The sequence below is a fragment of the Paractinoplanes rishiriensis genome, from assembly GCF_016862375.1.
Classification (GTDB): domain Bacteria; phylum Actinomycetota; class Actinomycetes; order Mycobacteriales; family Micromonosporaceae; genus Actinoplanes; species Actinoplanes rishiriensis.
Genome location: NZ_BOMV01000035.1, coordinates 56,462 through 114,132 on the forward strand (window position 1 = coordinate 56,462; position 57,671 = coordinate 114,132).

Annotated in this window: 44 protein-coding genes (2 of these 44 running past the window's edge); 27 read left to right on the plus strand and 17 right to left on the minus strand. The window is 69.8% G+C overall.

All coding sequences use genetic code 11. The features are described 5' to 3' along the window. The 4 genes from Ari01nite_RS16080 to Ari01nite_RS16095 all read left to right on the plus strand — a co-directional run. Positions 1–953: the 3' portion of a beta family protein gene (locus tag Ari01nite_RS16080; RefSeq protein WP_203782057.1), read on the plus strand. The gene continues 76 nt to the left of window position 1, outside the view; the window shows 953 of its 1,029 coding nt (coding positions 77–1,029); its start codon lies beyond the left edge, outside the window; the stop codon is at positions 951–953. A gap of 22 nt (positions 954–975) precedes the next feature. Then, a complete protein-coding gene (locus tag Ari01nite_RS16085; RefSeq protein ID WP_203782058.1) occupies positions 976–1,827 on the plus strand; it encodes a bifunctional DNA primase/polymerase in 852 nt (283 codons plus the stop codon). A gap of 28 nt (positions 1,828–1,855) precedes the next feature. Next, positions 1,856–2,530 (plus strand): SRPBCC family protein, encoded by a 675-nt coding sequence (locus Ari01nite_RS50925; RefSeq protein ID WP_203782059.1) that lies wholly within the window; start codon positions 1,856–1,858, stop codon positions 2,528–2,530. A gap of 1,114 nt (positions 2,531–3,644) precedes the next feature. Beyond that, on the plus strand, positions 3,645–5,384 hold the full coding sequence (locus tag Ari01nite_RS16095; RefSeq protein WP_239162789.1) for a SpoIIE family protein phosphatase: 1,740 nt from the start codon (positions 3,645–3,647) through the stop codon (positions 5,382–5,384). 158 nt (positions 5,385–5,542) lie between these two features. Here Ari01nite_RS16095 and Ari01nite_RS16100 read toward each other — a convergent pair whose 3' ends face one another. From Ari01nite_RS16100 to Ari01nite_RS16110, 3 genes are read right to left on the minus strand one after another with little or no spacing between them, the layout of a single operon-like run. Beyond that, positions 5,543–6,958 carry a hypothetical protein gene (locus Ari01nite_RS16100; RefSeq protein ID WP_203782061.1) on the minus strand — a complete coding sequence of 472 codons (1,416 nt, stop codon included), beginning with the start codon at positions 6,956–6,958 and terminating at the stop codon, positions 5,543–5,545. 25 nt (positions 6,959–6,983) lie between these two features. Next, on the minus strand, positions 6,984–8,012 hold the full coding sequence (locus tag Ari01nite_RS16105) for a hypothetical protein (RefSeq protein WP_203782062.1): 1,029 nt from the start codon (positions 8,010–8,012) through the stop codon (positions 6,984–6,986). Beyond that, a complete protein-coding gene (locus Ari01nite_RS16110; protein WP_203782063.1) occupies positions 8,009–8,575 on the minus strand; it encodes a hypothetical protein in 567 nt (188 codons plus the stop codon). Before Ari01nite_RS16110 ends, Ari01nite_RS16105 begins: the two co-directional genes overlap by 4 nt. 152 nt (positions 8,576–8,727) lie before the next feature. Between Ari01nite_RS16110 and Ari01nite_RS16115 the strand changes: the two genes are divergently transcribed. Then, positions 8,728–9,009: a DUF427 domain-containing protein gene (locus Ari01nite_RS16115; protein WP_203782064.1), complete on the plus strand. Its 282-nt coding sequence runs from the start codon at positions 8,728–8,730 to the stop codon at positions 9,007–9,009. 16 nt (positions 9,010–9,025) lie between these two features. Here Ari01nite_RS16115 and Ari01nite_RS16120 read toward each other — a convergent pair whose 3' ends face one another. Continuing rightward, the gene (locus Ari01nite_RS16120) at positions 9,026–9,358 is read right to left on the minus strand and encodes a hypothetical protein (protein ID WP_203782065.1); all 333 of its coding nucleotides are present in this window, start codon (positions 9,356–9,358) and stop codon (positions 9,026–9,028) included. 46 nt (positions 9,359–9,404) lie between these two features. Then, the gene (locus Ari01nite_RS16125; protein WP_203782066.1) at positions 9,405–9,815 is read right to left on the minus strand and encodes a YbaB/EbfC family nucleoid-associated protein; all 411 of its coding nucleotides are present in this window, start codon (positions 9,813–9,815) and stop codon (positions 9,405–9,407) included. A gap of 142 nt (positions 9,816–9,957) precedes the next feature. On the opposite strand from Ari01nite_RS16125, the gene fxsA reads away from it, so the two are divergent. The 3 genes from fxsA to Ari01nite_RS16140 all read left to right on the plus strand — a co-directional run bounded on the left by fxsA (position 9,958) and on the right by Ari01nite_RS16140 (position 13,323). After that, positions 9,958–10,143 (plus strand): FxSxx-COOH cyclophane-containing RiPP peptide, encoded by a 186-nt coding sequence (gene fxsA / locus Ari01nite_RS16130; protein WP_239162790.1) that lies wholly within the window; start codon positions 9,958–9,960, stop codon positions 10,141–10,143. A gap of 4 nt (positions 10,144–10,147) precedes the next feature. Continuing rightward, positions 10,148–11,578, plus strand: a complete 1,431-nt coding sequence (locus Ari01nite_RS16135) for an aKG-HExxH-type peptide beta-hydroxylase (RefSeq protein ID WP_203782067.1) — start codon at positions 10,148–10,150, stop codon at positions 11,576–11,578. 71 nt (positions 11,579–11,649) lie between these two features. Further along, the gene (locus tag Ari01nite_RS16140; protein WP_203782068.1) at positions 11,650–13,323 is read left to right on the plus strand and encodes a putative bifunctional diguanylate cyclase/phosphodiesterase; all 1,674 of its coding nucleotides are present in this window, start codon (positions 11,650–11,652) and stop codon (positions 13,321–13,323) included. Here the strand turns inward: Ari01nite_RS16140 and fxsT are convergent. Next, positions 13,309–15,732, minus strand: coding sequence for an FxSxx-COOH system tetratricopeptide repeat protein (gene fxsT / locus Ari01nite_RS16145; RefSeq protein ID WP_203782069.1), 2,424 nt, complete (start codon positions 15,730–15,732; stop codon positions 13,309–13,311). The genes Ari01nite_RS16140 and fxsT overlap by 15 nt on opposite strands. Positions 15,733–15,779: 47 nt before the next feature. On the opposite strand from fxsT, the gene Ari01nite_RS16150 reads away from it, so the two are divergent. Continuing rightward, positions 15,780–16,097 carry an STAS domain-containing protein gene (locus Ari01nite_RS16150; protein ID WP_203782070.1) on the plus strand — a complete coding sequence of 106 codons (318 nt, stop codon included), beginning with the start codon at positions 15,780–15,782 and terminating at the stop codon, positions 16,095–16,097. On the opposite strand, the gene Ari01nite_RS16155 is transcribed toward Ari01nite_RS16150, so the two are convergent. Beyond that, positions 16,087–17,334 carry an MFS transporter gene (locus Ari01nite_RS16155; protein ID WP_203782071.1) on the minus strand — a complete coding sequence of 416 codons (1,248 nt, stop codon included), beginning with the start codon at positions 17,332–17,334 and terminating at the stop codon, positions 16,087–16,089. The two genes, Ari01nite_RS16150 and Ari01nite_RS16155, sit on opposite strands and share 11 nt — an antisense overlap. Positions 17,335–17,486: 152 nt before the next feature. On the opposite strand from Ari01nite_RS16155, the gene Ari01nite_RS16160 reads away from it, so the two are divergent. The 9 genes from Ari01nite_RS16160 to Ari01nite_RS16200 all read left to right on the plus strand — a co-directional run bounded on the left by Ari01nite_RS16160 (position 17,487) and on the right by Ari01nite_RS16200 (position 26,510). Beyond that, the gene (locus tag Ari01nite_RS16160; RefSeq protein ID WP_239162791.1) at positions 17,487–18,458 is read left to right on the plus strand and encodes a GlxA family transcriptional regulator; all 972 of its coding nucleotides are present in this window, start codon (positions 17,487–17,489) and stop codon (positions 18,456–18,458) included. Between the two features lie 90 nt (positions 18,459–18,548). Next, the gene (locus tag Ari01nite_RS16165; protein ID WP_203782073.1) at positions 18,549–20,216 is read left to right on the plus strand and encodes a GspE/PulE family protein; all 1,668 of its coding nucleotides are present in this window, start codon (positions 18,549–18,551) and stop codon (positions 20,214–20,216) included. Between the two features lie 123 nt (positions 20,217–20,339). Beyond that, positions 20,340–21,476, plus strand: coding sequence for a type IV pilus twitching motility protein PilT (locus Ari01nite_RS16170; RefSeq protein ID WP_203782114.1), 1,137 nt, complete (start codon positions 20,340–20,342; stop codon positions 21,474–21,476). Between the two features lie 4 nt (positions 21,477–21,480). Continuing rightward, positions 21,481–22,710 (plus strand): type II secretion system F family protein, encoded by a 1,230-nt coding sequence (locus Ari01nite_RS16175; protein WP_203782074.1) that lies wholly within the window; start codon positions 21,481–21,483, stop codon positions 22,708–22,710. Positions 22,711–22,833: 123 nt separating this feature from the next. Beyond that, positions 22,834–23,322: a type II secretion system protein gene (locus Ari01nite_RS16180; RefSeq protein ID WP_203782075.1), complete on the plus strand. Its 489-nt coding sequence runs from the start codon at positions 22,834–22,836 to the stop codon at positions 23,320–23,322. Between the two features lie 47 nt (positions 23,323–23,369). Beyond that, a complete protein-coding gene (locus Ari01nite_RS16185) occupies positions 23,370–24,152 on the plus strand; it encodes a prepilin peptidase (protein ID WP_203782076.1) in 783 nt (260 codons plus the stop codon). A gap of 35 nt (positions 24,153–24,187) precedes the next feature. Next, positions 24,188–25,213 (plus strand): type IV pilus assembly protein PilM, encoded by a 1,026-nt coding sequence (gene pilM, locus Ari01nite_RS16190; protein WP_203782077.1) that lies wholly within the window; start codon positions 24,188–24,190, stop codon positions 25,211–25,213. Continuing rightward, positions 25,213–25,935, plus strand: a complete 723-nt coding sequence (locus tag Ari01nite_RS16195; RefSeq protein WP_203782078.1) for a hypothetical protein — start codon at positions 25,213–25,215, stop codon at positions 25,933–25,935. The genes pilM and Ari01nite_RS16195 overlap by 1 nt, the downstream gene beginning before the upstream one ends. Further along, a complete protein-coding gene (locus tag Ari01nite_RS16200; RefSeq protein ID WP_203782079.1) occupies positions 25,935–26,510 on the plus strand; it encodes a type 4a pilus biogenesis protein PilO in 576 nt (191 codons plus the stop codon). Before Ari01nite_RS16195 ends, Ari01nite_RS16200 begins: the two co-directional genes overlap by 1 nt. Positions 26,511–26,516: 6 nt before the next feature. Here the strand turns inward: Ari01nite_RS16200 and Ari01nite_RS16205 are convergent, their stop codons facing one another. Next, positions 26,517–27,761 carry an outer membrane protein assembly factor BamB family protein gene (locus Ari01nite_RS16205; RefSeq protein ID WP_203782080.1) on the minus strand — a complete coding sequence of 415 codons (1,245 nt, stop codon included), beginning with the start codon at positions 27,759–27,761 and terminating at the stop codon, positions 26,517–26,519. A 62-nt stretch (positions 27,762–27,823) separates the two neighbouring features. On the opposite strand from Ari01nite_RS16205, the gene Ari01nite_RS16210 reads away from it, so the two are divergent. The 4 genes from Ari01nite_RS16210 (at position 27,824) to Ari01nite_RS16225 (ending at position 31,474) form a co-directional block, all read left to right on the plus strand. After that, a complete protein-coding gene (locus tag Ari01nite_RS16210; protein WP_203782081.1) occupies positions 27,824–28,477 on the plus strand; it encodes a GntR family transcriptional regulator in 654 nt (217 codons plus the stop codon). 88 nt (positions 28,478–28,565) lie between these two features. Then, the gene (locus tag Ari01nite_RS16215; protein WP_203782082.1) at positions 28,566–28,955 is read left to right on the plus strand and encodes a response regulator transcription factor; all 390 of its coding nucleotides are present in this window, start codon (positions 28,566–28,568) and stop codon (positions 28,953–28,955) included. A 10-nt stretch (positions 28,956–28,965) separates the two neighbouring features. Then, a complete protein-coding gene (locus tag Ari01nite_RS16220) occupies positions 28,966–29,427 on the plus strand; it encodes a response regulator transcription factor (RefSeq protein WP_203782083.1) in 462 nt (153 codons plus the stop codon). Positions 29,428–29,458: 31 nt separating this feature from the next. Continuing rightward, entirely contained in the window at positions 29,459–31,474 is a 2,016-nt protein-coding gene (locus Ari01nite_RS16225) for a sensor histidine kinase (RefSeq protein WP_203782084.1), read from the plus strand. Here Ari01nite_RS16225 and Ari01nite_RS16230 read toward each other — a convergent pair. Together Ari01nite_RS16230 and Ari01nite_RS16235 are read right to left on the minus strand one after the other, a co-directional pair. Next, on the minus strand, positions 31,471–31,965 hold the full coding sequence (locus Ari01nite_RS16230; protein ID WP_203782085.1) for a nucleoside deaminase: 495 nt from the start codon (positions 31,963–31,965) through the stop codon (positions 31,471–31,473). The two genes, Ari01nite_RS16225 and Ari01nite_RS16230, sit on opposite strands and share 4 nt — an antisense overlap. 37 nt (positions 31,966–32,002) lie before the next feature. Next, on the minus strand, positions 32,003–32,572 hold the full coding sequence (locus Ari01nite_RS16235) for a dihydrofolate reductase family protein (protein ID WP_203782086.1): 570 nt from the start codon (positions 32,570–32,572) through the stop codon (positions 32,003–32,005). Positions 32,573–33,217: 645 nt separating this feature from the next. Here Ari01nite_RS16235 and Ari01nite_RS16240 point away from each other — a divergent pair. The 5 genes from Ari01nite_RS16240 (at position 33,218) to Ari01nite_RS16260 (ending at position 38,230) form a co-directional block, all read left to right on the plus strand. After that, on the plus strand, positions 33,218–34,963 hold the full coding sequence (locus tag Ari01nite_RS16240) for an ATP-binding cassette domain-containing protein (protein ID WP_203782087.1): 1,746 nt from the start codon (positions 33,218–33,220) through the stop codon (positions 34,961–34,963). Further along, entirely contained in the window at positions 34,960–36,717 is a 1,758-nt protein-coding gene (locus Ari01nite_RS16245; RefSeq protein WP_203782088.1) for an ABC transporter ATP-binding protein, read from the plus strand. Before Ari01nite_RS16240 ends, Ari01nite_RS16245 begins: the two co-directional genes overlap by 4 nt. Before the next feature lie 192 nt (positions 36,718–36,909). Beyond that, positions 36,910–37,140, plus strand: coding sequence for a hypothetical protein (locus tag Ari01nite_RS16250; protein ID WP_203782089.1), 231 nt, complete (start codon positions 36,910–36,912; stop codon positions 37,138–37,140). Further along, the gene (locus tag Ari01nite_RS16255) at positions 37,137–37,523 is read left to right on the plus strand and encodes a hypothetical protein (RefSeq protein WP_203782090.1); all 387 of its coding nucleotides are present in this window, start codon (positions 37,137–37,139) and stop codon (positions 37,521–37,523) included. The genes Ari01nite_RS16250 and Ari01nite_RS16255 overlap by 4 nt, the downstream gene beginning before the upstream one ends. After that, the gene (locus tag Ari01nite_RS16260) at positions 37,520–38,230 is read left to right on the plus strand and encodes a DUF2637 domain-containing protein (protein ID WP_203782091.1); all 711 of its coding nucleotides are present in this window, start codon (positions 37,520–37,522) and stop codon (positions 38,228–38,230) included. The genes Ari01nite_RS16255 and Ari01nite_RS16260 overlap by 4 nt, the downstream gene beginning before the upstream one ends. Before the next feature lie 162 nt (positions 38,231–38,392). On the opposite strand, the gene Ari01nite_RS16265 is transcribed toward Ari01nite_RS16260, so the two are convergent. From Ari01nite_RS16265 to Ari01nite_RS16295, 7 genes are all read right to left on the minus strand, one after another. Next, positions 38,393–39,694 carry a hypothetical protein gene (locus Ari01nite_RS16265; RefSeq protein ID WP_203782092.1) on the minus strand — a complete coding sequence of 434 codons (1,302 nt, stop codon included), beginning with the start codon at positions 39,692–39,694 and terminating at the stop codon, positions 38,393–38,395. A gap of 142 nt (positions 39,695–39,836) precedes the next feature. Then, on the minus strand, positions 39,837–41,975 hold the full coding sequence (locus tag Ari01nite_RS16270; protein ID WP_203782093.1) for a UvrD-helicase domain-containing protein: 2,139 nt from the start codon (positions 41,973–41,975) through the stop codon (positions 39,837–39,839). After that, a complete protein-coding gene (locus Ari01nite_RS16275; RefSeq protein ID WP_203782094.1) occupies positions 41,975–48,352 on the minus strand; it encodes a DEAD/DEAH box helicase in 6,378 nt (2,125 codons plus the stop codon). Before Ari01nite_RS16275 ends, Ari01nite_RS16270 begins: the two co-directional genes overlap by 1 nt. Further along, positions 48,349–53,067 carry a class I SAM-dependent DNA methyltransferase gene (locus Ari01nite_RS16280; RefSeq protein ID WP_203782095.1) on the minus strand — a complete coding sequence of 1,573 codons (4,719 nt, stop codon included), beginning with the start codon at positions 53,065–53,067 and terminating at the stop codon, positions 48,349–48,351. The genes Ari01nite_RS16275 and Ari01nite_RS16280 overlap by 4 nt, the downstream gene beginning before the upstream one ends. Continuing rightward, a complete protein-coding gene (locus Ari01nite_RS16285) occupies positions 53,064–55,952 on the minus strand; it encodes a helicase-related protein (protein ID WP_438872172.1) in 2,889 nt (962 codons plus the stop codon). The genes Ari01nite_RS16280 and Ari01nite_RS16285 overlap by 4 nt, the downstream gene beginning before the upstream one ends. 124 nt (positions 55,953–56,076) lie before the next feature. Then, positions 56,077–57,201, minus strand: a complete 1,125-nt coding sequence (locus Ari01nite_RS16290) for a hypothetical protein (RefSeq protein WP_203782096.1) — start codon at positions 57,199–57,201, stop codon at positions 56,077–56,079. Beyond that, positions 57,198–57,671, minus strand: partial view of a DUF4365 domain-containing protein gene (locus tag Ari01nite_RS16295; RefSeq protein ID WP_203782097.1) — the 3' portion only. It continues 42 nt past the right edge of the window; the window shows 474 of its 516 coding nt (coding positions 43–516); its start codon lies beyond the right edge, outside the window; the stop codon is at positions 57,198–57,200. The genes Ari01nite_RS16290 and Ari01nite_RS16295 overlap by 4 nt, the downstream gene beginning before the upstream one ends.

Consider the following 57,671-nt stretch of genomic DNA (forward strand, 5'->3'; position numbering starts at 1 on the left):
TGACGGCGTTGAGCCACCTGACACCGGACGACGCGGTCCGGGTCACCCCGATCCTCGAGCTCGAGCCCGGTCCGAGCATCCTCCCGCTGATCCGGCAGATGCCGCCGCGCACCGGTGCCATCGCGATCGACCTCGGTGCGCTGCCCGACCCGGACGACCCCATGGTGGTGCCCTCACTCGACCTGGCCGAGGAGCTCTCCGACCTGGGCGTCGCCATGTTGCCGGTGCTCAGGGCGTACGACAGCAATCGACGTCTCGCCGCACATGGCCTGGCGGCACGCATGCACCTGCGCCGCGCGGTGTTGCGGCTGAGGCCGCACATCGACGCCGGGAATCCGGCGGCCGCCTCCGAGGTCACCGCCCGGCTGCTGAGCCGCGCCCACCTCGAGGTTGACGAGGTCGACCTGCTGATCGACCTGGCCGAGACGGCCTGCGCGTCGCATGCGGACGCGGTCGAGGAGCAGGCCCGCCGGGTGCTGCGCTGGGCCCGCAGCATGCCGTGGCGCTCGGTGAGTGTGGCGTCCGGCGCGATGCCGCCCAACCTCGACGACCTGCCCACCGATCGCCCGGTCACGGTGGGCCGGCTGGACGCACGAGTGTGGGCGCGGCTGGGCGAACCGGGTATCGGATATGCGGACTACGGCGTGACCTCCCCGATCCGGCGGCACGGCGTCCAGCGGCACCGGCAACTGCCGACGCTGCGGTACACCGCCGAGCACAACTGGTGGATCTACCGCTGGTCACGCCGCGGCGGACGCAGCGACGACCGCTGCCACGACCTGTGCCGCACGCTGGTGCGGTCGCCGCACTGGCCGGCCGCGGGCGCCCGGTTCTCCTGGGGTGACGCCGAGATCGCCCGGCGGGCGCGCACAGCGCACGGCGGCGGCAGTCCGGCCAGCTGGATGTCGTGGAGCACGTCGCACCACATCGCGCACGTGCTCCGGACGCTCTGAAAACTGTCGTACGCTTGTTCTAATGTCACTGACAGCCGCCCTGGCATACGCCCGGCACGGGATCCCGGTCCTGCCGGTGCACACGCCTGGCCCGAGCGGCGGTTGTTCCTGCGACAGAGGAGTGCGATGCGACAGTCCCGGCAAACATCCCCGGCTACGGCACGGCCTGACCGACGCCAGCACCGACCAGCGCCTGATCGAGATGTGGTGGGCCCGCTGGCCGTCGGCCAACGTGGGCCTGTGCACCGGCATCGCGATGGACGTCGCCGACATCGATTCGCCCGAGGGCTGGCACGGCCTCAGCCACCTCCTCGGCGGCACGCTGCCGCCAGGCCCCCGGGTCCGCACGGGCGGCGGCGGGTGGCATCTCTGGTTCCGCCCGCTGGGCTATGGCAACCGCGTCCACCTGCTGCCCGGCCTCGACTGGCGCGGCCTCGGCGGCTACGTGGTGGCCCCGCCCTCCCGCCACGTGAGCGGCGCCGGCTACCGCTGGGTGCGCCCTCCGGATGACGACCTGCCGCCCGGTCCCGCCGCGCTGCGCGCCCTGATCGAGGGTCCCGCTCCCGCTCCGTCGGCGCACCGCCGGATAGCCCACCCCCAGCAGTACGGCCGGGCCGCACTGGCCGCCGAGGCCGACCGGGTCGCGACCGCGGTGCCCGGCACCCGCAACGACACGCTCAACCGGGCGGCCTTTGCGCTGGGCCGCCTGGTGGGCGCGGGATTGCTCGACACGAGCGACGTGACCCGCGAGCTGGATGCGGCCGCGCGGCGGTCCGGTCTGGGCCGGGCCGAGACCCGCCGCACCATTCGTTCGGGCTTGACGGCCGGCCGGCGCGCACCGATCGATCGCGAGCCTGCCCCGCATGTAGCGTGATCCAAAGTTAGCCCTAATGATGGTGGCCATGACCGATCACCGGGGCCTGAAGCCATACGACGTCGAAGTCAGTTTGCCGACCGGACGCGACACCGTCTGGCAGGCCGTGACCCAGCCGCCGCTGCTCCACCAGTGGTTCGGCTGGGAGTACGACGGACTCGACGCCGAGATCAGGCAGCTCTTCGTCGACGAGGCGACCATGTGGGCCCCGGAGCGCATGGGCTGGGCCGACGGCTCGTTCCTCGAGGTGACCGGCGACGACGACCAGGCCACGGTGCGCGTGCACCGCGAAGGCTCGGGCCCGTCCGGCCCCGAACGCTACGACGCGATCGAGGAGGCGTGGCGCGCCTTCCTGACCCAGCTGCGCTTCCTGCTGGAACGCGCCCCCACCGGCCGCCGCCGCACCCTCTACCTGACCGGCCTGACCACCGGCCCCAAGGCACTGGCCCTGGCCACCACCGACTGGGACCGCTTCGGCCCCCGCACAGCCTCAACCGTGGACCCAGCCGGCCACCTCCTGGTCGTCTCCAGCCGAGCCCCCCTAACCACCAAATCCCCAGCCCGCACCGAACTGATAGTCACCACCTACGGCCTGGACGACGACGCTTTCGACGCCCTGCAAAAAGACTGGACCAACCGCTGGTCCCCCATAGCCACCAACGCCGAAACCACCACAGCCACCGACCCCGCCCCCGACAACTAGCCCCACCCCCACCAGCAGCCCTGTCACTCAGACCGAGCCCCGCACCCCACCCCGAGCCCGCACCCCACCCCGAGCCGCACCCCACCCCGAGCCCGCACCGCACCGCACCGCACCCCGAGCCCGCACCGCCCCAGCCCGAGCCGCACGCCCCACCGGAGCCGCACCACTCCAGCCCGAGCCGCACGCCCCACCGGAGCCGCACCACTCCAGCCCGAGCCGCGCACCTCCTTCGCGCGGCTCGGCCCAAAGCCCAGTCCGACCACCCGCCAATGCCGATCCCTGCCCGGCCAGCCCGATCCGGTTGCTCAGCCCGGCTATCCCCCAGCCCATTTCATCCAGCCCATTCAATCCAGCCCATTCATCCAGCCCATTTCACGGAGCCCCATTCACGGAGCCCCATTCACCCAGCCCCGCCGGCCAGTCCAATCCGGTTACTCAGCCCGGCCACCCGCCCGGCCAGCCCATCCACCCAGCCCAAACCGGCCCGGCGACGGCTGAGCGACCCGGCCACCACGACAAAGAGCCGCAAACTCGCAGCCCAAGCCACCCCGCATCCCCAAGCCGTCGTGAACAGGACCCCACTCCCAGAACCGCCGGCGGACATTTTGCGACGGCCCAAGCGACGAAGACCCCTCAATGCGGCGAATTCGTGGAGTTCGGGTCACTGGAGACTTCTGCATGGATAGGTAGAGGACTCACTGGCAGACACAAACTCCGCAAGATCGGCGGGTCTCGTGCCTTATGCGCAAATTGCGAGTTAGAGGCACCGGGCCGGGGTGAGGCGGGGGATGGATCGGGCGAGTGACTACCCGCCGGTTCGGCGGCCTCGAGAGGCAACCGCATGCGGCTGTGAACGCTCAGCATTCGGAAGGCCCGCGCCCTGAGCACGAAACCGGGGAACCCCACGCACCTGCCCGCGGCCTGCCGAGCAGCCGGCCCGCTCCAACCTCTCGCCCATAAGCCACCCATAACCGCCTGATCGGGGCTCGATCACCAAGCCCCCGTCCCGGTAGCCTGTCCCTCTTGGGCGCCCGGGGGGCTACTTGTGCTGCGGGGAGACTTGGTCGAAAAGGCGGCGGGAAGCGTTCTCGGAGATCCGGCGAGGCTGCGTTCGGTGCGCCGCCTCGGGCTCGGACCTCGGGCTGACGCCGCGTTCGACCGGATCGCTGTTCTGGTTGAGCGTCTCGTTGACGTCCCGGTGGCGCTGGTCACGGTCCTGGACGCCGACCGGCAGTTTCTTCCGGGGCAAATCGGACTGCCCGATCACATGGCCGAGGCGCGTGAGATGTCGTTGAGTCACTCGCTCAGCCAGCACGTCGTCGAGGACGGGCAGTTGCTGATGGTGTCCGATCTCCGGGCCGATCCGCGTATGCGGGACAACCGTGCCGTACGCGATCTTGGTGCTGTTGCTTTTGCCGGGGTTCCGCTGACCGACTCCGAGGGGCAGGTGCTCGGCACGCTCGCGGTGATGGACCGCGAACCCCGGGTGTGGACCCGCAGCGAGGTCGCCCTGCTCACCGAACTCGGCGAGGTCTGCTCCTCGGAACTCCGGCTGCGGATCGCGCGCGAGGTGGCCGACGAAGCCCGCCGCCACGCCGAGTCGGCGCACGACCAGCTCACCCTGCTCAGCGAACTGACCGAGGCCCTGTCCGCCACCTTGGACGTCGACGAGGCCCTGGGACGGCTCGGCCGAATGGTCGCCGGCCGGCTCTCCGACTGGTGTTTCGTCGCGCTGGCCGAGTCGGCCCGGTCCGTGCGGCACGCGTCGGTGGCGCACCGCGACCCCGCGTACGAGAAAGAAGCCGGTGAGCTCAACCTGCTCGCGCCCACCGCACGCAAGGAGATCCGCTCGATGATCGCCGCGGTGCAGCGCACCGCGATGCCGATCCGCCGCGACCTGGCCGACCCCGCCACGCTGCCGCTCCTGATCGCCGACCCGCGGATCGCCGACCTGGTCGCCCGGCTCGGCTTCGGCTCGTTCCTGATCGCGCCGATCACCGCCCCGGTGGGCCGCCGGACCGCGGGCGTCCTGATGCTGGTCAACGGCCCGGAGCGGGGCCCGTTCGGCGAGGCCGAGGAACGAACCGCCGCCGAAATCGGGCGCCGCGCCGGCCTCGCGATCGACAACAGCCGCCTCTACGGCCGCCAGCGCCGCGTCGCCGAGGTCCTGCAGCAGAGCATGCTGCCCGACCTGCCGCACATTCCGGGCATCGAACTGCACGCCAAGTATCTGCCGGCTCAGGTCGGCGCGGCCGTCGGCGGCGACTGGTATGACGCGTTCGTCCAACCCGACGGCAGCGTCATGCTCGCGGTGGGCGACGTGGCCGGCCACGACATCGAAGCCGCCGCCACCATGGGCCAGGTCCGCAACCTGGTGCGCGGCGATGCCTACGGCCGCGACGACGACCCCGGGCCCCTCTTGACCCAACTCGACCGGGCCCTGCACGGCCTGGCCGTCCCCGCCGCTGCCACCGCGGTCCTGGCCCGTCTGCGCCGCGAAGACGACGATTACTCCCTGACTTTCGCCAACGCCGGCCACCCTCCCCCCGTACTGCTGCGCCCCGACGGCGAGGTGGAGGTGTGGTGGGAGTCCCCCGAGCCCCTACTCGGCCTGATGCCCGGCGACCCCCGCAGCACCCACCGCCGCCGCATCCCCCCGGGCTCGACCCTCCTGCTCTACACCGACGGCCTGGTCGAACACCCCGCCCAACTGATCGACGACGGCATCGGCCGCATCCGAGCCGTCCTCCGCAACAACCCCACCGTGCCCGCCGCCGACCTCTGCTCCCGCCTCATCGAAACCGCCACCCGCCGCGACGACGACATTGCGCTCCTGGTCATCCGCCTTCTTTAAAAAGCTTTGGGGGTACGCGCTGCGACGAGTCCCGTGAGGAGCGGACATCCGGGCGTGCGGCAAGCCCATCACCCGGCTGCCGGGCTGACCCGTCGTGGCACAACGGCTCGCAGGCTCCGCCCGCATCGCCCCCCGACAACCGCGGAGGGTGTCACCGGTTACCGCGAGGGCTCGGTGCGCGGCTCGGGCGGGCCGCCGTGGGTCCATGGCGTGTCGGCCGGGTCGGGGAAGGACGCGCCTGGGCGGTACGCCTCGCTCAGGGTCGTCAGCAGCAGGTTTTCGCCTACTGCCGGGACGCTGCCCGGTTCGGCTACGAGTTTGCGGCCCATGCCGCCGGACAGTTCGAGCAGCACGTCGAAGCCGGCCGGGGTGGCCGTCACCGAGATGACGCGGGCCTTCTGGGCCGGGCGGGCCGGCGAGGTCAGCGTCGCGCCGGGCTCGACGCGTACCGGCTCGGTGGTGGCCACCATGATGCGCGGGCGCAGCACCGGGCGTTTTCCGCTGTCGTCGATGCGGTCCGGGTTGGCCAGCGTCACCTCGCCGGCGAAGGCCGTGCCGGTCAGCCGGTACTCGGCCATCACCAGCGGATCGTCGAAGGCCCGCTGCACCGCGTAGCGGGCCGCCGCGTTCTCCAGGCGCTGGAGCCGGGCCGCCGCAGCCACCGCACCGTCGCGCCGGGGCTGGGGCGCACCGTCCTCGGCCAGGTGCTGCACGAACGCCGAGTAGGTGTCCCGGTCGCCGTCCCACCGCGACGCGACCCGGGCCCCGGGCGGCAGCCCGCGCAGCAGGTCGAGGGCCCGCCACATCTGCTGCCAGGTGGGCAGCAGCAGGTCGTGCAGCACTTCCTTCAGATCCGGCGACGACTCGGCGATCAGCGGCGCCAGCACCCGGTTGTCGAACTCCGGATCGGTGGCCGGTCCGGCCACCGGCCCGCGCTCGGCGACCCGCGCCGCTTCGGCCCCGTCCTCGATCCACGCGATCAGTGAACCGAGGTGCGCGTCCTCGGCTCCGCTCTGCCCGGTGGCCCAGTGCAGGCCGAGCGCCTGCACCGCGTTGGCCAGCAGCGCCGACCCGGGCACCTCCGCCGAGTTGGCCAGGAACGTCAGCCACTGCCCGAGCAACGGCACCGAAGCCGGCACCGGATGCTCCCCGTCCACCCGCCGGAACCGCGTGGACCGCCCGAACAGCCGCAGGAACTCGACCCCGCCGCCGTTCGGCACCCACACCTGCGGCGCGTCCACGAACCGGTACCGAACATCCCGCCCCCGGTCAACCGCAACCGCCTCGGTCTCCCCCGAAAACGATTCCAGATAACCCACCACGTGCTCGGCCAGCCCGGCCGCAAACGCGAACCGTTCATCCCGGTTCCGGGGCTGCCGCACCACCAACAGATGCGGCGCCCCCACCGAGGTCCCCACCATCGCGGCCAGCGGCGCGTTGGCCTCCCCCGCCATGGCCAACGGCACCAAAACCAACGGCCGCCCCTGAACATGCAGATGCCGAACGGTGGCAACCGGCTGAGCCCGCCCCGCCACAACAGCCTGAGCCCGGGCCAATGCCACCAACGTGCTCACGCTCGCGCCCCGCGGGACGGGCTGGTCACGAAAGCGCCTCCGCGCGCAAGCGGGCCGCGGACCGCAACAGAGCCGCGGCCTCGCTCTGCTCCTCGGACGGCGCGGCCGCGCCGGATGCCAGGTCGAGAGCCAGCGCCACCGATTCCACGCCGCCGAGCGACTCGCGCACCGAGCGGCCCAGGGCCGCGGTCGAGCCCGCCGCCTCATGGCGGCAATAGACCGACATTTCGCAAGAAGAGAGACACTCTGGCACATATCTGGCTTCGACCGCTGCCAGCGACTCCAGCAGTTCGGGCACCGACCTGGTGAGGTCGAACGACACCGACGGCGGCAGACCGTCGATCAACTCCGCGATCGACGACAGCCGGGACAGCTGGCGTCGCAGCGTCGCGAGCTGCTTGCGGACGTCCAGCACCACCGCTGTCGGTGACAGCGAGAAGTTTTCCGGGCAGACCAGTACCACCTCGTGGCTGACCCGTTCGTCACCCAGCAAACGGCGCAGTGCCAGCACATACACCGCCGCCTGCACCGCGGCCGCCGAGACCTTGGCGCTGTCGGCCTGGCCGTCGACTATCGCGAACGACTTGATCTCGACTACCTGGAGGCGGCCCTCGCGCTGGAAGGCGATCAGGTCCGGCTCCAGGAACACCGTCTGGCCGGCCACCTCCAGCGTGAGCAGCGGATGGTCGATCAGTCCGGGCTGGCCCGAGGCGAGCAACTTGCGGGTGCGGCCGTGCCTCGCGTCCAGGGTGGCGTCGTCGTCCTCGCCCAGGTCGCGGTAACCGACCTGACCGACCGCCAGCGTTTCTCGCAACAGTGCGCAATCGTCGGCCTTGAGCATGGCCTCGAAGGCGTTACCGCGGGCGAGCGCGAAGCGTGACTGGCCGAAGCTGCCGGGGAACTCGATCCGCTCGGCGAGGCGCGTCTTGTCGACGCCGGCCGCGTCCAGAACCGCGCGCCGCGCGCAGCCGGGGTTGCCGGTCAGGGCCGCGATCGTCCGGGCGTTGTGCCGTTTCGCCTTGCCGGTGCCGCGCAGCCGGTCGAGCCGGTTCACCCGCCGCCTCGCTGGTGGGGCACGGCCGGCACCCCGTACAGCTGCTGCTTTTGATCCAACTCCGCAGCTCGCGCCGCGGCAGCCTCCCGCACCGGTCCCTCGGCCGCGATCTGCGCGGTCAGCGCGGCATCGGCGAGCGCATCACGGGCGGCCTCAGCAAGATCAAGAGCTTCCACCCCACCGGGTACGCGGGGAGCCAGTTCGCGGAGGAGCCGCCCGGCCGCCCGGCCGGCGCCGCGACGCATCGCCACGAACTCGGCCACCCGCACGATCATGGCCAGTTCGTCGGCACGCCGGACCGCGGGGGTCATTATCCGCCGATCGAGGGACCAGTCGGCGAGCGCCATCAGGCCGGGCGCCGCGGTGAGGTCGGGTCGCAGCGCCGCGCAGAAACCGGGCGTGCGCTCGCGCAGCAGCCGGGCCAGCGCGGCCGTGGACAGGTCGCCGTCGAACAGCGCGCCGTGCACATCGACCACGAACCGGGCCGCAGCGGGCGCCCCGAGCAGCAGCAACGCGCGGCGCGTCTGCTCGCCGGTGGTCGGAAGCGTGCTCAGCTGGTTCACCGCACCGCTCTCGTCGGGGGTCTCTGGCGATCGACTCTAGATCTTCTTACACCAGCGCAGCAATGTGGGGACGAGTCGCCACGTTTCACCCACGACAGCGATTAAGGTTCACATATCGGACGGCCGCCGCCGCGCGCGCTACGTTCGGACGTATGAAGGCCATCTGGAACGATGAAGTTATCGCCGAGAGCGACGACACGGTGGTTGTCGAGGGCAACCATTACTTCCCTCGGACGTCCCTGCGCGAGGACCTGCTGTTGCCTTCCGAAACCCACACCGTCTGCCCGTGGAAGGGCAAGGCTTCCTATTACACGCTCACGTCCAACGGACACACCGCCACCGACGCGGTCTGGTTCTATCCGGAGCCCAAGCCGGATGCCAAGGCCGTCCGTGACCGGGTCGCCTTCAAGAAGGACGTACGCGTCGAAGTCTGACCACCGTGAGGCCCGCTCACGCGATGCGTGGGTGGGCCTCCTCGATCGCGGAAACCTCGAGGTAGTCGAGCATGTCCCGCTGCTCCTCCGGCTCCAGGGCACCGAACGCCTCGTACGCCGACGCCCGTGAGTGCTCCGTCTCGGCCGCGAGCAGCGCGATGATCCCCGACCAGGCCAGCGACACCCGGTCGAACAGGCGCGCCCGCCGCAGCGAGGTGAGCCGGCTGAGCATGGCCACTTTCGTGGCCGCGTCGTTGTCGTGCGCGATGCGGTCGGCGAGCTCGAAGAGGGCTTTGCCGCGGTACGGGTGCTCGGACTCGACCATCCGGGCCAGTTCGGCGTTGCTCATCTGATCGACCGCCGGAGCCGGGCCGCGCCGCGGCAGTCGTGGGACGTCACCTGGCACGGCTGTCCCGCCCGCTCTCCCACCCGTTTCCGGGCGACTGGTGGGGCAGTGTCGGAACATTCTGAAACGTCGGAAACGGCATCACCGGCATGGCCGGCTCGACCGGCTGCGACGCCCGCCCGGTCAGGGTGCCGAGCACCGCCCGCCCCGTCTCGGTCCCGGCGCCCACCGTCTCGTCGACCGCCGCCGTGACCTGCTCGGCCAGCGCCGCCTGCGCCCGGCGCATGGTCCGCATGATTTCGGCTGACAGCGTCTCCCCGGTCAGCCGCCGAACCGCGTCGTCCAGCCGCAGCCCGGTCACCACTCCGGAGCCGGCCACGGTCACCGTGACCGCACCGTCGTCACCGGTCGCCGACGCGCTGAGCGCCGCGAGCCGATCCGCGAGATTCCCACCCGGCACAGTTTGTCCTCCGTTGCCGACTTTCACGCTCTTCGCGTCCTATGAGATCACGATGGCGCAAGGGCGGCACTCGCCCACCCTGGCGACCACCGTAACCTTCACGCAAGATTGATTGTTACCGCCAACGGGGAGGGTGGGTGTCGTGGACCGGACGGCCGAGGACGGCACCGAGGAGTGGCGGTCGCCGATGGTCGACGTGTCCGGCATGTCGCTGACCGAACTCCAGGCCGCAGCGGGTGACAACGCTCTGGCCGAGAGCCTGCGCCGCCTCACCGACGACCTGGCCGACCCCGGCGAGCCGATCGCCGGCTTCAATTCGGCCGTCTAGCCGGGTGCGCACGTTTCACCTGTCCGACACTGCCTTCACGGAGTTGGCCGCCGGACGCCCCGCCCCCGAAACTCTCGCCGAGTTACGCAAAGCCCAGGAGAGCCGCCACCTGCTGCTGCTCTCGGAGATCCGCCGGCTGGGTGACCGGGTGCCGGCCTGGTATGCCGCGCCCCCGACCGGCCCGACGGCGGCCGCCCTGGCTGATCCGATGGCTGCTCTCCATTCGGCGGCCACGCTGGCCGCGCTCCGGGGCGGCACCCCGCCGCCACCGGGCTGGACGGCCGGCACCCGGCACCTGACCGCCACCCACGACGGCCTCACCCTGCGGGTGCGCCTCGAGGACACCGACCCGCTGCGCTCCCGGCTGGGCCTGACACCTTTCCGACAGCTGACCGGCGCCGAGGCGGCCGAGTGGCAGTCCCACCTGACCCGGGCGTGGCACCTGCTGGTCACCCGCCACCGCCCGGCGGCCGCGACGATGGCCGCGGTCCTCTCGGTGATCGTCCCGGTGGAGCCCCAGCCGTCGGCCGCGGGCATCAGCGCCACCGCGGTGGACGCCTACGGCGCGGTGGCCATCTCGCCGCCCGCGGACGCCCGCGCCCTGGCGGTGGGCCTCCTGCACGAGACACAGCACAGCCTCCTGAACGCCACCCAGTTCCTCTTCGACCTGGTCGACTCGCCCGTCCCGCTCGGCTACTCCCCCTGGCGCGACGACCCCCGGCCGCCCTCCGGCATCCTGCACGGCGCCTACGCGTACCAGGCGGTGACCCGCTTCTGGCGCACCGAGGCCGCCGCCGGCGATCCGGAGAGCCGGGTGGCGGCGTTCGAGTTCGCCCGGTGGCGGGCCGCCGTGGTGTCGGCCGCCGACGGGCTGCTGAGCGGGACGGCGCTGACCGCGGCCGGCCGGCGGTTCACCGGGGCCCTGCGGGACGAGGTCGCGGCCTGGCTGGCCGACGCCGTCGAGCCCGGGATCGAGCGGCTCGCGGCCGGCGCCAACCACGACCACCGGGCCCGGTGGCGGCTGGCGAACCTGACCGTGGCCCCGGCTGACGTCGAAGCCGTGGTGCGGGCCTGGCGGGCGGGGCAACCCGCGCCGTTCGTCCCGGCGGCCGTGGTCGGTGCCGAGCCGGGGCGGAGGCTGGAGCGAAGCCGCCGACTCGGGCTAGTGCATGCGCTGCTCCGGGGTGACCCAGGTCTTTCGCCCGGCAGCCGCGTGCGGCCCGGAGATGCCGCCTACCTGGGCGCTCGACCGGGGACCGCATTCGACGCGTACCGCCAAGAACTGAGCACCCAGAGTGACCCGGAGCTGTGGGCCGGACTCTCGCTCACCTCCCCGGACGCGGCGCTGCAGGCGCGCCCGGAGCTGGTCCGGGCGGTCTACCTGGCATTGCACGGCGACGTCGACGTGTCCCAGCTTGCGGTCTGGCTGGGGTGATCGCTCATGTCGCCGGTACCGCGACCGATGAGCGGTGGCGGAGGTGACGGATGGACCGGACCGGCAGGGTCATGGATCGCGTGCGCCGCGTGGTGGACGACGCCATGATTTTCGCGTCGCTCATGGTGCTGGCGTGGCCGCTCATCTTCGTCGGACTCGGCGAGGACGAGCCGAGCGTGCTGTCCTGGATGCTTCCCGTCGGCGGCGTGCTGGTGGTCGGTGCCGTCGTGATCAAGCTGGCCGAGCGGTGGCCGCTCGCCCAGTACGCGCCGGTCGCCTCCGCGATCGTGATGGCCGGCGTGCAGCAGGTCATGGGCTTCGGCGAGTCCGGCCTGACCTGGCTCATCATCGTCATGGCCGGAACCATCCTGATCCGCCAGTTCCTCGGCGCCCGCACCAACGAGGGCCTGATGCGCGACCTCACCCGGCAGCGTGCCATCCTCGCCCGGCAGGCGTTCCGCGACCCGCTCACCGGGCTCGGCAACCGGACCATGTTCATGGATCACGCCCGGGACGCGCTGTCCGACTCTGACAACACCATGACCGCGGTGGTGCTGATCGACCTGGACGGGTTCAAGATCGTCAACGACACCTACGGACACGCCGCCGGCGACGAGTTGCTGCGGGTGGCCGCCGAGCGGCTGAACGCGAACGTGCGGGCCAACGACACCGTGTCCCGGCTGGGCGGCGACGAGTTCGTGGTGCTGCTGCCCCGGCTCATCGACGACCAGATCGCCGACACCGTGGCCAACCGGATCCTGCGCGACCTGATGCAGCCGCTGGTGGTGGGCGACGCCGTGCTGACCATCCGGGCCAGCGCCGGCATCGCGATCACCCGCGGCAGCGGGCACGACGTGGACGCCATCCTGCGCGAGGCCGACGAGGCGCTCTACCAGGCCAAGGACGACGGCAAGGGCGTCGCCCGGCGGTTCGACCCGGCCCGGTTCGCCGAGGCCGAGCAGCGCCGCCAGGACGAGGCCGACCTGCGCCGGGCGCTGGCCGAGCGCCAGTTCGAGGTGCACTACCAGCCGATCGTCGACCTGGCCGGCGAGCACACCGTGGGCGTCGAGGCGCTGATCCGCTGGCAGCACCCGGAGCGCGGGCTGCTCGCGCCGTTCGCCTTCCTGGACCAGGTCGAGGCGATCGGGATGATGCCGGAGCTGGGCTGCTGGGTGCTGGAGGAAGCCTGCAAGCAGGCCGTTCTGTGGCAGCAGGAGACCCCGCAGTTCGAGCTGAACGTCAACCTGTCCGCCTCGCAGCTGAGCAACCCCGACCTCACCGAGGAGGTGCGCGGGGTGCTGGAGCGCACCGGCATGCCGCCGCACCTGCTGGTGCTGGAGCTGACCGAGACCGTGGCGCTGGTCGACCCGGTCGAGTCGGCGCGGGTGCTGAACTCGCTCAAGACGCTAGGCGTGCGGATCGCGCTGGACGACTTCGGCACCGGGTTCTCGTCGCTGAGCCACCTGGGCGTGCTGCCGGTCGACGTGGTCAAGATCGACCGCTCGTTCGTGCAGGCCATGCAGGACAGCCCGGACGGCGGTTCGGTGGCCGAGGCGGTGCTGCAGATCGCCCGGACCTTCGGCCTCGCGCCGGTGGCCGAGGGTGTCGAGGACGCCGCCCAGGCGAGCCGGCTGCGCGAGCTGGAGTGCGCGCAGGCGCAGGGTTACCACTTCGCCCGCCCGATGCCGGCCGCCGGCGTCACCGACCTGCTCAGCCGTCAGGCCGTGGCGCTAGAGCGGCGGTAGGTCGAGGTCGGTCTCGAGGCGGCTGCCGGCCGCCACCGCGGCCAGGATCGGATGATTTTCGCCGTACGCCTTGGCGAGCGCGGCGGTCACCTGGTGCTTCGCCTCCTCGTCACCACCGTCCAGCACCGCGTTCCAGGCGCAGGCCAGGGTGTCCGGGTGTTCGGCGCCGCGCAGCATCCGGGAGCGCTGCCAGGTGTCGCTGGCGAGCTGCTGGGCCTCCTGCCGCTCGCCCAGCCCGAACAGGTCGCTGGCGTAGCCGTTGGCGCAGGCCAACGTGAACGGGTGATCGGAGCCGACGCTGCGCCGCAGGCCGCCGAGCGCCTCGTGGTCGATCCGGCGGGCCTCCGCGTACCGGCCGGTGGCCCGGACCACACCGGCCAGCCCGGCCGAGGCGGCCAACGTGAACGGATGGTCGTCGCCGAGCACCGAGTGGTACCGGATCACGGCCCGTTCCAGCAGCTCGTGTGCCTGGTCGAGACCGCCGGCGGCGCGCTGCGCGTTGGCCTGCGTGACCACCGCGGCCAGCGTCTCCACGTGCAGGTCGCCGAACCGGCGGCGGGTCAGGGCCACCGCGGTCTCGGCCAGTCCGACCGCCGCGGGCAGGCCGCGCCGCCGGGCCGCCATGGCCGCCGACCGGGCCGTCCACAGCGCGAACGGGTGATCCTCGGCCAGCGTCTCCGGCCGGACCGCGGCCAGCACCTCGGCGGCGCCGGCGTAGTCACCCAGGCCGAACAGGTCGAAGGCCAGACCGGCCCGGGAGGACAGGATCTCCGGATGCCCGTCTGCGAAGATCGCCTGGCGGTGCCGCAGGGTCTGCTCGTCGAGCGTGCGGGCGCCCCGGAAGTCGCCCAGCAGGCGCAGGTCGGCTGCCAGGTTGTTGGCGCAGCGCAGCGCGGTCGGAAAGCTCTCGCCGAACAGCCGCCGGTAGCGCACCAGGTTGTCGCCGTCGAGCTGCCGGGCCTGCCCGAAGTGGCCGCGGATCCGCAGGTCGGCGCCGACGCTGTTGGCGGTGGCCAGGGTGGTCTCGTCGTCGCCGCCGAGCACCTCGCGCTGGGCCCGCAGGGTGTGCTCGTTGAGCACCCGGGCCTCGCCGGTGCGGCCCACCGCGCGCAGCGCGTTGGCCAGGTGGAACGACGCCAGCAGGGTCTGCTCGGCGGTCTCGCCCAGCGAGTCGCGCCAGCGGGCCACCGCGGCGGCGGCCAGGTCGCGGCTGGAGTCGTAGTCGCCGCGGGCGAAGTGGTACCGCACGCAGTTGATCACCAGCTGGCGGATCTCCTCGGTGCCGGCGCCCAGCACGTCCGAGTGGATCAGGTGCGGGGTCAGTTCGGCGTACCGGGGGCGGCCGGCCGGGTCGTCCGGGTCGCCGGGGTCGGCGGCGGCCAGCATGCCGCGCACGGTGGACAGCAGCGTGGCGTGCCGCTCGGAGGTGAGGCCCTGGCCCAGCATGCCGCGCACCAGCGGGTGCACGAGCAGGTGGTCGCCGGGCGGGTCGAGCTCGGCCAGCCCGTACCGGCCGATCAGGCGCAGCGCGGCCTTGAGCCGGCGCTCGATGCGCACCGCGGGGCCCAACTCGCCGGATAGCGGCAGCATCCGGCAGCCCCACAGCAGGCGCCAGGACACCGGTGCGCCGCCCAGGAAGGCGCAGAGTTCGAGCAGCTGGTACGCCGCCGGTGAGTCGGCGCGCAGCGCGTCGGTGGCCAGCCCCCAGGCGACCCGGATCGGGCTGGGGAACGCCAGCTCGCCGGCCCGTCGGGTGTACGTCTCGAGGTAGTCGTTGACCGAGCAGCCGGTGGCCGACCGGACCGCGGCCGCCAGGTCGAGCGCCATCGGCACGTCCTCGAGCCGCTCGGCCAGCCGGTCGGCGTCGGCCGCGGACAGCTCGGCGCTGCGCCCACGGAGCAGGTCGACACTGTCCGCCCGGTCGAACACCCCGACCGGCATGGCCTGCGCCACCTCGGCCGGCCAGCGCGGGTTGCGGCTGGTGACCAGCACGTGCCCGGCGCCGCTGGGCAGGTACGACTTGATCTCCTCGGGCCGGTTGGCGTCCTCGAAGACGACCAGCCAGTTCCGGTACGGCTCGCCCCGGCTCAGCGCGTCGCGGACCGCGGCCAGGGTACGGTTGATGTCCCCCGATTCGGGCAGGGCCAGATGCTGGGCCAGCCCGATCAGTGCCGCCCTGGTGCCGGCCGACTGCTCGGCCGGGATCCACCACACCAGGTCGTACGTCTCGGCGTACCGGTATACATATTCCACGGCCAACTGGGTACGTCCGGTGCCACCGAGCGGGTGCTCCTCGCTGGGGAGCAGCACGACAGGGCCGGTCGCCAGCCCGGCGCGCAGCCGGGTGAGGTTGTCCTCGCGGCCCACGAAGCGGGGGTTCCGCGGCGGCAGGCCACCCAGGATCGGCATGCCGATTACCGTACGTGGAATCATCGCGACTGTGGAAGAAGGACCCGTTGCCTGATGAGATCGTGACGCGCCTCGATCCAGCCGACGGCACCACGACCGTGGCCCTGTTGGGCGAGGTCGACGTGCTGACCGTGGATCAGGTGCGGGTGGCCCTCGAGGAGGCCCTGGCGGCCCGGCCACGGGAAATCGTGGTGGACCTGAGCAACCTGGACTTCATCGACTCTACCGGCCTGGGCGCGTTGATCTCCGGCTTTCAACGCGCCCGCGACGCCGGCATCGCGTTCCGGCTGGCCCACCCGACCCGCCCGGTCCGGCAGATCCTGGTGCTGAGCGGGCTGCTCGAGGTCGTCGAGCTCACGCCTTGACCGGCACGGCCAGGCCGATGCCGGGCGCGACCGGCCGCAGCCGCTTGCCGGCAAAGAGCATGAGGCTCAGCAGGCTGGCCAGGATCGCCAGCGCGCCCGCGCCGTACCAGGCCCAGGTGTAGTTGCCCAGCTGGTCGCGGACCAGGCCGGCGGCGATGGCCGCGGCCGCGGCGCCGAACTGGTGCGAGGCGAACACCCAGCCGAAGACGATCGGGCCGGCCGCGCCGAAGTACTCCCGGCACAGGGTCACGGTCGGCGGCACGGTGGCCACCCAGTCGAGACCGTAGAACAGGATGAACACCAGCATGCTCGGGTGCGCGGTTGCCGCGAGCAGCGACGGCAGCACCAGCAGCGACAGTCCCCGGCCGAAGTAGTAGACGCCGAGCAGGATCCGGCTGTCGACCCGGTCGGTGAGCCAGCCCGAGATGATCGTGCCGGCGATGTCGAACAGGCCGACCAGGGCCAGCAGGCTCGCCGCGGTGGTCTCGGCCATCCCGTGGTCGTGCGCGGCCGGGATGAAGTGGGTGCCGACCAAACCGTTGGTGGTGGCGCCGCAGATCGCGAAGCCGCCGGCCAGCAGCCAGAACGGGCGGGTGCGAGCGGCCTGGCCGAGGGCGCGCAGGGCGGTCCGGGCGGCGCCGGCCGGTGCGATCGGCCGCGGCTCCTCGTATTCGCCGCCGAGAGCGCCGATGCCCAGGTCAGCGGGGTGGTCGCGCAGGCGCCACCAGACCAGCGGCACGACGAGCAGGGCCACCGCGGCGACGGTGAGCGCCGCGGTGCGCCAGCCCTGGCTCTCGGTGAGCGTGGCGAGCACCGGCAGGAACACCAGGTTGCCGGCCGCGCCGCCGGCGGTGAGCACGCCGATCACCAGGCCGCGGTGCGTCACGAACCAGCGGTTGGCGATGGTCGCCACGAAGGCCAGCGCCATCGAGCCGGTGCCCAGGCCGACCAGCACGCCCCAGCAGAGGATGAGCTGCCAGCTGCTCTGCATGAACACGGTCAGGCCGGAACCGGCCGCGACCAGCAGCAGCGCGCCCACCACGACCCGGCGGATGCCGAACCGCTCCATCAGGGCGGCCGCGAACGGGGCGGTGAGGCCGTAGAGCAGCAGGTTGACCGAGACGGCCGCGGAGATGGTGCCGAGCGACCAGCCGAACTCCTCGTGCAGCGGCCGGAGCATCACGGACGGCGTGGCCCGGAACCCGGCGGCGCCGACCAGCGCCACGAAGGCGATCACGGCGACAAACCAGGCCGGGTGGATTTTATACGATTTGGCATCGGTTTTCCGCCGCGGGCTGGCGCTGCACGTCTTGGTCACGCGCTCAATCCTGGTGGAATCGGCCGCTTCGGACGAGTGGCCGGAGAGCCATCATGCGCAAGAATCCAGCCATGGTTCACTCCATCGCGGTGGTTCCGTTAGACGGCGTCGTGGCGTTCGACCTCGGCACCCCGCCCCAGGTCTTCAACTCCGCCCGGTACGCCGGCAAGGAGCGCCTCTACACCGTCCGGGTCTGCGCCTCCGGCCCGGTCCGCAGCACGGCCGGCTTCACCGTGGTGCCCGACTTCGGCCTCGACGAGGTGGCCGGCGCGGACACCGTGGTCGTCCCGGGCATCGGCGCCGGCGGCCCGGTGACCGACGGCACCCTCCCGGACGACTGCCGCGCCGCCCTGCTCGCCGCCGCGGCGCGCGGTGCCCGGATCGTCTCCATCTGCACCGGTGCCTCGGTGCTGGCCGCCGCCGGTCTGCTCGACGGCCGCCCGGCCGCCACCCACTGGGCCTGGGGTAACCGGATCGCCCGCCTCTATCCGCGGGTGCACTGGAACTTCGACGTGCTCTTCGTGGACGACGGCGACGTCCTCACCTCGGCCGGGGTGGGCGCCGGGGTGGACCTCTGCCTGCACATCGTGCGCAACGACCACGGCTCCGAGGTGGCCAACCGGGCGGCCCGCCGCTGCGTGGTGCCGCCGTTCCGGGAGGGCGGGCAGGCGCAGTACATCGAACGCCCGATCCCGTTCACGGCCGGCGCCGGCACCGAATCGACCCGCTCATGGGCGCTGGACCGGCTGGCCGAACCGGTCACCCTGGAGGACATGGCCGCGCACGCCCGGATGAGCGTTCGGACCTTCACTCGGCGATTCCGGGACGAAACAGGTCTCAGCCCGCGACAATGGTTGTTGCGGCAACGGGTCGCTCACGCTCAACTGTTGCTCGAGTCGACCGATCTTGCAGTCGAGGCGGTGGCCCGTCGCTCCGGACTGGGCAGCGCAACCGCGCTGCGGCAGCACCTCCAGGCCGCGATCGGGGTCGCACCGAGTGCGTATCGGAAGACTTTCCGGCAACCGGTGCAATCCGGGTCCTAGTGGGGCGGATTACCGCAAGACGGGCTCAGCTCGCCCTGCCGGCGTCCGATCTCTGAGGCAAGCCGCACCTTGTCTCCGACCGAGGATGTCATGGACCAGACCTTCCGTCCGCTGCTCGACGCGCTGAAGCAGATCGGCGTCGACGCAGCCGCCGTGGACGCGGCGGCGGATGAGGCCCAGCGCAGCGGGCGTTCGGTGCGCGCGGTCCTGATCAACGACCAGGTCGTCACCGAGGAGCAGCTGACCGCGGCGGCCGCCCGGGCCTTCGGCATCAACACGGTCGACCTGGTCAGCTTCACTCCCGACCCGCAGGCGCTCAAGCGCATCCCGCTCTCCGTGGTGCTGCGGCACCGCGTCCTCGGCCTGTCGATCACCGACGGCGAACTGGTGGTCGGCGTCACCGACCCGGGCGACGTGGTGGCCCTCGACGACGTCCGGGCCGCCACCGGCATGACCGTGCGGCCCGCGGTGGTCGCCCGCAGCGAGGTCCGCCGGATCATCGAGCGGCTCCAGCGCGAGTCCAGCGACCTGGGCGAGATCGCTGAGGACGAGGTCGAGGACTCGGCGGGGATGACCGCCCAGGCCACCAGCTCGGACGACGCCCCGATCGTGCGGTACGTGAACAGCCTGATCGAGCAGGCCGTCATGAACCGCGCCTCCGACCTGCATCTCGAACCGACCGAGGACGACATGCGGGTGCGGTACCGGATCGACGGCGTGCTGCATGAGGTGGACCTGGTGCCGCGCGGCGTGATGGCGGCCCTCACCTCGCGCATCAAGATCATGTCGGGCGTCGACATCACCGAGCGGCGGGTGCCGCAGAACGGCCGGATCAGCGCGATGATCCGGGACCGGACGGTCGACCTGCGTACCGCCACCCTGCCCACGGTGTGGGGCGAGAAGATCGTGCTCCGGGTGCTCGACACCGGCGGCATCGACCTGGACATGAACAAGCTCGGCTTCACCCAGCACAACCTGGACCGCTTCGCCGAGTCGTTCAGCAAGCCGCACGGCATGGTGCTGGTCACCGGGCCCACCGGCTCCGGAAAATCCACCACGCTGTACGCGACGCTGGGCCGGATCAGCAAGCCCGAGGTCAACGTGATCACCGTCGAGGACCCGGTCGAGTACCGGCTGCGCGGGGTCAACCAGGTGCAGGTGAACGCGAAGGCCGGCCTGACCTTCGCAGCGGTGCTGCCGGCCATCCTGCGGACCGACCCGGACGTCGTGCTGATCGGTGAGATCCGGGACGGCAACACCGCACAGATCGCGACCGAGGCCTCGCTCACCGGTCACCTCGTGCTCTCCACGCTGCACACCAACGACGCGCCCGGCGCGGTCACCCGGCTCACCGAGATGGGCATCGAGCCGTTCCTGGTCGGCTCGTCGCTGGACTGCGTACTGGCCCAGCGGCTCACCCGGCGGCTGTGCGACTGGTGCAAGGAGGCCTACACGCCGACCGAGGAGGAACTGGTCGGCGCGCAGTGGCCGTTCGAGGATCTCGTCGTGCCGGAGGCGCTCTACCGCCCGGTGGGCTGCCGGAACTGCGCGAACACCGGGTACCGCGGCCGGATCGCGATCCACGAGGTGATGCCGATCTCGCCGGAGATCGAGACGCTGACCATCCGCCGCGCGTCCACCAACGAGATCCGCGAGGTGGCTCTCGACCAGGGGATGTACGACCTGCGCTCGGACGGCCTCGCGAAGGCGGCCGGCGGGCTCACCTCGGTCCGCGAGATCTCCCGCGTCGCGATCTAGTCCGCGCACAATACCGTCTTTTCTCGCTGATCGCCCGAATCCGGCGGAACACCTGCTAAAGCCGCCCGGCGCAGTGCCGAATTTAGAAGGCAGTCACGACCCGCGAAGAGATTGCCGGTGCCGATGTACACGATCGACCGCCAGGCGCCGCCCCCGGCGGCCCCGAGTGAGCCCGCCGCACCCGCGCCGGGCGATCTTGCCGTGCTCAATCAGATGCTCGTCACGCTCGTCGAGTCGCGCGGCTCCGACCTGCATCTCACGGTCGGCACGCCGCCGATGATCCGGGTGAACGGCTCACTGCGCCCGATTCCCGGCTACGGCAACCTCAACTCCGCCGACACCGCGCTGCTGGCCCGCGCGGCCATCTCGCCGGACCAGTGGGCGACGTACCAGGAGACCCAGGAGCTCGACTTCGCGCACAGCATCGTGGGCGTCTCGCGGTTCCGCGGCAACCTGTACATCCAGCGCAACTCCTGCGGCGCGGTCTTCCGGGCCATCCCGCACGAGATCAAGCCGCTGGACGAGCTGGGGATGCCCGACTCGGTGGGCCGGTTCGCCCACCTGCCCCGTGGCCTGGTGCTGGTCACCGGCCCGACCGGCTCCGGCAAGACCACCACGCTGGCCTCGATCCTCGACCTGGCCAACCGCAGCCGCGCCGACCACATCATCACCATCGAGGACCCGATCGAGTTCCTGCACCCGCACAAGCGCAGCGTGGTCAACCAGCGCGAGGTGGGCTCGGACACCGACAACTTCGCCAGCGCGCTCAAGCACGCGCTGCGGCAGGATCCGGACATCATCCTGGTCGGTGAGCTCCGTGACCTGGAGACGACCGCGACCGCACTGACCGCGGCCGAGACCGGTCACCTGGTGCTGGCCACCCTGCACACGCAGAGCGCCACCCAGACCATCGACCGGGTCATCGACATCTTCCCGCCGCACCAGCAGCTCCAGATCCGCGCCCAGCTGGCGGCCAGCCTCCAGGGCGTGATCACGCAGGCCCTGGCGCCCAAGGCGGACGGCAAGGGCCGGGTCGTGATCTGCGAGATCCTCACCGCCACCCCGGCCATCCGCAGCCTCATCCGCGAGGGCAAGTCCCACCAGATCCCCTCGTTCATGCAGGCCGGCGGCAGCGAAGGCATGCTCGCGTTCGACCAGCACCTGGCCGAAAAGGTGCGGGAAGGGATCGTGAGCCTGCAGGTCGCCCTCGAACTGTGTCACTCGCAGGAGGAACTCAAGCGACTCATCGGTCGGATGTGATGCCATGCCCGCAACGAAGACGTTCCACTACAACAGCATCGACGCCACCGGGCGCAAATCGAAGGGCACCGTAGAGGCGCCCAACGAGGCCGCCGCCACGCACATGCTCCGGCAGCGTGGCGAGGTGCCGCTCGAGGTGACCGAATCCGGCAAGGGACTCAACCGGGATTTGAAGATCCCCGGGCTCGGTGGCCGGGTCAAACTCAAGGATCTCGCGGTCTTCGCCCGGCAGTTCGCCACGATGACCGCGTCCGGCATGTCGCTGCTGCGGTCGCTGGCGATCCTCGAGGACCAGACCTCCGTGCCGGCGTTGAAGAAGGCGATCGGCGAGGCGAAGTCGGACGTCTCCGGCGGTGTGTCGCTGTCCGCCGCGATGGCCAAGCACGACAAGGTCTTCCCCCGGCTCATGGTCGCCATGGTCCGGGCCGGCGAGGCCGGCGGTATGATCGACATGGCCCTGGAGCAGATCGCGGCGAGCCTGGAAAAGGACACCGCCCTCCGCGGCAAGATCAAGAGCGCGCTCACCTACCCCGCCATCGTGCTGTGCTTCACGTTCGTGATGATCGCGGGCGTTCTGATCTTCATCGTTCCGATCTTCGAGGCGATGTTCAAGAGCCTGGGCGGCGAACTGCCGGCGATCACCCAGTTCCTGGTGGATGCCAGCCACAACATGTGGTGGATCGGCCCGCTCGTCATCGCGCTCCTGGTCGGCGGCACGATCGGCTACCGGCAACAGACCCGGAAGAGCGCCGAGTTCCGCCTCTTCGTCGACAAGACGAAGTTACGGATGCCGGTCTTCGGCCCGCTGTTCCAGAAGCTCGCGATGAGCCGCTTCTCGCGCAACCTGGGCCTCTTGCTCAACGTCGGCGTGCCGGTGATGCAGGCGCTCGCGGTGGTCGGCGAGACCACCGGCAACGAGGTCATCAACATCGCCATGAAGGACGTGCAGAGCGCCGTCCGGGACGGCCAGCCGATGTCGTCCGCCATGCGGCACCACAAGATTTTTCCCGAGATGGTCACGCAGATGGTCGAGGTCGGGGAAGAGAGCGGTCAGATCAGTCAAATGCTCGACAAGGTCGCCGATTTCTACGACCGGGAAGTCGACAGCGCCGCCGAGTCCCTCACCGCATCCATTGAACCGATCATGGTGCTCGTCATGGGCGCCGTCGTGGGCGGCATGGTGATCTGCCTTTACCTGCCGATGTTCACGATCTACCAGAACATCCAGAACTGAGCGAACGGGACCCTCAAGTACCGCCGCGAACGACCGATTCTTCGGTCAGCACCGGGTGCCCGAGCCCGGGAACCAGCACCACCCACCCTTCCCGCCCCACCCCTGTCCCTGGAGGCACCCCCAATGCAGGAAACCATCAACCGGCTTCGCGCCAAGAAGGGCGACGAGGGCTTCACCCTCATCGAGCTCCTGGTCGTCGTGGTCATCATCGGTGTGCTCGTCGCGATCGCCGTCCCGGTGTACCTGAACTACCGGAAGGGTGCGGCGGACAAGTCGGCGCAGTCCGACATCCGCGGCGCGATCAGCGCGATCGAGCAGTACTACACCGAGAACAACAACACCTACCCGCCGACCGCGACCGGCAACAACACGGGCGCCACCGGCACCGAGTCGATCACGCTCGGCGGCGCGACCGGCACGCAGAAGATCACGCTGTCGGACAAGACGATGCTGGGCTACAACCTCACCACGCCGGCCACCGGTGCGCCGTACTACACCATCTGCGCGCACAGCACCGGTGGTACCGAGAACCGCTGGTACGTCTACAACAGCCAGGTCGGCGGCTCGGTCAAGGTATCCGCGGTGAGCTCGGCGTCGCAGACCACCTGCTGATCACCGTCCGGCCGCACCCCCACTGACGAGACCGAGGAGACCCGGCCATGCCGCAGCCCCTGCTGCTCTGTGTGATCGGACTCCTCGGTCTCGCGGTCGGGTCCTTCCTGAACGTGGTGATCCACCGGGTCCCCCGCGACGAGTCGCTGGTGCGTCCCGGATCGCACTGCCCGCACTGCGGCAACGCGGTCCGCAACCGGCACAACATCCCGGTGCTCGGCTGGCTGCTGCTGCGCGGGAAGTGCGCGGACTGTGCCGCGCCGATCAGCCCGCGGTACCCGCTGGTTGAGGCCGGCACCGCGGTCCTGTTCGTGGCGGTGGCCGCCAAGTTCGGCTGGTCCTGGGAACTGCCCGCGTATCTCTACCTGGCCGCCATCGCGGTGGCCCTGGCCGCCATCGACATCGACGTCATGCGGCTCCCCAACAAGATCGTCCTGCCGTCCTACGCCGTGGTCCCGATCCTGCTGCTGCCAGCGATGATCGCCGAGCGGAGCTGGTCGGCCGGACTGCGCGGGCTCGCCGCCGCCGCCCTGCTCTACGCGCTGTACCGGGCTCTCGCGGCCTGGGGCATGGGCGGCGGCGACGTCAAACTCGCCCCGGTGCTCGGCTTGTACCTGGGCTGGCTGGGCTGGAGCTCGGTCGCCGTCGGTGCGTTCGCCGGCTTCCTGCTCGGTGGCGTGTTCGGCGCCCTGCTGATGCTGTTCCGCGGGGCCGGCCGCAAGACCCGGATCCCGTTCGGGCCGTACATGCTCGCCGGCGCCTTCCTCGCCGTGTTCGCCGCAGCGCCGCTGGCGAACTGGTACACGAACCTGCTTCTTCCCACCGCCTGACCCACTTCCCGCACCCGGCAAAGGAGGCAACCCCGATGGCTGGCGTCATCCCGATCGGGCTGGACATCGGATCGACCTCGATCCGGGCCGTCGAAGTTCGGCGCACCAAGGACGACATCGCGCTCAACAACTTCGGCCAGGTGCCGCTGCCGACCGGCGCGGTGGTGGGCGGCGTGGTCCAGGACCCGATCGCCGTCACCGCGGCGCTCAAGCAGCTCTGGGCCGCCTGCAAGTTCGGCACCAAGCACGTGATCCTCGGCGTCACCAACCCGCAGCTAGTGGTGCGCGAGATGTCGGTGGCCAACCTGCCGCCCAAGGAACTGCGCCAGGCGCTGCCGTTCCAGGTCAAGGACGCGTTGCCACTGGCCGTCGAGAAGTCGCTGCTGGACTTCTACCCGCTGGAGGAGCCGGGCGCCAACCCGACCGTGCGCGGCCTGCTCATCGCCATGCCCAAGGAGGCCGTACTGGCCGCCGTGGACGCGGCGCAGAAGGCCGGCCTGCACGTCGACGGCGTCGACCTGGCGTCGTTCGCGCTGCTGCGGGCCGCCTCCCGGCTGGACACCCAGGTCGAGGCGATCGTGGACATCGGCTCCGACGTCACCAGCGTGGTGGTGCACGCCGACGGCGAACCACTGATCGTGCGCACCGTGCCGCGCGGCGGCATCGAGATCACCGCGGCCATGGCCACCCGGCTCGGCATCCCGCCGCAGGAGGCCGAGATGGTCAAGTGCCGGTTCGGGCTGCACGGCGACGGCAACCCGGTGACCGCGGACGCGGCCGCCGACGCGGTCCGGCCGCTGGCCAGCGAGCTGCGCAGCTCGTTCACCTACCTCGCCTCGGGCGAGCGGCAGAAGCAGGTCACCCGGCTCGCCCTCTGCGGCGGCAGCGCGCTCATGCCGGGCCTGGCCGAACACCTCCAGCAGCAGCTGGGCATCACCGTGGTGTACGCCGACGGCGCCAGCCGCCTGCGCGACACGCGTAAGGGTCGCGACCGCGGCTTCGACAGCTTCGTGCCATCGGCCGCCGTGTCGATCGGCCTGACCCTGGGAGCGGCTGCCTGATGACCACCACGCAGAACCCTACGCCGACCGCGTTGATGCCGCTGGACCCGGCCGTCTCGCCGCAGCACGCGCTGCGCATCCTGCCGATCCGGGCCAACCTGCTGCCGGACGAGATCACCGCCGGCCGCAACGCCCGGCGGGCCCGGGCCATCCTGATCCTCGCGGTCCTGCTCACCATCGCCGGGCTGGGCGGCTGGTACCTGTACGCGGTGAACGAGCGCACCGTGGTCGAGGACGACCTGGCCGCGGTCACCGCCCAGGTCGACCGGACCCGGAACGACACCAAGGCGGACAAGTACACCTCGGTCACCCGGGCCATCGAGCAGAGCGACACCATCACCGCGCAGCTGAAGATCGCGATGAACGACGACCTGCCGTGGAGCACGCTCTACGACTCGCTGCGCAAGTCCAAGGTCAAGGGCATCACTATCACCAACATCAACGGCTTCCTCGACACGGACATCACCAAGGGCGCCGCGGCACCCGCGGCCGGCGCGACCCGGAAGCTCGGCAATATGACGATCATGGGCGAGGCCAAGGACAAAAAGACCATCGCCACCTACCTCGACAAGATCGCGACGGTCAAGGGCATGGCGAACGTGTACCTGTCCAACGCCACCAAGGACGACGGTGGCGAGTGGATCTTCTCGATCAACGCCCAGATCTCCGGCGACCGCCTCTGCGGCCGCTTCACCGACCCCTGCAAGACCGGAGGCAAATGATGAGCTCGCGGCACGCAAGCCGGATGCTGCTGGCCGGCGGGGTACTGGTGATCGTGATCCTGGTCGTGGCCACCTACCTGCTGGCGATCAAGCCGGTCTACGACGACAAGGCGCTCAAGGAGACCCAGGTCTCGGACGCCGACCTGGAGCTCACCAAGCTCCGCCGGCAGCTGGCCGACCTCAAGGTCAAGAGCGCCGACGCCGCGACCTACACCGCGGAGCTCAAGGCCAAGAAGACGCAGCTGCCGGACAGTTACGACATCCCGAACCTGCTGCGTCAGCTCCAGACGTCGGACACCAGCGTCAAGGTCGACAACAACGCGGTCGGGGTCACCACCCCCGTCACGGTCGCCGGCTCCGGCATCGTGGTGGGCGTGCCGATCACGCTGACCGCGACCGGCAACGCCGACGGGCTCAGCAAGTTCGTCAACCGGCTCCAGAACACGCAGAGCCGTGCGGTCCTGGTCAGCGCGGTCAACCTGCAGGTCGACGGCAACGAGACCACGTTGACCACCACGCTCACCGCGTTCTGCAGCAAGAGCGACGACGACGACTGCAAGGTCAACGAGAAGTAGACCGCCTCAGCGAATCCGCCAGACCCCGGTGTCCCCGCCGAGGGACGGGCAGGCCAGGTAGGCACCGCGCGCGGTGCACCGGAACCAGGCCGCATCGTGCATGACCCCGGTCGTGCGCAGCCCGCCACTCGCCGGATCTCCGACCAGCACCAGGGTCTGGCGGCCTTCGCTGCGCAGGATCAGGTCGCCGGCCCGCTGGCTGCGCCCGAGCGGATGCAGGATCCGGCCGGTCGCGGCGTCCAGCAGCGCGGCCCGGGTCTCCTCCAGGGAGTCGTACCCGATCAGCCGGGTCGCGTCGTACCGGAACGCGGTCGACCAGGAGGGCTGGTGCCAGCGGACCGAACCGTCCGCCGGGTCGATGCCGCTCAGCCCGCCGGTGCTCGCCACGCAGAGCACCGGGCCGCAGTCGGTGACCGAGCCGAACGGCCCGCCCTCGGCCCGCCACAACCGGGCCGGCGGGCTCACCGCGTACGCGGTCAGCACCGAGCCACCGCCCACCCGGCGGGTCACGTAGATCCGCTCCCGCAGCACGCTCACCGCGACCGAGTCACTGGGCACCGGCTGGTCCTCGCCGCCCAGCCCGACGTCGCCGCGGGCCAGCACCGCGCCGTCCGCGTAGTTCAGCACCTGCACCGCGCCGGTCGCACCGACCGTGACGATCCGCGGTGAGCCGCCGTCACCGTACAGCTCATCCGGGCCGAGAAAGCCGAACGAGGAGACCGGGTGGGTCCAGATCCGCCGTCCGGTGCGGGCGTCGGCCAGGTGAAGCCGGGACTCGCCGGCGCCGAACGAGTGGGTGAGCACCCCGCCCCGGGACACGCTCACCACCGCGGTGCCCGGCGCGTCGCTCGACCACAGCTCCGCGCCGGAACCCGCGTCCACCGCGGTCAGCACCGGGCCGGGACTCGAGATCATCAGCAGAGTTCCGGTGCTCCCGTCGAACCGCATCCCCTGCACGTTGCGGTGGTATTCGCGCCGCCAGCGCGTCTGTCCGCCGGGCAGGTCGTACCGGCGTACCTCCGTGTTTGTTGCCAGGAAGACCGACCCGGCAGCCAGCTGGAACGCGGTCACCGGCTCGGCCACCGACAGCACGGGCGTCAGCCCGGGCATCGGAGCCGCGGCACCGCCCAGCACGAGAAGCAGAGCCAAAACCATGACCAGGTACGCGGGACGCAGTCGCGCCCGCGGCGGCCGCTCGACCGGCGCCGGCGGCGGTCGGTCAAGATCGATCAGCACAACCCCGTTGACCACGGGTTCAGCATGCACGGCGAGTGCGCGCGCCGACACCTCGTCACCGTGAGTACTCTGCCGGTATGTCTTATGCGGTCCCGCCGACCCGCACTGCCGCGGTGGTCCGGCAACTGCGCAACGAAATCGTCACCGGAGAGCTGCCGCCCGGCACTCTGATCAAGGATGCTGAGCTGGCCGCGCGCCTCGGCGTGAGCATCACTCCGGTGCGCGAGGCCATCGCCCAGCTCTCCGTCGAGGGCCTGATCGACATCGCGCCGAACCGGACCCGGCACGTCACCCGGGTGACCCAGAAGAACGCGCTCGAGCTGATCGACGTGATGAGCGTGCTGGCCTGCGCGGGTTTCGAGTGGGGTGTCGACAACCTCACCGCCAACCAGGTCGAGCTGATGCGCCAGCGCCAGCGGGAGTTCGTCGAGGCGCTGCGGGCCGGCAACACGCTCGCGGCCGGGGCCGCCGGCGCCGACTTCAGCACCATCGTGATCCTCGCCAGCGGCAACCGCGAGCTGCAGTCCATGGTGGATCTCGTGGTGGCGCGCACCATGCGGATACTCGCGATGACCGCCGAGAGCGACCTGTGGAGCACCTGGATCGACGGGCACGAGGCCATCCTCAAGCTGCTCGACCTGGGTGACACCCGGGGCGCCCTGGCGCGATACCGGCAGACCTACGTCGAGTTCCGGGCCCGGGTCGAGCGGGAGCTTCTCGACGACCAGTAGTCGCTACCGTTGTGCAACTTTTTTGTGATTCAGAGCGCCCTCGTCCTGTCGATCAGCTCGACATGGTCACCGGACGAGGAGCACCCCGATGAATCAGAACCTGATCCTCATCGCCGAGGATGACGCGGACATCCGCGACATGCTCGCCTTCACCCTTGAGGCGTCCGGATACCGGACCATCGGGGCCAAGGACGGGCAGACCGCCGCCCGCCTCCTCACCGTCGCCAAGCCGGTCGGGCTGATCACCGACGTCCAGATGCCGGCCATGAACGGCATGGAGCTGTGCCGGCTGGCCCGCGGCAACCCGGACAACCGGCACACCGCGATCCTGATGATCTCGACGAACGCGCACGCCTACGACGTGGACGCCGGGCTGGACGCGGGCGCCGACCGGTACCTGCCGAAGCCGCTGTCCGCCCGGCTGCTCGTCAGCGAACTCCAGGAGCTCATCACCAACCGCTACCCGAACGTCCGCTAGGAGGCTCACGATGACCGCGCCCGCCCTCACCGAGCCCGACCTGCACGCCGACGAATTCGCGCAGGCCTTGGTCTCGGCGCCGATGCACGCTCCGCTGTCGCCGACGATCCTGATCGCCGACGACGATGACGACATCCGGGACGTGATCGCGTACAAGTTGCAGGTGGCCGGATACCGGACACTGAGCGCCGACAACGGCCGGACCGCCCTGAACATCGCGGTGGCCGAGCGCCCGCGCGCGATCATCCTGGACGTCACCATGCCGCAGATGGACGGCCTCGCCGTCTGCTACGAGCTGCACGCCTGCCCGGAGACCGCGCAGATCCCGGTCCTCATGATCAGCGGCAGCGGCCGGCTCGACGACATGGATCTGGGCTTCGCCATCGGCGCCGACGACTACCTGGCCAAGCCGTTCAGCCAGCGCGAAATGCTGCGCCGGGTCAACTGGCTGCTGATGTCGGGCGGTTCGTAAGCCGGTCCGGCCCGCTGCCGAATGTCAGGACGTGCCCCTCACGTTGAGCCGGTCCCTGCTGCGGACCCTCGGCTTCGTCCTGCTGTACGTGGCCGCCACGTACGCGGGCCGGCTCACCGTGCTGGACCAGGGCAACCTCAGCATGGTGTGGCCGGCCGCCGGGGTCCTGACCGTCTGGTTCGTGGTGCAGTGGCAGTCCCGCTGGCGGGTGCTGGACGCGCTCGCGCTCAGCGCCGCCACGGTGGCGGTGAACATGGCCACCGGCGCCACGGCCGCGATGGCCGCGGTGTTCCTGACCGCCAACGTGGTGCAGGGTGTGGTCTTCGTCCAGCTGTTCCGGAAATGGCTGCCCGACCTCTGGTTGCCCACCGGGGAGACCCTGGCCCGGCTGTCCCAACTGTGGCGTTTCGTCGCGACCGCCGCGATGGCCACCGCGGCCGGCACGGCTGTCGGCCCGACCGGCCTGTGGCTGGTCACCGGCCGCTATGAGCCGGAGACCGCCCTGGTCTGGCTGGCCCGCAACGGGGTCAGCATCATCCTGATCGGCATCGCGGTGTGGCGGATCGGCTGGTCGTTCCAGGAGCGCCGGCGCCGCACCGGCCCGAGCGTCTGGTCCGGCCTCGACCGCAACCGCCGGCTCGAGTACGTGGCGGTGGTGCTCGCCTCCGCCGTCGGCTACTTCCTGGTGTTCGGTCTCACCGATCAGGTCCCGACGGGGTTCACCCTGATCAGCATGACGATCTGGGCCGCGCTGCGGCTGCGCACCACCTTCGTGATCCTGCACGACCTGGCGTTCGGTGCCGCGGTCGTGGTGTTCACCCTGCACGGCACCGGTCCGTTCGCGCAGATCGCGTCGTACCCGATGCGGGCCCTGGTCGCCCAGCTGTTCGTGCTCACCGTGACCGTGGTCGGGCTGGCGCTCGCGCTCGGCCGGGACGAACGCCACCAGCTGGTGACCCGGCTGCGCGAGTCGGAACGCGCCGCGGTCGAGCAGGCCCGGACGATGGCCGGCATCATCGACGCGATGTCCGAGGGCCTCGCCGTGGTCGGCGAGGACGGCCGGTTCCGGTTGACCAATCCCGCCGCGGGCCGCCTGATCGGAGTCTCCAGCGAGTCCGGCCGGGTCCAGGACGCCGGCTTCTACGGCCTGTTCCGCCCGGACGGCACGCCGATGGCCGACGACGACATGGTCCACCGCCGGATCTTCGCCGGCACCTACGACCAGCCGATGGACGTGCTGATCCGCAATCCGGCGAGTCCCGACGGCCGGGTCCTCCAGGTGAGCGGCGCCGAACTGCCCACACCCGCGTCCGGCCAGCGGGAAACCGTGGTCATCTACACGGACGTGACCGCCGACCGCCGGCACCGCGACGAGCTGGCCTCGTTCGCCGGCGTCGTCGCCCACGACCTGCTGAACCCGCTGACCACCATCGAGGGCTGGTCGGAAACCCTGGCCGACGAGCTGGACGGCCCCGCCGGCGTCAGCGTGTCCCGCATCCAGCGCGCCGCGGCGCGCATGCGCAGCCTGATCAGCGGCCTGCTGGCCTACACCACCGCCCGCGACGCGGGCCTGTCACCCTCCGCGGTGGATCTGGCCGAGGTGGTACGCGACATCGCCACCGCCCGCCTCGACCAGGCGGCGAGCACCGGCGCCCCGATGCCCCGCTTCGACCTAGCCGACCTGCCCACCGTCAACGCCGATCCGGTCCTGACCCGCCAGCTACTGGAGAACCTGATCGGCAACGCCATCAAGTACACGGCCCCGGACGTGGTGCCGCACGTCGCGGTGACGGCCGAACCGACGGGCGACGGCCACGTCCGGATAGCCGTGTCGGACAACGGCATCGGCATTCCGGCCGGCCAGCACGAGGCCGTCTTCCAGAACTTCCACCGGGCGCACATCGAGGCCGGCTACGCCGGTACCGGCCTGGGCCTGGCCATCTGCAAACGCATCGTGGAACGCCACGGCGGCACCATCACGGCTGCCGCGGGCGCCGAGGGCGGCTCCCGGATGACCTTCACCCTGCCGCTGCCGCGGTCCGGCTAACGCCAGAACCCGTGGTGCACGGCCACGCTGGCACCGGCGAGCGCGGCCGGCCCGTCCACCACGATCTGCCGCCCGCCCCGCCCGAACACCTCCCGCGACGAAAGCCGCAGCGGCGGCACCCCGGCCTCCTCGGTGACCATCCCCGCCAACTCGGCCTCCGACAGCGCGAACACCACCCGCCCGATCCCCGACCAGTAGATGGCGCCCGCACACATGGCACACGGCTCGGTGCTGGTGTAGAGGCTGCTGCCCTCGAGCTCCCCCCGATCCAGCCGCCCGGCCAGCCGAACCAGATTGGTCTCCGCATGCCCGGTCGGATCGTCCTGGGTGACGACGGTGTTCCGGGCCTCCAGCACCACCCCGCCCGGCGTGACCAACAACGACCCGAACGGGTGGTCACCGAGCTCCCTGGCCTCCCACGCAAGCGCCACCGCACGCTGCAGGTGGGCCTCGTCATCGGGAGTGATCACGGTCGAGCTGACCAGCGCCATAGCCCAGGCTAACGCCCCGCCCAGCACCGTCGCGGAGTCAACCGTTCCGGGTACTGACTCGGTAACGGAGATGAACGACGCCGTTGCGAAATCGGCGCTCGTCGAGGAGATCGAAGTCGGTGCGCGCACCAGTTGGCAGCCCCGGCTTGCCGCCTCCGACGGCCAAGGGCCAGACGAACAACTGGCACTCGTCGACCAGTCCCGCCCGCATCGCTTGCGCCGCCAGGTCGGCACCTCCGATGGTGATATCACTGTCGGCCGTGGCCTTCAGCCGGCGTACGGCGGCAGGGTCGAAGCGGCGCTCCACGCTGGTGCGGGCCGTCGAAACCGCGGTGAGAGTCGTGGAGTAGACGATTTTGTCCGCCGCTTGCCAGGCGCTCGCGAAGTCGGCCAGAAGACCGGACTGCGCGGCGAGCGCAGCGTCGGTTTCCCAGACAGCCATCATCTCGTACAGGCGCCGCCCGTACAGAAAAGTACCCGCAGACCGCAGAAGATCCGTGGTGAACGCAAACACCCCGTCGTCGCGCGGCAACCAGGAGAAGACTCCGTCCTCGTCCTCGATATATCCATCAAGCGACACATTGGTCACGTAGATCAGCTTTGCCACGCCTCTTCCTCCCGGTGCACATGGGCAGGTAAATCCGCCCTTCGCCCCTTCTACGAACGGCTCGGGCCGGATCCGACACCACCCCGAAAGAAAGTTCCCGAGGATCGTCGCACGCCAGCGCTCCGCTTCCGGCAGACAAGGCGTGTCGACTCGGCCCACCCAGCCCCGACCGCGGGCAGACAGCACCGTAGGGGTTTCAGGGGCATCGGCTCGGCGTAACCGATCGGCGCCCGGGCTCCGCACCAAGCCGACCCGCCGCTACCCCGCCGGCATGCCATCTCGATCAACTCGCTGGGCAACCTCCTCCGTCTGATGTGCGCCGGGTCCACCAGCTGACGATCTGGTCGTCGATGACCAAGCCGCGGTCGACGATGCGGGCGAATGCTTTGGGGCCAGCGACCCCTGCAGGCATTCGGTGTCGGCCACGCGCTGGCAGACCGGCTAAGCCCGGTTCTCGCCGCGCGCTCGCCGCGCACATTCGACTTATCTTCACCGACAATTGGGCGGACGAATACCTATTTCTCCTCGTCGGCCAAGGCCGGGAGACCGTACAGCGACTCCACTAATCGATCTATGCCGTGGCCCTGCCCAACGTGCGACAGCCCACGCCGAAAATCGCATTGACGGCGTGGATAGCGTACGTTCGTGGCGTCTCCGTCCCGCCGGTTACTCGGCTTCCTTGTCCTGGCGGGGTGGCCCGGGCTGGTTGCCGTCACCATTCTCGAGTTGATCCTCCTGGTGGAGCCCACCGCGATCGCCCTGGTGACCGGCGCGCTGGTCGGCCGCCTCGCCGAGGCCGCCGCTGACGACCGGCTCACCGTAACGGCCGCCGGCGGCGGCACCGGGCCGATCCTCGCGATACTCGCCACGCTGTTGGTTGCCGGCAACGCGTTGCGCGCGCTGAGCCGTCCGTTGACCGACCGGGTCAGCTCGCGCATCGACGCCGCGGTCCGCCGCGAGCTGACCTCTCGGGTGCTGGCCCTGCCTACCCTCGACCGCGTTGAGGACGCGGCGCTGCAGGACTCGCTGGCCACCATGCGGTCGCCCATGTTGACGTGGATGGACGAGGGGCTCGGCCGAGCCGCGGTCGAGCGTTTCCGGTCCGCGCTGACCATGGTCGGGCTGGTGACGGCGATGCTCGTGCTGTGCCAGGTGGTGTGGTGGTGGGGACCGGCGACGGCCGCGGTGGCGCTGCTGCTGGGCCGGTTCCGGTCCGGCATGTGGCGGCACTTCTTCGGGGTCATCAAGGAAACGATGCCGGCCGCGCTGCGCGGGCAGGCCTGGCTGGCCATCATGGCGGGGAGCCGGGACGCGAAGGAGGTGCGGATCTTCGGGCTGAACGGCTGGTTGCAGCGGCACGCCGACGACAACATCGCCGACGCCGTCACCCGGGTCGTCGCCGCGCGGGAGGCGCTGCTGCGACGCGAGCTGGCGGTCTTCCTCGGCTGGGCGGCGACCGCGTCGCTGGTATACGTCGCCGTGGCCACCTCGGGCGCCATGTCGGTGGGCCGGATCGCGGCCACGATCGGCGCCGTGTCCGCGATGTTCGTCATCTCGATGACCAGCCAGGGCGAGGACATGGACGAGGTGGTCGCGCCCGCAGTGGAGTCGATCACCAGGGTCCGCGAGGCCGCGCCCAGCCTCGAACCTACGCCACCGCCTCCCTCCGGCACGGGTGAGATCTCCCTGACGGAGGTGCGTTTCGCGTACGGCGAGGTGGGTGTTCTCGACGGCGTCACCCTGACGCTGGGCCACGGCGAGGTGGTCGCAATCGTCGGCGTGAACGGCGCCGGGAAGACCACCCTGGCCAAGTTGCTGACCGGCCAATACCGGCCGGGAAGCGGAACCGTGGTCACCGAGCCCGCCGCATACGCGGTCTACCAGGATTTCAACCGCTACGAGCTGAGCGCGTACGAGAACATCCGTGTCGCGGCACCGGAAGCGACGCGGGAGCAGGTGGAGGCCGCAGCCGCGGCGGTCGGCGCGACGGCGATGATCGAACGGCTGCCGCACGGCTGGGCGACGGTCCTCTCGCCCAAGTACGCCGGCGGCAGCGACCTGTCCGGCGGTCAGTGGCAGAAGATCGCGCTGGCCCGGGCCGTGCTGGCGGCCGCGACCGGCACCCGGCTGCTGGTCCTCGACGAGCCGACCGCCAACCTGGACATCGAGGCCGAGTTGGACGCGTTCAAACGGATCAGTCAGGCGCGCGGCGACGCCACCGTCGTGCTGATCTCGCACCGGTTCTCGACCGTGCGCAAGGCCGACCGGATCGTCGTCCTCTCCGGCGGCCGGATCACCGAGGACGGCAGTCACGCCGAGCTGCTCGCCGCCGACGGCGAGTACGCCCGGATGTTCCACCTGCAGGCCCAGCAGTTCCAGGAGGCCGGATGAGGTTCGCCGAGATCCGTACGGTGCTCTCCGCCTGCCTGCGCCACCGGCCCGCCCGCACCTGGCTGCTGATCGCGATGACCCCGCTGCTGGCGATCGCACCCGGGCTCACCGCCCTCGGGCTGCAGTGGGTCGTCGACGGCGTGCTCACCGGCTCCCGTCCGCTGCTGGTGGGTGGCGCGCTCGCCGCAGCCGCCGCGGGGGCCTTCGGGCTGGCCGGCAACCGCGTCGTCCAGGTGCAGGCCGGACTCCTCGCCGGTGAGGTCGGTCCCGAACTGGACAAAGAGATCATCCGGTGGATCGCGACTATGCCAACCACCAGCCACCTCGAGGAAACTGCTTCGCTGCACCGGATCGAGCAGATCCGCGGGCTGGGCCAGCGAATCGTCTCGTTCGGAGTGTCCGGCCTGGTGACCGTGCAGATCGTGCTCTGGCTGGGTATCACCGCGGTCCTGCTGGCGCGGATCCACCCCGTCCTCGTCGTGCTGCCGCTGTTCGCCGTGCCGTCGATGCTGCTCAGCCGCGTAGCCTCGGGCAAGATCGAGGCAACTCGGGCGGAGACGGCCGAGCACAACCGGGCCCAACAGCACCTCTTCGCGATGATCACGGAGAGTGCCTCGGCCAAGGAGCTGCGGCTCGGCAGGTCCGGCGCCCACATCGCGGGGATCGCGCGTCACCTGCGCGGCCAACGAGACGCCGCGCTCTGGCGGAGCACGCTGGCGGTCAGCGGCCTCACGCTCACCGGCTCGCTGCTCTTCGTGGCGGCCTTCATCGGGGCGCTCCACCTCACCGTCCGGCTGGCTCTCGCGGGCGACGTCAGCCCGGGCACGCTGCTGCTGGTGGCCACCCTGGGCGGCCAGATCCGCGGCCAGCTCGAACTGCTCATCTTCGCGGTCAGCAACGTCGTCCGCAGCGCCGGCATGGCCCGGCAGCACCTATGGCTGCGTGACCTCTACCAGTCCGCCACCACCGGGACAAAGCCGTCGCCCGTACGCCTCCGGGACGGCATAACCCTGTCCGGCGTCAATTTCTCGTACGGCGGACCACCGGTGCTGCACGACATCGACCTGCACCTCGCCGCCGGCCAGACGGTGGCGCTGGTCGGTGACCACGGCAGCGGTAAGACGACGTTGGTCAAGCTGTTGTGCGGGTTCTACCGCCCGGCAACCGGAACCATCACGGTGGACGGCGAGTCACTCGACGAGCTCGACCCGGCGGGCTGGCGGAACCGGATAACCGCCGCCTTCCAGGACCTGAGCCGGTTCCCCTTCCTGGCCGGCGAGTCGGTCGGCGTGGGCGACCTGCCCCGGATCCACGACATCGCGGACGCGGCCGAGCGAGGCGGCGCCGCCCAGGTCTTCGACCGCCTGCCGCAAGGCGACCAGACCCAGCTGGGTAAGTCCTTCAGTGACGGCGTCGAGCTGTCCGGCGGCCAATGGCAGAAAATCGCCCTGTCCCGAGCGTTCATGCGCTCAACGCCGCTGCTCGCGGTACTCGACGAGCCGACTGCCGCGCTGGACGCGGCCAGTGAGTACGAGGTCTACCAGCGGTACGCCGCAGCGGCCCGGCGCTGGCAGCAGGAAACCGGCGGCATCACCCTGCTGGTCTCACACCGATTCGCCACCATCCGGATGGCCGACCTGATCGTGGTGCTCGACCACGGCCACATCATCGAACAGGGCACCCACGCCGAACTCATCGAGCGTGCCGGCCGCTACGCCCATCTGTACGGGTTGCAGGCTGCCGCCTATCAGTGAACGACCGGCTGATCCCGATCTTCCGGATCCCCGCCAACGACGAAGGGCCAGCCGACACCCCGGCTGACCCCACATTTTGCACAACGCTACGCGTTGTGGGCCGGACGCGTCAGTGCGAACACCGCCCATCACCGTTACCGGTGACCCACTACCGGGGCGTTTGACCAGGTCACGGGGTCGGGGTGAGGCCCGATGAGCTTCATCCGCCGCCGTGACAACCCGGTCACGCTCGCCTCAGCCGTCTGGTCCGAGCCGCATCTGCCGCCGCGCAAGGCGGCCCGCGAGCAACTCGTCACCACGCTGGTAGCCGAGTTGTACGGCACGCTCACCAACCTCAGTGTCTCGGACACCGAGGCGTACGCCGTCTTCCTACGCACCGTGGCGATCCTCAACGTGTACGCCGTCAAGGAGGGACGCCGATGACCGGGCATACGCCCCCTCCGACCTCGTACACCGCCGCCGAGAAAATCAGCCCCTACCAGCTTCTCATCGACCTGCACGAACATGCCATCGCCCGCCCGGCCCGGCCGTCGAGCACCGACCTGCTAGCCGAGCTGGCATTGGCCGCCGCCGTGGTCGCCTGGTGGCGTCGATGGCAACCGGCCATCATCCATGCCGCGCTGCGGGCCGGCGCGGACCTTCCGGACATCGCCGCCGCGACCGGCCTGGACCCCTCCGAGGTCATCGGGCGGTGGCAGCGCTGGGCTGAGGTCCAGACCGGCACGGACATCGGCGGACATCCGCTGCTCGACCCGGACGAGGTCCGGACCATCCACCACCGCATCGCGAAGGAGGTGAAACTATGAATCCGACTCGAATCGCACGGAATCTGAGTACAGCGGCGGTGGCGTCGATCGCCGCGTGGTCGTCGTGGAGCCACATGGTCCACGTGGCGTTGCGCTTCGGTGAACGGCCGGAGGTGGCCTACGTCCTGCCGATCTCGGTCGACGGGATGCTCATCGTCGCCTCCACCGTGATGGTGGACGACCAGCGTGCTGGGCGGCCGGTGCGCTGGTCCGCGCGGATCGCGTTCCTCGCTGGGGTGACGGCCAGCGTCGCCGCGAACATCACGGCAGCCCAGCCGACCCTCGGCGCCCGGATCGTGGCCGCGTGGCCCGCCGTCGCGCTGCTGCTCGTGGTGGAGATCCTGTCCCGCGCCCGGCAAACGTCAGCAGAACCCGAGGGTGACCCCGGCCTTGGCCCCGTCCCGACGCCAACGGCCTCCGGCGATGGCCACCCTATCCTCGCTGAGACAGCCAGCACGAAGTCCTCATCATCAACCGCCGTGCCATCGCCGAAACGCCGGACACCACCCTCGTCAGCGTGGACATCAGATCGTCGGCGTCGCCGGGAGGGCGGCACGTCGGAAGCGGTGTCGCGCATACGCGCGGACGACCCACACGCGAGCACGGCGGACATCGCCACCCAGCTCGGAGTGACCGAGCGTCATGTCCGCCGATTGCTGAACGCCGGGGCAACCCAAGGACCCATACCCGACGACGGCCCGTCTTGAACCGATCTGCCGGCTGGTGCGACGACGTCAACCCGTGCAGTCGCGCCAGCCCGTCAGCGGCTACCAGAGTCGTCTCCGAATACCTCCGGAGCCCACTGGCCTGGGGCATGATCCGCGCGCAACCTGCTGGGTGGCCGTAGGAGTAGGGATAGCGCAAAACGCCTACGCGGCCAACGCGGGGAACACCACCACTGAGCCGTCGCCGTTGCGGGCGATTTCAATAGCCAGGTCTGTGGGGCGGCCGTTGACGATGGACTCGTCTCCCAGCCTGCGGATCCGGTTTGCCGCGCTCATCAGGCGATCGACTTCACCGGTCGTGAAGACCGGCAGTAGACCGTGCGGGCGTGCCAGTTCGAGCGCCGACAGTCGGCCAAGGACACGGGCGATGTCCGACTCCAGTTTGTCGAGGCGCTGTTGATCTACTCGGAGTACCCGGGTGAAATTCTCGAACAAGTTGCCCGGGTCACCCTGCGCATGGTCGACGGCCTGCAGGATGATGACCCGCCTCTTCAGCGCTATCGCCAAGGTGGCGAGTTCAAGGTGGGTGCGGAAGATTCCGCCGTTCGTATCGACGCCGGGAAATGACTTGGTCAGGGTGTCGATCCCGGCGGCCTTGTCGGCGGACAACTTGTCGAGTGCATTCTGCCAACGGGTGAGGCGGCGGTCGGTGGCGGCCAGCGCTTTGCCGATGGCATGCACTGCCGAGTCAAGTCCGAGTGAGACACCAAGCTTGCCCTGGTCGAGCAGGATGGCGGTGGCTTTGTCGATGGCGTCGCGGCAGCCGTCGAGTTCGCTGCGCTCGTCGTTGAGCCTGTCGTCGTGCAGTTGCTCCAGCAGTTCCGTGATGCGTTCAACCGCCTGCTGACGCTTGTAGTCGGCACGTGCGCTCACTCCTACCGCTACGGCCATGAGCACGAGCGGTGCGGCTACGGTGAGCGCCGCGCTGCCGGCGACCGCTGCGCCGGCCGTTGCCCCGGCTCCACCGACCGCGCCCGCTGTTGCCGCCTTCCCGACTGGCACGAACGTCGCGTTCGCGGCGATACCCGTCGAGTCCACGAGTGTGCCGTAGATGCCGCCGGCTGCCGCCTTCGATGGCATGGGGCGAACGATGCCCTGGCCTACCTGAGCGGCGACCTTCGCTGGAATCACCATGCGGTACAGACACCCACCGGCAGCGGGTGCCGCTCCTGTGGAGTTTCGCGCTGACTGACTGATGAGCTGCGAGAGGTGCTGCGCCAACGGACTCGCGGCGTCGAGCGGGATACCCCGGCTGCGATCGACATCGGCGGGTAGCGGATACGCCTCAAGTGTCGCGATCGGTTCGTCGGCGAGAACGGCCAGCACACTGCGTAGTTCGGTCAAGCGCTCAGGCGTCATCGGCCCATGTCCGGTTAGCGCAGGCACCTGGCCGTTTCCGGTCGCCAGAGTCCACACCGGCACGACTGACCTGTTGTCGCTGGTCATCGTCTCTCCTGTTCCCAAGTAAGAGCCTGAAACGCATCAGCCGGATCACCGTTGGTTCCAGGTCGGGCCTGACGCGGAGCCAGATCATGAACGAGACGAATGGTTTGCCCGAGACATCGGACAAACCATGACGTCGGCATCACTATCGCCGCTGGAGCACGGCGAGTTCATCGCGGGCACGGGTGGCGGCCACATATATCAATGACCGGGCACGCAACTCGGCGTCGTGCCGTTCGGCGTCGTCCAAGCCGTCGAGCCGGGCCTGCTCGGCGGCCGAACGGAAGCCAGCATCAGCGAGCACTACCTTGGCGAACTCCATGCCCTTGGCCCGGTACATGGTCATCACGAGCACCCGGCCTTCGGCTGGCCGGTCACGATCGACTGCTCGCGCCGGTACGCCGCGCTCATTGAGCGCGTTGACCACTCGCTCGCGCTGGAACTTGTCGGGCACAAGGACAGCGATCGTCTCGGGCGTCGCTCCGCAGTCAAGCCAGGAACGGATCCGGTCCGCAATCGTGTCGAGTTCGGCTGCGAGCGAATCCACGCTGTCCACCTTCGGGGCCGGCCCCGATCGAGCCGAACGGTAGCCGGTGGCTTCTTCCTGATCTTCGAGGTCCACGTAGTCGCCGCCGTCGAGCATCGCCATCGCATAGCGCAGGTTCTGTGCGGTGGTGCGGTAGTTGAGGGTGAGCCGCTGTGAGCGGCCGACGATCTTGATGCCGTACCGGCCCAGGACGATGTGGTTGCCGTAGATGCGCTGGTGGGAGTCCTCGGCGATGAACAGGTCGTCCTCGCCGTCGGCGACCAGGGCCCTCAGCACCTGCCAGTGCGTCGGCGACAGGTCCTGTCCTTCGTCGACGAGCACGTGGTCCGCTTGGCCGCCGGTGGCAGCGAGATGGGCGGCGGCGACAGCCGCTGCCTCGGCAAAGTCGAGGGTGCCGTCGATACGGCACTGAGCCCGGTACGCAGCGATCAGTGCCCACACTCTGTCGCGCTTGGCGCGGTCCAGGGCGACACCGCGATTGGATCGCCGGACACGGCGATATTCCGCCTCGTTCTTCACCCGACTGGGCAGGACCACAAGAGCGTATTCGGCGCTCAGGAAGGTCTCGTTGGCGATCTCCGGTGGCAGTTCCGACGACGATGCCTCGATGACTTCTCGCCACCGCCCGTTCGGGGTGCGTGCGGTGGGGCTGGATCGAGCGTCGCCCAGCACGGTTTGAACGGCATCGGTGATGGCCGTGCCGGCCGTCCGAATGACAGCGGCTGCCAAAGCATCGACGCCGTTGACGTATACACCTGGTTCGTTGAGCGCGGTCGTCTGCGGAATCGCCGGATCGAGTTGGGCGAGGCCGTCGCGGAGGGCGTCAGCCAGGTTCGTGGTGAACGTCGTCAGCACGATCCGGGCGTGCGGCTGTTCGCGGGCCAATACGCGAGCACGGTGGATGAGCACGACGGTCTTGCCGGTGCCGGCTCCGCCGGATAGCCGGAAAGGGCCCTTGTACCGACGCACGGCATAGCGGCGTTGCTCCGGATGCAGGAATACCCGCCACGATCCGAAGTCGCCTTTCTCGATGACCCGACGAAGTTCTTCCTGGCCGTCGATGAACGCGAACTGGGCCTGGGCGGCGGGTTGCTTGAGCGAACGCAACAGGTCGGCGTCTTCGTCGCCGGTCTCTTCAGGCGTCGCGATTTGCAGCCGTTCGGCAATGGTGTCGATCGAGTCCGAGGTGGCCAGGTCTACCAGGAGCATCCCGAGCCAGCCGTCATGTCGTTGAGCGAGGTCGAGGATGGTGTCTTCGTCCGGTGCGGCCAGCGCCAGGTCGGCGACGTCGGCGGGAACGCCGAGCCGGCCGACAAGATCCTCACGAACGCGCCCGAGCCGAGCCAGGAGTGGCTCGGCCGGGGCTACGGGCGGATCAACAGTATGTGCGGCCGTTCCCGACCGCTCGAGTCGGACCTGTTCGATCTGGGGAAGGCCGTTGATCGGGTTGACCTTCAAGCGGACCCGGCTGGCGACGGCGATCGCGTCGTCGTGCGGCCAGACGCCGTGGATAACGTAGTGACTCTCGCCCGCCCCGTCGAGCCGGAACATCACGGCGCGCCAGAACTGGTCGACGCGGCCGGTGCGTACGCGCGGGTCGGCCGCGCCGGCGATCGGTTCAAGGTGCAGACCTGGGGAGGTGTCGTCGGCGGAGAGCTTCTGAAGGAAGGTCATCGCCTTGGCCTTGACCGAGCCGTCGATCTTGACGGGCCACTTGGTCATGATGATGGTCGGCATCAGCGCTCTCCGAGGTCGGTGGTACCGGACAGTGCGGCGATGATGGCCTCCGGTTCCGGCTTCACCACCTGCCAGCCGGCGGAGTGGAGGTCAGCTCGGTCTTGGTCGGGCATGTCGTAAAGATCGACAGCAACTTGCAGATTCGGCCAGCAGATGTCCATCGGAATGCCGTCCGGACCCTCCGCGCCGATCAGCGGAGCTTTCAGCTCGCCATGGGCGGCGAGGAGACGGATCAAGTCACGCTCCACACCCGAAGCGGCCGACTCATACGCGGAGGCCCAGCTCTCGTCGACGCCGTCGGGAAGGCTGTCGGAAGCGGCAGGCTCCGGGGCCGCCACCTCCGCGGCCGGGCTTCCCACTCGGCTGGCAGTCGTGATGACGGTGGGCCAGTCACGTAACGACATGGCGTTGGCCAGTTGCAGCCACAGGCGCCACGCATCCGCGTGCGTGGCGTCGAGAGCCTGGTCCCGGTCGTCGAGCACTACTGCGGCCGGCAGAGCCGACTTGGTCGGCTCGACGACGATGGCGACAGCGCCGAACTTCCGTGCCAGGACGGTCCGGGTGCCGGGAGACAGTTCTTCGCCGAGCAGTACGGCTCGCCCGACCGCGGCGAGGCTGATCCCGTCAGCACACGTGCGCCGGGACTGAGAGTCGACCAGGAACATCGGCACGGCCCGCGCAACGATCCCGATCTCCGCGGGCCTGGGGGCGGACACCCAGGACAGCAGCCAGCTGATCGGGCCGCCGCGCAGCCGCTCGTACGCGCTGGGCGCGGTCTGGAACGGCGCTTGCTTGATCAGCTTTGCCACCGTGGCCTCGGCGAACCAGGCTGGAGTGGTCGGGGTTTGCTGCTCGGCGGCGGCGATGTCGGCTGCGGTCACCGCCAGCACGATGCGGCCGGTATCGCGCAGAATCTGCCGTTTCTCGGCATCCTCGGCGAGCCGGTTGCGGGATGGGACGGCGTGGAAGGCATGTCCGTCGGTGAACACGGCCACCGCGGGTACCGAGGTGTCGTTGGATTCCAGCAGGAAGTCGGGACGGGAGTTCTCGACGTTGACCTGCGGGGTGAGGGTCCATTGGCGGTGGTCGCCGGGGAGCGTGAAGCGGAGGGCGTTGCCCCACGGTTTCGGCACCTCCGTCATGGCTGCCCCGATCGCGGCCAGCCGCGCCGTGACCAGCTTGCGGAAGCGCTGTTCCAGATGTGATTCGGGGCTGTCCTGTGGTGGGGTGGTGACGAGCGTCCACGGCGGGCCGTCCGCGGTTTCGGCCTCCTCGTTCAGGCCGAGCAGGTGGGCGAGATGGCGCTCGGCCGAGGCCCGCGACGTGCGGCGAAGCATCGCGGGCGGGGTGAAGGGCAGCAGGCAGCGATGGCACGCGAGGCGTTCCTCGTGCCGGCACTCGCAGTCGTGAACTCGTTGCCAGGCGACCGCGAGCAGGTCACGCAGACGGCCGGGGTCGGACAGGTCGGCCAGATATCCGGTTCCTCCGGGCACGACGTCGTGCAGCAGGAGCGCGTCATGGTTGTCAGTGCCGTCACTGAGGGTGGGCTCAACAACATGCTCGATCCGGAGGTGGTCGGGGTGTCCGCCGATCTGCTCGCGCAGACCCAACAGGACGGCCGCGGCCAGGCTCGGTACGGCGAAATCGTCGCCGAGGGTGACCGCGTAGGGAAGGCGCAGCAGCAGACCTTGGGTGTGCAGCGTCCGGGAGAGAGCGACCACGACGGTGTTCTCCGTGTCCGCCTTGCGGTACGGGCACCAGGCGCGGTGTTCGTGCGGGCGGTTACGCCCGGAGTCCGTGTCGAGCTTGCCGCACCCGCTGCACACCCGGAACAGCGTGCCGGTGCGCTCGTCGGCCGAGATGATCCGCGACGTGCCGTGACCGGGGACACCCACGTTCAGCCAGCGCAGGTCCATGCTGCGCAGATAGGTGCAGCCCAGCCCGGTGTTGTCGGCGTACCACTTGGCCGCGATGCCTGCCGGATCGATGTCGGGGGCCGTGATGAGCTGAAACGGGATGCGGTCGCGCTGGTCGCGCCGATCGGAGATCTTGACTTCGTCGCGGCGTACCTCGGCCGAGACATGGGACAACTCGACGACGTCGAGACGCTGGCCGGTGTCGGCGATGCCGGTGCTCCCGCACCGTGGACACTTGGCGATCGGCTGCTCCTGGCCGGTGGCCGCGATGTCAGCCGCGAATCCGCAGGCGGGGCAGAACGCCCAGGGACGGATCGACTCACCGTCGATGCCGAGGTCGATCGCGTCGACGGCGATCTCCCAGCCACGGGCGTAGAACGTCGCGCCGGGTGCGAACTCGCGGATGGCCTGCGCCGAGCCGCGCCGGAACTGGGCGCTGTCGCTCTCGAACTCGCCGGAGTCCGGGTTGGTCCAGCTGATCCCCACGGCGAGGGTGACGGTGTCGTCGAGCAACGTGTAGTTGGGCAGCAGCCCGTACTCCTCCAGCACGCTGATCCAGTACTCGCCGCGCAGGTGCGCGAGCTGACCGCTGACCAGCTTGCGCGTGGTATTGGCCGACCGCAGGGCCCGCTTGTCGTCGTCGGTCTTGGCCGGCGACGCGAACTTGGCCTCCAGCTCGGGCAACACCTTGTTGATGTCGGCCTGGCGCTGCTTGAGTGTCTCGACGGTCTGCTGCCACCGTTGGCTGGCCGCGTGCACATAACCGGCGAACAGGCTGGTGCCGGCACCGACGGACGGCCGGACCCAGTCGCTGAGCGCGGTAACGGTGGGCTCGGGTAACGACGTTATGGTGTCGGTGAACCGGCGCACCACGACGGGGCCACCCGTCTCGGCGACGGCAATGAGTTCACCGAGGAACGAGCCTGGGTCGCTGGCTCCGATGGCCTTCTGCGCGCTGGCCGGGTGGGTGTGCCGCTCGTCGCGGGCCATCCCGTCGATCAGGCAGGCGGTGAACTGCCGTCGCAGGATCTCCTCGGCGCTCAGGTAGGTGGCGGGCGGCCGGACCTCGCCGTTGATGACCGACAACGGATCGCCGAGCTTGGGCAACTGGTCGCCGCGCCCGGTGAGGTAGGCCAGGTTGAGGGCGTTGCCGGTCAGCCGGCCTGCCCGCCCGACCCGCTGCAGATAGGACGCGACGGTGCGGGGCAGCGACGAGAGCAGGACGGTGGACAGGTCCCCGATGTCGATACCCATTTCCAGGGTGGGCGTGGCGACCAGCACGTTCGGCGCTTGCGGCTCGGTCGACGACTTCTTGAACCCGTCCTCGTAGCTCAGCCGGGTGGCGTCGTCGAGCAAACTCGTGTGTTCCCGCGCGACGATCCGGCGCATGTCCGGCGAGGCGTACAGCCGGCGATAGAAGTTGTCGGCCAGGGTCTCGCGGGTGAGGCGGCCATGGCAGCGCACCAGCATGCAGGGCGCCCCGTCGAGCTGGTCGACGGCGGTCCGGCTACCCGGCACCACGGCCCGGCAGGTGTCACAAGCCAGCAGGTGCCGCTTGGCGGCAAGGTCGGCGTGCCGAGTCGGGGCCACCTGGACACCTGAGGGCGGGATCGCGTAAACGGTGGCGCCGCTCTGGCTGGTGACGGTGGACAGGACACCATCGCGGGCCAGCCGGTCGAGCAGCAGCCGGGTGAGCCGGCCGCCGTCGGCGGGGCTCGCCGACAGCGCTCGGGATGTCCAGCGCGCGTACCAGGATTGTGCCGAGGTGACCGCGTCCAGATCGCTGTCGCGGACCGAATTAGCCGAGCCGCCGACGCGCGGATAGCTGGGGGCCGGCCGGGTGTTGGGAAAGGCGGGCATGCCGTCGCTGCGGGGCCGGCCGCCCCAGATGGACCAGCGGTTGCCGTCCTCTTGGCGGAACTTGGTGAACCAGGGATGATCGATCGCGCCCTGGGCCCGCATCCGGTCCAGCACGCCCCGCACCCACTGCACGAGCTGCTCGTCGGTAGGTTCGGTGAGCTCCGCGTCGAGCGGGCTCTGGACGGCGAATCCGGTCAGCACGCTTCGCGCGGCGGCAGCCATCCGGGCGGGCGGCCCGGCGTCCACCTCTACCGTCGCGGCGCCGGTCAGTTCGAGGGTCCGGCCGGTGCGCGAGTTGAGCCCGAACTCCAAGGCCACGTCGAGCGCGAGCCGCTTGCGAACCCGGGACATCACCCGGGCCGGCACCCCACGCAGGGTCTTCGACGTCCAGAACGGGGTGAACGACTCCCGATCGACACAGTCGGGGCCGAGCAGCCGATAGCGCTGGAAGTGGTCCGTGCCGGTGCGCTGGATGACGTCCTCGACCAGAGCGTCCAGGGTGAGCGCGCCGGGAGCGATCGCGGCGTTGAGTGCCGCGCGCAGGGTCAGCGTATGCGAACGGGCCTCCACGAAACCGGCCCGGTGCGCGGCGTCCTGCACCGAGTCGGTGAAGACCAGGGCCTTCTTCTCTCGCAGGTCGAGAGCCGCCGATCCGAACAGGGTGGACAGCGACACCGACAGCAGGGTGGCGATGGCGCTGCCGAGGAAGCGGATGCCGTCCGGCTGGGCGCACGACGGGCAGGTGTCGTGCCGCGCCTGCTCGTCGGCGTCACGCCCGGCGCTGGTGAGCACCGGCAGGATCCAGCCGTCACGCAGGTCGGGGTCGTCGTCGCCGGGCGGCGCGGCGAGCAACTCCCGGCCACGCACCGAGAACCAAGCCAGCCCCTCCGGAACAGCGGTCCCGCCGTACGCCGCGTCGGCCTCGGCCGGTGCGTACAGCAGAGCCCGGAACCGCCCCTCCTGGTTGGCGTGGTTGCGCCGGATCGTCTCGTCGTCAACGGCGAGACCGGTGCCGACTGGAGCGAGCGCCACCCCCCAGCCGGATCGGCCGCAGAACCGGCAGTAGACGGCCGGAAACGACGGCCGGACGTCCTCGGTGTCGCCGCCGGCCACCGGCGGCCCGTCGTCGCCCCAGCGGAACCGGGCGGTGGTGTCGGCGGCCCGGTCGATGCGGGTGAGTTCCCGCACCCACAGGTGCACGTCGACCGCGAGCGCGTCGCGCCCGACAACCGCCCGGATGTGCCCGAGAGCCGCCACCACGGCGGTGATCGCCCCCGCCCAGTCGTCGTCGAAGCCGCCGGCCGCGAGACTGGAGGTGCGCCGCTCGGCCTGGCCGGCGATCCGGCGGACCAGGTCATCGACGCTGATCGCGTCGACGGTCTCGAAGGCCAGCTCTTGCACCAACGGGTGCGCCTTCGCCAGGGCGAGCAGCAGGTCCGGTCCGGCTTCGGCGAGCCGGTCCCGGTCACCGGCCCAGAGCAGACCCAGCACCGTATGGGCGAGAACCGCGCCGTCCGGGTCAGTGCCGAGGTCATCGACAGCAGCACGGACCTCGCTCGCCCGGAACTCGTCTGCGACAGCGAACCCGGCCTCGGCGACCACGGTCTCCGCGTCACCCACCCACTCGGCGAGGTCCTGCCGCGACTCGGTCACCAGCGCATCGGCCGAGAACCGCTCACCGAACACCGTCTCAGCAAAACCCAGCATCGAAGCCGGATCGCCCTTGTCACCGAGGGTTGCCGACGTTGCCACCGGCGCGATCAAGCCAAGCGGCCGGGCCCGAGCCTCGTCCGTGACCTCCGGGTCGTCGTCGCGCCAGTGGCTCTTCAGTGCCAGGCCGAGGCGGCGCAGCAGCATCGCCACGTCAGTGCCCTGCGCGCCGTCGTAGGTGTGGAACTCGTCGAGCACCAGGTACCGCAGGCTGGTCGCGGACTGCCGCCACAGGCTCTGGTCATCGTGGCGCAGCAGCAACTGGTCGAGCATCTTGTAGTTGGTGAGCAGAATGTCCGGGGCGGTGTCCCGGATGACCCCACGATCGGTGATCAACCCGTCCGCCGTGACCATGGTCCGCGGCTGGTCCTTCTGCCCGGTGTAGAGCGCCGCCGTGATCGACGCCAGCTCCGGATGCCCGGTGAGTAGCCCGGCGAGGCGGGCCGCCTGGTCGTTGGCGAGGGCGTTCATCGGGTACAGGATCAGCGCTTTGATCCCGGTGACACCCTCCAGCCGGGCCCGCCGCACGTGGTCCAGGACCGGGTACAGGAACGCCTCAGTCTTACCCGAGCCGGTGCCGGTCGTGACCAGCGTAGGCTGCGGGCGCTGCCCGCCCAGCGAGGTCAGCCGGGCGAAGGCTGCGGCCTGATGACCGTACGGCGGCGGGCCCGCATACCAGTCGAGGTGCTGCCGCCAGCCCGGCTCGGCGGGGCGGAACGGCAACCGCAGCCGTACGTAGGGGCCTTTGAACATGCCGGTGACCGGGTCGGACAGGAACGTGTCGAGGCCGTCGCGCGGGTCCGTCTCGGTCAGCGCGAACGTGGTCGTCAGGTAGTCGACGAGACTGGCCCGAACGTTTGCTGCCTGGACGGTGGGGAGTAACTCGGTCACTGACGATCCCGCAGGCGCTGCTCGAAGACCGCGTACGCCTCCCGCATGTCCGCCTCCCGGTCCAGGGTGACGAACGGCAGCTCATAGCTGTAGGTGTTGCCGGCCTGGTTGGTGGCGGTGCGCTCCTCGGCGGCGATCCGGTCGCCCTTCTTCCGCCAAACGGTGAGGACCGAATTGGGTACGAGCCGGCCGTTGGCATCGTAGAAGTAGACGTTGCCGTCATAGCCCCGGAGCACGGCGAACTGGGTCCGATAGATCGAACACAACTCGTCAGCAGTCAACCCGAGCGCCAGCGCTACCAACGCATCAATCTCCACCAGAGCCTGCCGCCGGTCGGCCGCAACCCGCAACGGTGTCGTCGGCGTCCACTCCGGCCCAACCTGCCCTAACGTCGCCTGCTGATTGTGGTCGAGCCCTCCGGTCCATCGATCGCGACAGAACTCGACTGAATAGCACGCTCTCCAAAGATCGGCGTAGGCGTCCGTGACGGCGTTCAGACGCAGAGCGCGGAGGAGCAGGTAGACGTCCAGAGGCTGCCGTCGGCCACGAACCATCCGAGCCACCGCGCCCGCACGGATTGTCGACTTGGGCGCAACCCGAATTGAGAAGTCGGTGATCAACGCTGAAAGGTATCCGCACACGATGGCAATATCGGATGGGTCGCCGTCAGGCATTCCTATCGAAAAGACGCCGTCAACGTGAGCCGGCCCTGGCGGAATCAACCCCGGGATGAAGGTGCGCTCGCCCTGGTTGGCTGCCATCGTGCGCCAGGCGATGCGGTAGTGATCGCGGGCCGGGTTGGGGTGCTCCTCGTCGCCCCAGTCGGTGTAGGCGCAGTCGTAGTCGTAGCGGTCACCCCGGCGTTGGTAGGCCGTCGCCGGAGTCGCGTCAACTGCTAGCGTCTCGAAGTCCGTCACCGACCAGTCTTGGTTGTTGCGCAGCGACTCGTTCGGCTCCTTGTAGAACGGCGTCGACACGAACAGGTGCGGCCCCTGCAGGATCACGTTATCCCAGGAATCCGGCACGCCCCATTCCGACTCGAAGTACCCCTTGCGCCGATCTGTCGTCTCGTTCCATCCCTGCGAGAAACGGAGCCCAAGCTCGCCGATACGCGATGCGCGAGACAGCTTTTCGAGGACAGATGCCGTTGACTGGTTTACTGCGTAAACCATCCGGGTCTCCCGAACCGGCACGTCGTCGGTCTCCATCGTGGCGTGCCAGGCGCGCAACGTGTCATCGGCAACCCTGGTGACCCGCGAGCGGTGCGGCCGCACGTCCCAACGTCCCTGGTCGTCCTTGAGACCGGGTTCCGGCCCGGAACCGTCGTGCACCACCGACCGCGCCGCAGTGTCGGGGTGATAAAGCCAACTCGCCTGCGTGAAGCTCGGCCGACTCTGCCGCGACCCGTGGATGGTGATACCAAAATGCTTGTGATGTTCGATCTCGAAGAGCAGCAGCTCGTTGACGAAGTGCCAGTGGCGGCGCAGGCGAAGGTACAGCTCGGCGCGGAGCGGGCCAGCTCTCTCGTCGGTGAAGTGTGAGTTGAGGTGGATCATGCCGATTACGCCGCGGGCCGATCCATGTCGCCACATCACCTCCATGAAGCACCGGTACAGGTCCGGCCGTAGCCCGGCGAGGTGCGGATATTGCGGTCCCGCGCTCACGAACGAACCGATGCAGACCGTATCCGCCGTGCCGTCGATGACCAGGTTCAGCACGCCAGGCAAAGCGAGGGTGGCATCCCGCTTGGCGGCTACCTGCGCCTGCGACGGCCTCAGCGCGAGCTGCCACCACGGGTCGCCCTCGGCCAGCAGCGCCGAAACGTCGACATCGGGCCGCACCCAGGGCGGGTTGCCGACTTGAAGGTCGAAGCCGCCGCGAGCGAACACTGTGGCGAAGTCGAGCTGCCAGTGGAAGAAACCCTGGCGCCGGGCGATGCGCTCGCACACCACCAGCCACGGATGTTCGCGCAGCACCGTCTCGATCGGTCGGGCCCCGGCAAAACCGATCTCCACCCGTTCGGCCTCGTTGAGTTCGGCCCAGCTCATCCCGGCGCTCAGGGTGGGTCCGGCGGGCTTGCGTTTGCGCAGTTCAGGGTTGCGGCCCAGCAGCGCCTGCAACCCAGCGATCCACTGCGCGACCGTCGGCGGAGCGATCACAGTGCCGTCCACGGTGGCGGACTCGTCGGTGAGCGGCCAGAACCACAGGGCCGTCCACGCGTCCATCGCCCGGCGCAGCCGCCGGTAGGCGCCCTCCTCGTCGGCGAGTGCCGCCTCGATCTCCTCCCGCTGCACCGCCCCGCCGACCGGCAACTCCCCCGCCTGCCACACCGGGATGTGCCGGCGGATCTGCTTCTCGGCGATGTCCACACGGCGATAGGCGATCTGCCACAGCGATTCGACCCGGTGCGCCAGTTCGGCGTACGCGTCAATGGTTTGCTTGGTGGGTTTGGTTTTGGTGCTGCCCCGCCAGGCCTTAAGGTTCTTCGCTGCCGCGGGTGCGAGCGCGGCGGCGTCCTTGGCGTCGGCAGCCGAACCCCAACCGTCGGCAGGCAGCAGGAAGTGGTGGATGCCGCCGGTGCCGACCCGTTCCGCGTCAATGTCCTCGACCAGGGAGGTCAACGGCACCTCGTCCGGCACCGCGCCCAGCCAGGACTTGTCGGTGACCTGGCTGCGCTGGTAGACCGCCCGGCGCGCCCCGATCAGCGAGTTCCCGCGGCGCAGGTGCAGACCGAACCATGGCGCCGCCAGTCCCTTCACCATCGTGTCCAGCCAGAGGGTGATCTCGGCGAGTTCCACCGCGGTGCCGTTGAGGTCGACACCGTAGACGTTGTGCAGGGCGAGGTACGCCTTCACCTCCTGCAGACGCGCCGGGTAGTCGTCAGGGTCGATGGTTTTGCCCTCGTCGGCGAGTTCCTCCTTGCGGCGCTTGAGGTATTGCTCGGCGAGTTGACGTACCGCCTCGATGGCGAACGCGCCCGAGCCGAGCGCCGGCTCGCAGATCGTCATGCTGAGGATGTCGGCGGCCGGGGTGCGCACGCCGTTCTGGTCGAGCAGTTCCTCCAGCGCCTGCCCGACGGTGAACTTCGTCAGCACCTCGAGGGTGTAGTAGGACGCCGACTGCTGCCGTTCCCGGCCAGCCAGCCGGAACACGAACGAGCCTCGCGGGTGCAGCACCGGCTGCGGCTCGCCGGTTACCTTGTCGATCTGCTTGACGAAGTCGGCGGGCTCGATGCCGTCGGCGCGGTCCACCGGCACCACCCAGGAACCCTTGCTGCCGTCGCCGCCCTTCGCCACCTCGTACATGTCGGTGTCGGCGAAGAAGCCGGTGTACGACATCAGCCCCTCGTAGACCGCGCCGAGCTGGTTGATGCCCAGTTCCGCGTACGAGATGAAGCCTCTGTCTTTACCTCGCCGTTCCTTGCTGAGCAGCAGGTGGGTGAGCACCTCCTGAAGGGCCGCGTTACCGAGACCGACCGCGTCGATGTGCGCGGTGGCGCTAGGCCGGAACAGGTCGGCGCGCAGCGGGTTGAAGGTGAGTCCCGGCGTAGACAGTGCGTCGTCGCTGTTCGGTTCGGCGGTCCGGTGGCCCCGGTCGACCAGTCGGAACAGCACGCCCAACGACTCGTAGAGGTGGGTTCCGGTGCGCGCTCGCGGGGTGGCCAACTGGACCTGGACGAGTTCGCGGAGCCGGTCGAGGCTGTAACCCCGGTCGTATTCGGGGGCGCCGACCGGCAGCACGCCCAGCTCGGGTGAGGCCTCCGCGTAAAGCAGGAACAGGATTCGGTAGAGGAAGCGCAACGCCTGCTTGGCCAGCGGCTGAGCTTCCGCGGCGGGGAGCGGTGCGAGGCCCTGCGCGCGGCGGCGGGCGACAACCTCGTTGGCGATGATCTCGATCGACAGGCGTACGCCCTCGCGGAGATCCTGGGAGACGCCGACGGTGTGTTTGATCGAGTCGGCGAGGACGCCGCTCCACCACAGGTTGCCATCCGCGTCCGGGGCGATCGACGCGGCGGACAGGCAGGTGAGTGCTCGGTCGATCTCGCCGCCGCGCCGGGTGTCGTTGCGTTCGCAGACCAGTTGCAGGTCGACTGCGAGGTAGCGGCCTTCGGCCCAGCGTTCCCGCTCGGTCAGCACCGCCCACCGGCCGGCCAGGATCAGGATCAGTTCGGGGCTGTCGTCCTCGCCGAACAAGGCCGAGACGAGCTTGGCGGCCGAGGTGAGTTCGTCAACGTCGTCGTCCAAGCGCACCGGCGCGGCCAGCGTCCGGCCGTCCTTGGAAAGGATGTCCTCGACCGTGACGACCGGCTGGGCGAGCACGACGACCAGAGACGCCCGACCGGTTATGCCGCGGGCCGAGACTCGCAGGATCGGCCCGTCCGCGTTGACGACGAGGCCGTGTTCACGCAGCTCCAGGATGCCGATGAGCCGTTGATGGATCGATCCGACTGCGTCTGCGACGGTCTGCGGGTCGGTGGCGCCGAGATCGGCCTCCACATCAGTCAACTCGCCGAGCTTGGCCAGGTCGGCTTCCAGTTCCTGCCGAGCTTCGGTGAACCGGCTGCGCGGGGTGAGCCGGCGCTCGTCGGCTTCGGCGTCCCACGCCTTGCGGCGTTCCAGCACCCGTGCGCGGAACGAGTCCTTCGTCGCGTCGGTGGTGAAGTAGTGCTCGGAGATCCAGCCCTCGCCGACCAGGATCGCGTCGGACATGCTCATCGCTGCGCCTCGGCGAGAGGTACGACCACCAGCAGCGGGCGTACGAGTTGCCGGTCCGGGTTCATTTCGGTGACCAGCCGTTGTTCCTGGGCGATGCTGACCCGGCGCTGTTTAAGATCACGGCGTTGGACGAGGGCGTCGGCGTCGTCCTGCCATTGAGCGAGCCGGTGTGACCACTGCTCGACGCGGTGTGCGACGTCCTTCTCGGCCACCGCGAACAGGTCGCGCATCTGTTCACGAGCATGGTGCACGGCCCGTGGGATGAATCGGCTCAATGCCTCCGCGTCGGGCACCGGGCCGGGATTGGCCCGCGGGGTGTCGAAGCCCAGCGCGGCCAGCGCCGTGGCAGCCGACGGGTGCGGGTTTACCAGGGCGAACGACTCGTCGTCGGGGAACGGGAATTCGACGGTCAGCCAGGCCGCCGAGACGACCTGGCCACGCCGGTTGGTGAGCGTGCCGAGCAGCAGCACGGTCGGTTCGTCGACGTCGCCCCGGACCGCGAACACCTGGTTGCGGCCCAGCCCGGCCAGGGCTCGGTCCGAAGCCCAGTCCAATACCGGGTGCAGTGGGCTCAGATAGTGCGCGTCCGGCCAGCTGGAGCCGGTGTCGTCGCGCAGCGCCTGTTCCAGCCGGTCCGTTCCGCGGGCCTGGGTGGTGGCCAGAACGAGTTTGTCGGTGACCCGCCGGTCGGCGAGATAGCTCTGCGGCAGCACGTCGAGCCGTTGCACCAGATCGGGTGGCGGGATCAGCTCGGCGGTGCCGAAAGCGGGATCGCGCCGCCAGGCGACACCGTTGTTGTGTACCGGCCCGGTCGGGTCGACGAAGGCGGCGTGCAGCGCCTCTTCGAGGTACGAGACCTCGTCCGGGTAGAGCCCTGACCCGGCGTTCACGGTCGTCTCGGCCAGCGGTTCCTCGTCGGAGTCGTCGGCGTCGACGATGCCGAAGAAGATTGCCGACAGATCGTCGCCGGCCAGCACCTCGTCCGGCGTCCGCACCACCTCGTCCAGGGCACGCTGCCCAGCCAGGACCGTGCGGATGGCATCCTCCTCGCCCTTGACGTCGTACTGGCCCATCAGCGAGGCAGCGTCGCCGAGTGCGCGGTGCGCCTCGTTCTCCTTGTCGACCAGCTTCGCCAGGATGCGGATGTCGCCGGCGAAGCGTTCGCTGTCCGGCTCCAGTAGCAGGGCGGTGATCCGGGGCCGGTCCCGCTGTCTGTACCGGTCGATGCGGCCGTTGCGCTGCTCGATCCGGATGAGGCTCCACGGGATGTCGAAGTGGATCAGCTCGTGACACTGGGCGTGCAGGTTGACGCCCTCGGAGGCGACGTCCCCGGTGACCAGGACCCGGACCGGGGCGTGCTCCTGCTTGAAGGCGTCCACCACGCGCTGTTGCTCGTCGTCGGGCAGTCCCCCGTGCATGATCGCGACGGCCTCAGTGGGTAAATCGAGATCGGCCGGCAGGTGTTCGTGCAACCACGTCAGGGTGGCGACCCGTTCGGCGAAGATCACCGCCCGCATCCGCGAACCGGATCCGACGCCGATCTCCCGGAGCCGCTGGACCAGTCGGGTGTACTTGGCCGAGCCCGCCGTCAGCGCCGTCGCGTTGAGAGCGGCCAGCCGCTGCAGGGCCGCTCGTTCGACCGTGCCGGCGGCGTCCTGCCGAAGCCGCCCCAGACGCTGCCGGACGGTCTCGGCCAACGCGGCCGGTGACGACAGGAAAGCCTTGGCGAGCGTCCACGGGAAGAGCGAAGCGTTCTGTCCCGAGTAGGGGGTGCGCTGGTCGGGCGGCCAAAGCCAGACGTCCTCGAGTTCGCGGGCGACCGCGTTCTCCGCCGGGCTCGCGGGCACCAGTAGGTTCTCCGGCTCTTGCCGCTCCGCCCAGTCCGCACCGACGACCCTGGCCACCTCGTCGCTGTGCCGGTGGCGGCGGATCACCAGACGTTCGATCTCCGCAGCCACCAGGTCGCCGTCGGGTGGGATAGCGGACGGATCGAGCAGCCGAACCAGTTCGGCGAAGGACTCCTTGCGCCCGTTGTGCGGGGTAGCTGAGGCCAAGATCAGCGTTTCCGCATTGCGCGACAGGGTGCGGGCCAGCCGGTTGTTCTGGGTGGACGCATTCGCGAGGTTGTGCGATTCGTCGATGACGACCGCGTCCCAGCGTTGCTTCCTCAGACTGGCCGCGTACCGCTCCAACTTCAGGGTGTCGATCGAGATGATCGCCCGCCGGAAATAGGTGAACGGGTTGCGGTTCGCGGGAAGCTTCTGCCGGACTCGCTGGATGCCGGCAGAGTCGAGCCGGACGAACGGCAGCGCGAATCGTGACCACAATTCCTGCTGCATCTGTTCGAGCACGTGGCGGGGCGTGACGATGAGGATCCGTTCCCCTCGGCCCCGACGCACGAGCTCCGAGAGAATCATGCCGATCTCCAGGGTTTTGCCCAGCCCGACCGCGTCAGCCAGGAGGATCCGCGGGCGAAGATTGTCCGGGTCGAGGGCCTTGCGCACGGCAGCCTGTTGGTAGCTCAAGGGTGTGGCCAGGGCCTGCGTGGCGACAGTTAGCGAACGCTCGGCCAGCGGAATTGCGGTCTTGCGGTAGGTGGACTCGAGCCAGAGCCGCGCCTTGCGGTACCGCGGGCTGTCGTCCGCCACGACGCTCGCGGCGGCAGGGTCGAGCGGTGCGATGCGGTCGAGAGAGGCGTAGAAGCTGGCCGTGACGTCACGCACGAGTTCACCGAGGCCACGGACGTGCACGAGAAGTCCGTCCGCAGTCTCCTCCGCGGTCTGCACCAGCCATTCCTCGTCCCGGATGATCACGACCGACCCCGGTGCCAATTCGAGTGGCGCCTCGGCAGCGACATTGTGCACGTCGTTGTCCCGCTTTCCCATCGAAATCTTTCGAGACTTAATCCTATGTGGATCTATGCCCGGTATAGACCGTCCTTCCAGCCCTTGCCACGGATGAATGGGCTGCCGAGTACTACGAAAGGCGGACACGCCGCAGGTCAAGCGGTCAGTTTCTGGTTCTGTCGGCCACGACCTCAACGCGGGAAACTCGCTCGATCCGTCCGCGCACAGCCGTGCCGGTGACCCGTACGTGTTGCCGGCGACCGTGTGCGTCGACGAGCCGTTGATAGAGGGCGTCCGGAAGCAACACCCGGACGGACCGCTCCGAGGAGCCGTATACGGTGGAGATCGATCCGCGTACGGTCGCCTGGCCGCCCTCGCCGGCCTCTCGCCGCAGCCGGCTGACCTGACCTTCGATCGTGACCTCCCCGTCCGGAACCGCCACCCTGAGCTGCTCTGCTGCGGTACGCAGGATCTCGATCCGGCGCGTGTTGAAGCGAAACGACCTGGCCGGCACGGAAGACGGGAGCTGACCAGCCCAGTTGAACCGGACGTCGTAGGGAACGCCGTCCCGGCCGAGCCGGGCCAGCGCATCACAGACGTTCGCCGAAACCCCCTCACCCGTGCGGCGCAGGAACAGCCCGATATCGAAGTCGCGCTGCGCCTCGCCGGAGGCGGCGAAACACGCCCGTACCGCACGGTGCATCTGCAAGGACACCCGGCGGGCGAAAGGCAACTCGGCGTTCACGGCGACGCGCGGAACGGCGAGCTGAGCAGCAATCGCCCAGCTTCCAGCGCGCGGGGTTCCCAATCGCACCGTACGAGCGAAGTCGAACGCGCTGTCCGGCCGACGTCCCTGCATCAACATCGGCCGCTCGTTCATCAGTGCGTACGTGGACGAGACGACCAACTCCCGGACCCCCGCCAACGCATCCACCGCGTTGAAGAGGGGAATCGTCCCGGAAGGTCCGTCGGGCAGGAGCCGGAAGGACAGTGTGTCCGCGCCGGTGTCCGCTAAGTCGTCCAAGAGCAGCCGGATCGGGCGCTCCTCCACGGCTGCGACGGTGGCGAGGAAATCGGAGATGCGGCTCGCGTAGTCGCGCAGCTCCCGATCGCCGGGGACCAACACCTGGAACTCGCCGTCGTTCTCCCGTCGTGACCACAGGGTGGCCCGTTCGAGACGCTCTTGCGGGGCCCAACCGTTGGACAACAGATACTGATTCAGCGTTTCCGGCGTCAGGGCCGACGCGGCGCGCAGCTCTTCGTCACTGACCAGGGCAGGCGGCGTCACGACGCGGACACCCGTTGCGCGGGGACCGGGCCGAGCAATGACCGCAGGCCGTTCACGGTCAAGAGGTTGCGCTTGGGTACGGAGACCGTGACGTTGCGCTGCTCCGTCCGGTCGAGCACCGGCGAATCCCGTAAGGAAGCCCAGTAGCCGCAGTGGCTGAGGCGCATTGAATCCTCGTCCGCCTCCGCGTACTGGCTGACGTCCGATGGCACGATGATCAGAAAGAGGTAGCGAGACACGGCGAACCCCTCGCCGGCGATGTTGTTGTAGTGGTCCACCTTCATCGGGTACTGCCAGTGAAGATCAGTTCCCTTGGGGCTCGACCACGACTTGACCTGTGCCTCGATCTTGGGGAACCGGACCGTGCCACGAATCCCCGGAAAGTCGATGGAGAAGTCCACACCTGTGTGGTCGACGTCTTGCTGACCAGCGATCAGGCCGGCAGCGCTGGCCAACACTCGGACGAAACT

Excerpts from the sequence above, each read along its gene's own strand:
- Ari01nite_RS16250 (WP_203782089.1), top strand. The coding sequence starts at position 36,910 with ATGAGCTTCATCCGCCGCCGTGACAACCCGGTCACGCTCGCCTCAGCC.
- Ari01nite_RS50925 (WP_203782059.1), top strand. The coding sequence starts at position 1,856 with ATGACCGATCACCGGGGCCTGAAGCCATACGACGTCGAAGTCAGTTTG.
- fxsT (WP_203782069.1), bottom strand. The coding sequence starts at position 15,732 with ATGCCGATCCTGGGTGGCCTGCCGCCGCGGAACCCCCGCTTCGTGGGC.
- Ari01nite_RS16120 (WP_203782065.1), bottom strand. The coding sequence starts at position 9,358 with ATGAGCAACGCCGAACTGGCCCGGATGGTCGAGTCCGAGCACCCGTAC.
- Ari01nite_RS16245 (WP_203782088.1), top strand. The coding sequence starts at position 34,960 with ATGAGGTTCGCCGAGATCCGTACGGTGCTCTCCGCCTGCCTGCGCCAC.
- Ari01nite_RS16230 (WP_203782085.1), bottom strand. The coding sequence starts at position 31,965 with ATGGCGCTGGTCAGCTCGACCGTGATCACTCCCGATGACGAGGCCCAC.
- Ari01nite_RS16140 (WP_203782068.1), top strand. The coding sequence starts at position 11,650 with ATGGATCGCGTGCGCCGCGTGGTGGACGACGCCATGATTTTCGCGTCG.
- Ari01nite_RS16175 (WP_203782074.1), top strand. The coding sequence starts at position 21,481 with ATGCCCGCAACGAAGACGTTCCACTACAACAGCATCGACGCCACCGGG.
- pilM (WP_203782077.1), top strand. The coding sequence starts at position 24,188 with ATGGCTGGCGTCATCCCGATCGGGCTGGACATCGGATCGACCTCGATC.
- Ari01nite_RS16180 (WP_203782075.1), top strand. The coding sequence starts at position 22,834 with ATGCAGGAAACCATCAACCGGCTTCGCGCCAAGAAGGGCGACGAGGGC.
- Ari01nite_RS16165 (WP_203782073.1), top strand. The coding sequence starts at position 18,549 with ATGGACCAGACCTTCCGTCCGCTGCTCGACGCGCTGAAGCAGATCGGC.
- Ari01nite_RS16280 (WP_203782095.1), bottom strand. The coding sequence starts at position 53,067 with ATGAGCATGTCCGACGCGATCCTGGTCGGCGAGGGCTGGATCTCCGAG.
- Ari01nite_RS16260 (WP_203782091.1), top strand. The coding sequence starts at position 37,520 with ATGAATCCGACTCGAATCGCACGGAATCTGAGTACAGCGGCGGTGGCG.
- Ari01nite_RS16170 (WP_203782114.1), top strand. The coding sequence starts at position 20,340 with ATGTACACGATCGACCGCCAGGCGCCGCCCCCGGCGGCCCCGAGTGAG.
- Ari01nite_RS16265 (WP_203782092.1), bottom strand. The coding sequence starts at position 39,694 with ATGACCAGCGACAACAGGTCAGTCGTGCCGGTGTGGACTCTGGCGACC.
- Ari01nite_RS16085 (WP_203782058.1), top strand. The coding sequence starts at position 976 with ATGTCACTGACAGCCGCCCTGGCATACGCCCGGCACGGGATCCCGGTC.
- Ari01nite_RS16255 (WP_203782090.1), top strand. The coding sequence starts at position 37,137 with ATGACCGGGCATACGCCCCCTCCGACCTCGTACACCGCCGCCGAGAAA.
- Ari01nite_RS16215 (WP_203782082.1), top strand. The coding sequence starts at position 28,566 with ATGAATCAGAACCTGATCCTCATCGCCGAGGATGACGCGGACATCCGC.
- Ari01nite_RS16220 (WP_203782083.1), top strand. The coding sequence starts at position 28,966 with ATGACCGCGCCCGCCCTCACCGAGCCCGACCTGCACGCCGACGAATTC.
- Ari01nite_RS16285 (WP_438872172.1), bottom strand. The coding sequence starts at position 55,952 with ATGGGAAAGCGGGACAACGACGTGCACAATGTCGCTGCCGAGGCGCCA.
- Ari01nite_RS16195 (WP_203782078.1), top strand. The coding sequence starts at position 25,213 with ATGACCACCACGCAGAACCCTACGCCGACCGCGTTGATGCCGCTGGAC.
- Ari01nite_RS16160 (WP_239162791.1), top strand. The coding sequence starts at position 17,487 with ATGGTTCACTCCATCGCGGTGGTTCCGTTAGACGGCGTCGTGGCGTTC.
- Ari01nite_RS16210 (WP_203782081.1), top strand. The coding sequence starts at position 27,824 with ATGTCTTATGCGGTCCCGCCGACCCGCACTGCCGCGGTGGTCCGGCAA.
- Ari01nite_RS16115 (WP_203782064.1), top strand. The coding sequence starts at position 8,728 with ATGAAGGCCATCTGGAACGATGAAGTTATCGCCGAGAGCGACGACACG.
- Ari01nite_RS16200 (WP_203782079.1), top strand. The coding sequence starts at position 25,935 with ATGAGCTCGCGGCACGCAAGCCGGATGCTGCTGGCCGGCGGGGTACTG.
- Ari01nite_RS16185 (WP_203782076.1), top strand. The coding sequence starts at position 23,370 with ATGCCGCAGCCCCTGCTGCTCTGTGTGATCGGACTCCTCGGTCTCGCG.
- Ari01nite_RS16270 (WP_203782093.1), bottom strand. The coding sequence starts at position 41,975 with ATGCCGACCATCATCATGACCAAGTGGCCCGTCAAGATCGACGGCTCG.